The sequence below is a fragment of the Amycolatopsis sp. genome (assembly GCF_035546795.1).
Lineage (GTDB): Bacteria > Actinomycetota > Actinomycetes > Mycobacteriales > Pseudonocardiaceae > Amycolatopsis_E.
Map to the genome: position 1 here is coordinate 1 of NZ_DASZWC010000007.1, position 57,045 is coordinate 57,045.

General features: G+C 68.9%; 54 protein-coding genes (1 of these 54 only partly in view). 28 read left to right on the forward strand and 26 right to left on the reverse strand.

Annotation, left to right across the window (positions count from 1 at the left end; translation table 11 throughout):
* Positions 1-1,185: replicative DNA helicase (gene dnaB / locus VHD82_RS07380; RefSeq protein WP_325698466.1), on the forward strand; the 1,185-nt coding region annotated here is incomplete at its 5' end.
* 40 nt (positions 1,186-1,225) lie between these two features.
* On the opposite strand, the gene VHD82_RS07385 is transcribed toward dnaB, so the two are convergent.
* Positions 1,226-1,891 (reverse strand): haloacid dehalogenase type II, encoded by a 666-nt coding sequence (locus tag VHD82_RS07385; RefSeq protein ID WP_325698469.1) that lies wholly within the window; start codon positions 1,889-1,891, stop codon positions 1,226-1,228.
* Between the two features lie 66 nt (positions 1,892-1,957).
* Here VHD82_RS07385 and VHD82_RS07390 point away from each other — a divergent pair, with 66 nt between their 5' ends.
* Positions 1,958-2,281 (forward strand): helix-turn-helix transcriptional regulator, encoded by a 324-nt coding sequence (locus VHD82_RS07390; protein ID WP_325698472.1) that lies wholly within the window; start codon positions 1,958-1,960, stop codon positions 2,279-2,281.
* Here VHD82_RS07390 and VHD82_RS07395 read toward each other — a convergent pair.
* Positions 2,261-2,653, reverse strand: coding sequence for a hypothetical protein (locus VHD82_RS07395; protein ID WP_325698475.1), 393 nt, complete (start codon positions 2,651-2,653; stop codon positions 2,261-2,263). The genes VHD82_RS07390 and VHD82_RS07395 overlap by 21 nt on opposite strands.
* 123 nt (positions 2,654-2,776) lie before the next feature.
* Between VHD82_RS07395 and VHD82_RS07400 the strand changes: the two genes are divergently transcribed.
* On the forward strand, positions 2,777-3,553 hold the full coding sequence (locus VHD82_RS07400; protein ID WP_325698478.1) for a class III extradiol ring-cleavage dioxygenase: 777 nt from the start codon (positions 2,777-2,779) through the stop codon (positions 3,551-3,553).
* Between the two features lie 57 nt (positions 3,554-3,610).
* On the opposite strand, the gene VHD82_RS07405 is transcribed toward VHD82_RS07400, so the two are convergent.
* The 5 genes from VHD82_RS07405 to VHD82_RS07425 form a co-directional block, all read right to left on the reverse strand.
* Entirely contained in the window at positions 3,611-6,547 is a 2,937-nt protein-coding gene (locus VHD82_RS07405; protein WP_325698481.1) for a hypothetical protein, read from the reverse strand.
* Between the two features lie 170 nt (positions 6,548-6,717).
* The gene (locus tag VHD82_RS07410) at positions 6,718-7,674 is read right to left on the reverse strand and encodes a hypothetical protein (protein WP_325698484.1); all 957 of its coding nucleotides are present in this window, start codon (positions 7,672-7,674) and stop codon (positions 6,718-6,720) included.
* A 268-nt stretch (positions 7,675-7,942) separates the two neighbouring features.
* Positions 7,943-8,200 carry a hypothetical protein gene (locus tag VHD82_RS07415; RefSeq protein WP_325698487.1) on the reverse strand — a complete coding sequence of 86 codons (258 nt, stop codon included), beginning with the start codon at positions 8,198-8,200 and terminating at the stop codon, positions 7,943-7,945.
* Positions 8,201-8,252: 52 nt separating this feature from the next.
* On the reverse strand, positions 8,253-8,510 hold the full coding sequence (locus VHD82_RS07420; RefSeq protein WP_325698490.1) for a hypothetical protein: 258 nt from the start codon (positions 8,508-8,510) through the stop codon (positions 8,253-8,255).
* Between the two features lie 50 nt (positions 8,511-8,560).
* On the reverse strand, positions 8,561-8,983 hold the full coding sequence (locus VHD82_RS07425; RefSeq protein WP_325698493.1) for a hypothetical protein: 423 nt from the start codon (positions 8,981-8,983) through the stop codon (positions 8,561-8,563).
* Positions 8,984-9,400: 417 nt separating this feature from the next.
* On the opposite strand from VHD82_RS07425, the gene VHD82_RS07430 reads away from it, so the two are divergent.
* The 4 genes from VHD82_RS07430 (at position 9,401) to VHD82_RS07445 (ending at position 13,111) form a co-directional block, all read left to right on the forward strand.
* Positions 9,401-10,585, forward strand: coding sequence for an AI-2E family transporter (locus VHD82_RS07430; RefSeq protein ID WP_325698502.1), 1,185 nt, complete (start codon positions 9,401-9,403; stop codon positions 10,583-10,585).
* Entirely contained in the window at positions 10,582-11,718 is a 1,137-nt protein-coding gene (macS, locus tag VHD82_RS07435) for a MacS family sensor histidine kinase (RefSeq protein WP_325698505.1), read from the forward strand. The genes VHD82_RS07430 and macS overlap by 4 nt, the downstream gene beginning before the upstream one ends.
* Entirely contained in the window at positions 11,715-12,359 is a 645-nt protein-coding gene (locus VHD82_RS07440; RefSeq protein WP_325698508.1) for a response regulator transcription factor, read from the forward strand. The genes macS and VHD82_RS07440 overlap by 4 nt, the downstream gene beginning before the upstream one ends.
* A 140-nt stretch (positions 12,360-12,499) precedes the next feature.
* Positions 12,500-13,111 (forward strand): DUF1707 domain-containing protein, encoded by a 612-nt coding sequence (locus tag VHD82_RS07445; protein WP_325698511.1) that lies wholly within the window; start codon positions 12,500-12,502, stop codon positions 13,109-13,111.
* A gap of 3 nt (positions 13,112-13,114) precedes the next feature.
* Here the strand turns inward: VHD82_RS07445 and VHD82_RS07450 are convergent, their stop codons facing one another.
* Complete coding sequence (locus VHD82_RS07450; RefSeq protein ID WP_325698514.1) at positions 13,115-13,945, reverse strand: helix-turn-helix transcriptional regulator; 831 nt, start codon at positions 13,943-13,945, stop codon at positions 13,115-13,117.
* 102 nt (positions 13,946-14,047) lie between these two features.
* Between VHD82_RS07450 and VHD82_RS07455 the strand changes: the two genes are divergently transcribed.
* Positions 14,048-14,641 (forward strand): NAD(P)H-dependent oxidoreductase, encoded by a 594-nt coding sequence (locus tag VHD82_RS07455; RefSeq protein WP_325698517.1) that lies wholly within the window; start codon positions 14,048-14,050, stop codon positions 14,639-14,641.
* Here VHD82_RS07455 and ptsP read toward each other — a convergent pair.
* Genes ptsP through VHD82_RS07470 form a run of 3 tightly spaced genes read right to left on the reverse strand, consistent with a single transcriptional unit; the run spans position 14,629 to position 17,911 of the window.
* Positions 14,629-16,257 carry a phosphoenolpyruvate--protein phosphotransferase gene (gene ptsP, locus VHD82_RS07460; RefSeq protein WP_325698520.1) on the reverse strand — a complete coding sequence of 543 codons (1,629 nt, stop codon included), beginning with the start codon at positions 16,255-16,257 and terminating at the stop codon, positions 14,629-14,631. The genes VHD82_RS07455 and ptsP overlap by 13 nt on opposite strands.
* 21 nt (positions 16,258-16,278) lie before the next feature.
* Positions 16,279-17,022: a hypothetical protein gene (locus VHD82_RS07465; protein WP_325698523.1), complete on the reverse strand. Its 744-nt coding sequence runs from the start codon at positions 17,020-17,022 to the stop codon at positions 16,279-16,281.
* Between the two features lie 16 nt (positions 17,023-17,038).
* Positions 17,039-17,911, reverse strand: coding sequence for a ribokinase (locus VHD82_RS07470; RefSeq protein WP_325698526.1), 873 nt, complete (start codon positions 17,909-17,911; stop codon positions 17,039-17,041).
* A 343-nt stretch (positions 17,912-18,254) separates the two neighbouring features.
* Here VHD82_RS07470 and VHD82_RS07475 point away from each other — a divergent pair, with 343 nt between their 5' ends.
* Entirely contained in the window at positions 18,255-18,998 is a 744-nt protein-coding gene (locus VHD82_RS07475) for a TetR/AcrR family transcriptional regulator (protein WP_325698529.1), read from the forward strand.
* On the opposite strand, the gene leuS is transcribed toward VHD82_RS07475, so the two are convergent.
* Both leuS and VHD82_RS07485 read right to left on the reverse strand, forming a co-directional pair.
* Positions 18,995-21,826 carry a leucine--tRNA ligase gene (gene leuS / locus VHD82_RS07480; protein ID WP_325698532.1) on the reverse strand — a complete coding sequence of 944 codons (2,832 nt, stop codon included), beginning with the start codon at positions 21,824-21,826 and terminating at the stop codon, positions 18,995-18,997. The genes VHD82_RS07475 and leuS overlap by 4 nt on opposite strands.
* A gap of 30 nt (positions 21,827-21,856) precedes the next feature.
* Complete coding sequence (locus VHD82_RS07485) at positions 21,857-22,963, reverse strand: esterase-like activity of phytase family protein (RefSeq protein WP_325698805.1); 1,107 nt, start codon at positions 22,961-22,963, stop codon at positions 21,857-21,859.
* A gap of 65 nt (positions 22,964-23,028) precedes the next feature.
* Here VHD82_RS07485 and VHD82_RS07490 point away from each other — a divergent pair, with 65 nt between their 5' ends.
* Positions 23,029-23,424 (forward strand): SdpI family protein, encoded by a 396-nt coding sequence (locus tag VHD82_RS07490; RefSeq protein ID WP_325698535.1) that lies wholly within the window; start codon positions 23,029-23,031, stop codon positions 23,422-23,424.
* Positions 23,425-23,466: 42 nt separating this feature from the next.
* On the opposite strand, the gene VHD82_RS07495 is transcribed toward VHD82_RS07490, so the two are convergent.
* Positions 23,467-24,048 carry a YqgE/AlgH family protein gene (locus tag VHD82_RS07495; protein WP_325698538.1) on the reverse strand — a complete coding sequence of 194 codons (582 nt, stop codon included), beginning with the start codon at positions 24,046-24,048 and terminating at the stop codon, positions 23,467-23,469.
* Between the two features lie 296 nt (positions 24,049-24,344).
* Here VHD82_RS07495 and VHD82_RS07500 point away from each other — a divergent pair, with 296 nt between their 5' ends.
* Genes VHD82_RS07500 through VHD82_RS07510 form a run of 3 tightly spaced genes read left to right on the forward strand, consistent with a single transcriptional unit; the run spans position 24,345 to position 28,569 of the window.
* Complete coding sequence (locus VHD82_RS07500; protein ID WP_325698808.1) at positions 24,345-25,583, forward strand: MFS transporter; 1,239 nt, start codon at positions 24,345-24,347, stop codon at positions 25,581-25,583.
* A gap of 28 nt (positions 25,584-25,611) precedes the next feature.
* Positions 25,612-26,709, forward strand: a complete 1,098-nt coding sequence (locus tag VHD82_RS07505) for a TNT domain-containing protein (protein ID WP_325698541.1) — start codon at positions 25,612-25,614, stop codon at positions 26,707-26,709.
* A 36-nt stretch (positions 26,710-26,745) separates the two neighbouring features.
* Positions 26,746-28,569: a TNT domain-containing protein gene (locus VHD82_RS07510; protein ID WP_325698544.1), complete on the forward strand. Its 1,824-nt coding sequence runs from the start codon at positions 26,746-26,748 to the stop codon at positions 28,567-28,569.
* On the opposite strand, the gene VHD82_RS07515 is transcribed toward VHD82_RS07510, so the two are convergent.
* From VHD82_RS07515 to VHD82_RS07525, 3 genes are all read right to left on the reverse strand, one after another.
* Positions 28,566-28,859, reverse strand: a complete 294-nt coding sequence (locus VHD82_RS07515; protein ID WP_325698547.1) for a hypothetical protein — start codon at positions 28,857-28,859, stop codon at positions 28,566-28,568. The genes VHD82_RS07510 and VHD82_RS07515 overlap by 4 nt on opposite strands.
* 61 nt (positions 28,860-28,920) lie before the next feature.
* On the reverse strand, positions 28,921-30,228 hold the full coding sequence (locus VHD82_RS07520) for a sensor histidine kinase (protein WP_325698550.1): 1,308 nt from the start codon (positions 30,226-30,228) through the stop codon (positions 28,921-28,923).
* Between the two features lie 31 nt (positions 30,229-30,259).
* Positions 30,260-31,681, reverse strand: coding sequence for a CCA tRNA nucleotidyltransferase (locus VHD82_RS07525; RefSeq protein ID WP_325698553.1), 1,422 nt, complete (start codon positions 31,679-31,681; stop codon positions 30,260-30,262).
* A gap of 131 nt (positions 31,682-31,812) precedes the next feature.
* Between VHD82_RS07525 and VHD82_RS07530 the strand changes: the two genes are divergently transcribed.
* The 9 genes from VHD82_RS07530 to VHD82_RS07570 all read left to right on the forward strand — a co-directional run bounded on the left by VHD82_RS07530 (position 31,813) and on the right by VHD82_RS07570 (position 42,470).
* Positions 31,813-32,337, forward strand: a complete 525-nt coding sequence (locus tag VHD82_RS07530; RefSeq protein WP_325698556.1) for an NUDIX hydrolase — start codon at positions 31,813-31,815, stop codon at positions 32,335-32,337.
* Complete coding sequence (locus VHD82_RS07535; RefSeq protein ID WP_325698559.1) at positions 32,334-34,469, forward strand: hypothetical protein; 2,136 nt, start codon at positions 32,334-32,336, stop codon at positions 34,467-34,469. The genes VHD82_RS07530 and VHD82_RS07535 overlap by 4 nt, the downstream gene beginning before the upstream one ends.
* A 320-nt stretch (positions 34,470-34,789) precedes the next feature.
* Positions 34,790-36,628: a murein biosynthesis integral membrane protein MurJ gene (murJ, locus tag VHD82_RS07540; RefSeq protein ID WP_325698563.1), complete on the forward strand. Its 1,839-nt coding sequence runs from the start codon at positions 34,790-34,792 to the stop codon at positions 36,626-36,628.
* A gap of 79 nt (positions 36,629-36,707) precedes the next feature.
* Entirely contained in the window at positions 36,708-38,312 is a 1,605-nt protein-coding gene (locus tag VHD82_RS07545) for a protein kinase family protein (RefSeq protein WP_325698566.1), read from the forward strand.
* A gap of 10 nt (positions 38,313-38,322) precedes the next feature.
* Entirely contained in the window at positions 38,323-38,928 is a 606-nt protein-coding gene (sigM, locus tag VHD82_RS07550; protein WP_325698568.1) for an RNA polymerase sigma factor SigM, read from the forward strand.
* Positions 38,925-39,668, forward strand: coding sequence for a hypothetical protein (locus VHD82_RS07555; RefSeq protein ID WP_325698571.1), 744 nt, complete (start codon positions 38,925-38,927; stop codon positions 39,666-39,668). The genes sigM and VHD82_RS07555 overlap by 4 nt, the downstream gene beginning before the upstream one ends.
* 97 nt (positions 39,669-39,765) lie before the next feature.
* On the forward strand, positions 39,766-40,755 hold the full coding sequence (gene trxB / locus VHD82_RS07560) for a thioredoxin-disulfide reductase (protein WP_325698574.1): 990 nt from the start codon (positions 39,766-39,768) through the stop codon (positions 40,753-40,755).
* Positions 40,756-40,789: 34 nt separating this feature from the next.
* Positions 40,790-41,116, forward strand: a complete 327-nt coding sequence (gene trxA, locus VHD82_RS07565) for a thioredoxin (protein WP_325698577.1) — start codon at positions 40,790-40,792, stop codon at positions 41,114-41,116.
* Between the two features lie 208 nt (positions 41,117-41,324).
* Positions 41,325-42,470: an N-acetylmuramoyl-L-alanine amidase gene (locus VHD82_RS07570; protein WP_325698580.1), complete on the forward strand. Its 1,146-nt coding sequence runs from the start codon at positions 41,325-41,327 to the stop codon at positions 42,468-42,470.
* Between the two features lie 73 nt (positions 42,471-42,543).
* On the opposite strand, the gene VHD82_RS07575 is transcribed toward VHD82_RS07570, so the two are convergent.
* Positions 42,544-43,191, reverse strand: coding sequence for a GNAT family N-acetyltransferase (locus VHD82_RS07575; protein ID WP_325698583.1), 648 nt, complete (start codon positions 43,189-43,191; stop codon positions 42,544-42,546).
* Between the two features lie 173 nt (positions 43,192-43,364).
* On the opposite strand from VHD82_RS07575, the gene VHD82_RS07580 reads away from it, so the two are divergent.
* The gene (locus VHD82_RS07580; protein WP_325698586.1) at positions 43,365-44,678 is read left to right on the forward strand and encodes a PLP-dependent aminotransferase family protein; all 1,314 of its coding nucleotides are present in this window, start codon (positions 43,365-43,367) and stop codon (positions 44,676-44,678) included.
* Positions 44,679-44,710: 32 nt separating this feature from the next.
* Positions 44,711-45,661: a D-alanine--D-alanine ligase gene (locus VHD82_RS07585; protein ID WP_325698589.1), complete on the forward strand. Its 951-nt coding sequence runs from the start codon at positions 44,711-44,713 to the stop codon at positions 45,659-45,661.
* A gap of 32 nt (positions 45,662-45,693) precedes the next feature.
* Here VHD82_RS07585 and VHD82_RS07590 read toward each other — a convergent pair whose 3' ends face one another.
* The 8 genes from VHD82_RS07590 to rpmH form a co-directional block, all read right to left on the reverse strand.
* Entirely contained in the window at positions 45,694-46,692 is a 999-nt protein-coding gene (locus tag VHD82_RS07590; protein WP_325698592.1) for a ParB/RepB/Spo0J family partition protein, read from the reverse strand.
* Positions 46,689-47,591 carry a ParA family protein gene (locus tag VHD82_RS07595; RefSeq protein WP_325698595.1) on the reverse strand — a complete coding sequence of 301 codons (903 nt, stop codon included), beginning with the start codon at positions 47,589-47,591 and terminating at the stop codon, positions 46,689-46,691. Before VHD82_RS07595 ends, VHD82_RS07590 begins: the two co-directional genes overlap by 4 nt.
* A gap of 75 nt (positions 47,592-47,666) precedes the next feature.
* Positions 47,667-48,362, reverse strand: a complete 696-nt coding sequence (rsmG, locus tag VHD82_RS07600; protein WP_325698599.1) for a 16S rRNA (guanine(527)-N(7))-methyltransferase RsmG — start codon at positions 48,360-48,362, stop codon at positions 47,667-47,669.
* A 150-nt stretch (positions 48,363-48,512) separates the two neighbouring features.
* On the reverse strand, positions 48,513-49,061 hold the full coding sequence (locus VHD82_RS07605) for a protein jag (RefSeq protein ID WP_325698811.1): 549 nt from the start codon (positions 49,059-49,061) through the stop codon (positions 48,513-48,515).
* 27 nt (positions 49,062-49,088) lie between these two features.
* Positions 49,089-50,198, reverse strand: coding sequence for a membrane protein insertase YidC (yidC, locus tag VHD82_RS07610; RefSeq protein WP_325698602.1), 1,110 nt, complete (start codon positions 50,196-50,198; stop codon positions 49,089-49,091).
* 4 nt (positions 50,199-50,202) lie between these two features.
* Positions 50,203-50,520 carry a membrane protein insertion efficiency factor YidD gene (gene yidD / locus VHD82_RS07615; RefSeq protein WP_325698605.1) on the reverse strand — a complete coding sequence of 106 codons (318 nt, stop codon included), beginning with the start codon at positions 50,518-50,520 and terminating at the stop codon, positions 50,203-50,205.
* Positions 50,517-50,933: a ribonuclease P protein component gene (gene rnpA / locus VHD82_RS07620; RefSeq protein ID WP_325698608.1), complete on the reverse strand. Its 417-nt coding sequence runs from the start codon at positions 50,931-50,933 to the stop codon at positions 50,517-50,519. Before rnpA ends, yidD begins: the two co-directional genes overlap by 4 nt.
* 24 nt (positions 50,934-50,957) lie before the next feature.
* The gene (gene rpmH / locus VHD82_RS07625; RefSeq protein WP_325698611.1) at positions 50,958-51,101 is read right to left on the reverse strand and encodes a 50S ribosomal protein L34; all 144 of its coding nucleotides are present in this window, start codon (positions 51,099-51,101) and stop codon (positions 50,958-50,960) included.
* A 525-nt stretch (positions 51,102-51,626) separates the two neighbouring features.
* Between rpmH and dnaA the strand changes: the two genes are divergently transcribed.
* The 4 genes from dnaA to recF all read left to right on the forward strand — a co-directional run.
* The gene (gene dnaA / locus VHD82_RS07630) at positions 51,627-53,231 is read left to right on the forward strand and encodes a chromosomal replication initiator protein DnaA (RefSeq protein ID WP_325698614.1); all 1,605 of its coding nucleotides are present in this window, start codon (positions 51,627-51,629) and stop codon (positions 53,229-53,231) included.
* A 798-nt stretch (positions 53,232-54,029) separates the two neighbouring features.
* Positions 54,030-55,163 (forward strand): DNA polymerase III subunit beta, encoded by a 1,134-nt coding sequence (gene dnaN / locus VHD82_RS07635; protein WP_325698618.1) that lies wholly within the window; start codon positions 54,030-54,032, stop codon positions 55,161-55,163.
* 35 nt (positions 55,164-55,198) lie between these two features.
* Positions 55,199-56,089, forward strand: a complete 891-nt coding sequence (gene gnd / locus VHD82_RS07640; RefSeq protein ID WP_325698621.1) for a phosphogluconate dehydrogenase (NAD(+)-dependent, decarboxylating) — start codon at positions 55,199-55,201, stop codon at positions 56,087-56,089.
* A gap of 5 nt (positions 56,090-56,094) precedes the next feature.
* Positions 56,095-57,045: the 5' portion of a DNA replication/repair protein RecF gene (gene recF, locus VHD82_RS07645; RefSeq protein ID WP_325698624.1), read on the forward strand. The gene runs 204 nt beyond the window's last position; 951 of the gene's 1,155 nt are visible here — the first part of the coding sequence; its start codon is at positions 56,095-56,097; its stop codon lies off the right edge, out of view.

A 57,045-nucleotide genomic window follows, 5' to 3' on the forward strand; every position in this document is an offset into this window, starting at 1 on the left:
TGCGTCCTGGACCTCTACGCCCGGGGTGAGCCGGCCGACCCGATCACCGTGTCCGCGGAACTGGAGCGGCGCGGTGAGCTGGCCAGGGTGGGTGGCGCACCGTACCTGCACACGCTGATCGCGACCGTGCCCACGGCGGCCAACGCCAGCTACTACGCCGAGATCGTCGCGGAGAAGGCGATCCTGCGCAGGCTCGTCGAGGCCGGTACCCGCATCGTCCAGTACGGCTACGGCGCGAACACCGGCTCGAGCGGTGATGTCTCGGAGGTCGTCGACCGCGCGCAGGCCGCCATCTACGAGGTCACCGAGCGGCGCACCAGCGAGGACTACGTCGCGCTGGAGGAACTGCTCCAGCCGACGATGGACGAGATCGACGCGATCGCCTCCCGCGGGGGCCACGCCCAGGGCGTGCCGACCGGGTTCGCGGATCTCGACGAGGTGACCAACGGCCTGCACCCCGGCCAGATGATCATCGTCGCGGCCCGGCCCGGTGTCGGCAAGTCGACGCTGGGGCTGGACTTCGCACGCTCGTGCTCGATCAAGCACGGCATGTCCAGCGTGATCTTCTCGCTGGAAATGAGCCGGATCGAGATCGTCATGCGCATGCTCTCCGCCGAGGCCCGGATCCGCCTCGCGGACATGCGCGGCGGCCGCATGTCCGACGACGACTGGACCCGGCTGGCGCGGCGGATGAGCGAGATCAGCGAGGCGCCGCTGTTCATCGACGACTCGCCGAACATGACGATGATGGAGATCCGGGCCAAGGCGCGCCGGCTCAAGCAGCGCAACGACCTGAAGCTCGTGGTCGTCGACTACATGCAGCTGATGACTTCGGGCAAGCGGGTCGAGTCGCGGCAGCAGGAGGTCTCGGAGTTCTCCCGGCAGCTCAAGCTGCTGGCCAAGGAGATCCAGGTCCCGGTGATCGCGATCAGCCAGCTGAACCGTGGTCCCGAACAGCGCACCGACAAGCGCCCGATGCTGTCGGACCTGCGTGAGTCCGGCTCGCTGGAGCAGGACGCCGACATGGTCATCCTGATCAACCGGCCGGACGCGTGGGAGCGGGACGACCCGCGCGCCGGCGAGGCCGACCTGATCCTCGCCAAGCACCGTGCGGGCCCCACCAGCACCATCGTCGTCGCCCACCAGCTGCACTACAGCCGGTTCGCCGACCTCGCACAGGGTTGAGAGCTATCCGTTCCAGGGGCTGCCCGGAGCGCGCCCAACGTCACCGCGGCTGGGTTCGCACGAGTTCGGCGAGTGCACCGAGGTCGGGCGCCGTCAGCGTGGCAGCGGGCGCGCCAGGCAGTTCGGTTTGGCCGGGCCGGGCAACGAAACCGGTGCGTAGTCCGGCTGCCTGGGCGCCGGCGATGTCCCAGTCGTGCGCGGCGATCATGATCGCCTCGTCGGCTCGGATGTCGTAGGCGTCGAGCACCTGCCGGTAGGGCGCGGCGGCGGGTTTGAGCGCACCCGCTTGTTCCGCCGAAAAAACACGGTCGAACAAACCGGCGAGCCCGGAGTTGGCCAACTGCGCTTCGATCGTCGCAAGTGGTGAGTTTCCCAGCGCCACCAACGTGAATCCGTCGCCACGCAGCCGCGCCAGCGCGTCCGGGACGTCGGGATGCGGCGGCAGCTCGCGAAGACCGGCCCCGATCCGCTGCCGTTGCGCGTCGTCGAACGGGCGGCCGTACCCGGCGGCGATCGCTCCCGCGGCGGCACCGGCGATCTCGGCGAAGTCCCGGTATCCACCTGTCGCGGTGACGGTCAGCGCGGTGTGGATGACCAGCGTGAACCATTCCTCCCGCGCGGTGGCCGAGCCGGTGAGGTCGAGGAACATCTCGTCCAGCGCGGTGAGATCCAGCAGGGTTTCGTTGATGTCGAATACGCACAGCACCGCGCGACCTCCTAGGTACTAGTTTTCTCGTACCTGAGGGTACGAGCTTTGTCGTACCCTGTCCACGTGCCCGTCGAATTCCCGCATCCCGCGCTCGCTGACGTCGGGCTGGACAACGTGCTTGCGGCCTTGTCGGATCCATCGCGCCGGCGCATCGTGCTGGAACTGGTGCACGGCGACGAAACCGAGCGCGCGTGCGCCTCGTTCGAGCTGCCAAGGGCCAAATCCACTCGCACCTACCACTGGCGCGTCCTGCGCGAGGCCGGGCTCATCCGGCAACGCGACGCGGGAAACGGCACCTTCGTCCGGTTGCGGGAGGACTTCGGCGAGCGGTTCCCCGGGTTGCTCGACGTGCTCGGCAAGCTTGATTCACGGCACGGCGAAACCTGAGGAGCGCAACCGTTCCTCGATGCGCAAGCGCTCCATGTCGCGCTCGATGCCTTCGGCCAACTCCGTCAGCCAGTGCGGCTCGTTGATGGCCCGGCACGCCTGGATCAGCAGGGCGTCGTATGCCTGGCGGGTGGCGCGGCGGCGGACGGCCGGGGCGTCAGGGGCGAGCCGCGTGAGCGCCCGGTGCACGCGGCGAAGATCCGCGGCGAGCTGTTCGATCGGTGGGGCGTCGGTCAGCGGCGGGCGACGGCGGCGGCTGAGCGCGGCGTCCGCGAGCTTCGGGAGTTTCAGCATGGCCCAGAAAAACACCGGTGGTATCGCCGATACCGCCAGATAAGCGATCAGGTTCCCGACCGGAACGGTCCCCGCCACGTCTCAACTCAACCACCGCCACTGGTGACCGGCCAGTCTGTACCGGTTCCGGCCTGAGGAATAACGACGCGCCCTCCGGCGTCAGCTACAGTAGTAGTTGAACTTTCAAACATGGAGGCTGCGATGAGTGCGACACCGGTGCTGTACCTGAGCCACGGTGCACCGCCGCTCGCCGACGATCCGACCTGGACCCGGCAGCTCGCCGACTGGTCTGCCGGGCTGCCCCGGCCCAAGGCGATCCTGGTGGTGTCGGCGCACTGGGAAGAGGCTCCGCTGACCTTGGGTGCCACCACGACCGTGCCGCTGGTCTACGACTTCTGGGGCTTCCCCGAGCACTACTACCAGGTCACCTATCCGGCGCCAGGCGCTCCGGAGCTCGCCGCGCGAGTCAGGAAACTCTTGCACAGCAACGAAACCCCGGTGCACGAAGCGCCCGAGCGCGGTCTGGACCACGGCGCCTACGTGCCGCTGGTGGAGATGTACCCCGACGCCGACATCCCGGTGCTGCAGATTTCCATGCCGTCGCTGGATCCCCGCGCGCTGTTCGAGATGGGACGAAAACTCAAGCCGTTACGCGATGAAGGCGTGCTGATCATCGGCAGTGGTTTCTTCACGCACAACCTCGCGGCGATGCGGGCGGTCGACGGCACGGACGGCGCCCCGCCGGCGTGGTCAGCCGAATTCGACCACTGGGGCGGGGAAATGCTGAACGCCGGCGACATCGACGCGCTGCTGGACTTCCAGCGCAAGGCCCCGGCCGCGACGCTGGCGCACCCGCGGATCGAGCACTTCGCGCCGCTGTTCGTTTCGCTCGGCGCCGGGATCGACGACGCCACACCGGAAACGGTGATCGACGGCTACTGGTACGGCCTGGCGAAACGCTCCGTGCAGCTCGGCTGAAAACGGGTCCGGGAGCGCCGTTGCTCCCGGACCCGCCTTCACGTGCTGATCAGAAGATCAGCCCTGGACGTGGATTCCCTTGCCGCTCACCAGGTCGGTGATCTTGGTGATGACGGAGGTGGGGTTCTCGTTCAGGCCCGAGACGCCTGCCAGGTTGCCCTGCGGCAGCACGCCCTGGATGCTCGCCGGACCGGCGGGCAGCTCGGTCGGCAGCACGCCCGACAGCGAGCCCAGCGCGTCGGTGCCCGGCAGCGAGCCCAGCGCGTCAGCACCCGGGAGCTGCACCGGCAGCGTGTTGACCTGGGGCAGGTCCGCACGCTTCTGGGTGGGCAGCGGCAGCGACTTCAGCGACGAGAACGTCGGCAGCTGGTGTGCCTGCAGCTCGGAGAGGGTGATCGGCAGGTCGATCTGCGGCGCGTGGTTCGCCACGGTGTCGACGGTGTCGTTCGTGGTCTCCTCGCCCACCGTGGCCAGCAGGCCCAGCGGGATGTCGTAGACCTGGACGAGCGCGCCGAGCGGGATCTGCTTGTTCAGCCCGGACAGCGAGTGCGTCGGGCCGGTCGTGGTGTCCGTGCCCGCGTCGGTCGCCGTCGTGGTGTTGTCCGCAACCGCGTGCGCGACGCCGCCGAGCGAAGCGGCAACGCCGAACACCTGAGCCACGGCCGACACCGGGACATCGAAGATGTCGCCGGCCAGCGCGCCGCCCACACCGGAGGTGGACTCGTCGCCGCCCGAGGTGACCTCGGTGTCGTTGATGCCGTTGCCGGTCGCGACGCCGCCGAGGCTGGCCGCGTCACCGAAGACCTGCGCGACCGGCAGCAGCTGGGCGCTGATGATGTCGCCCGCGATCGAGCCGCCGTCGCCGTTGGTCTCCGCGGAACCACCGGCGGTCGAAACGACGTCGTTGGTCGCGTCGCCTGCCGCGATTCCGCCGAGCACCGCACCGAGCCCGTCGACGGTGGCCGCACCGGCCGCCGGGACGTTCACGATGTTGCCCGCGATCGAGCCACCCTCACCGGTCGCCGTGGCGTCGCCGCCCGCGGTCGAGTCGGTCATGTTCTGGCTCGAGCCGCGTCCGATGCCCGTCAGCGCCGCGCCGAGGCCGTGTGCCTGGGTGGGCAGCGAAACCGGGACCTCGCCGAGGTTCCCGGCCAGGAAGCCCTCCTTGCCGTTGGCGTTGAGTTCGCCGCCCGCGGTCGAGGTGGTGTCGGTGCACGCCTCACCGACGCCCTGGCCGATCCAGGACGCACCGATGCCGAAGGCCTGGACGGGGAGCGAAACCGGGGCCGCGATCAGGTTGGCGCTGCCGGCACCGTGGTCGTCCTGGGTGTTGCCGCCACCACCGGCGGTGATGTCCTTGGTCTCGGATGCGGTGCCCGCACCCTGGCCGATCCAGGACCCGCCGACGCCGAGCACCTCGGCGGGCACAGCCACCGGGACCTGGGCCACGTTGCCCGAACCCGTCGAGTCGTTGCCCTGGCTGCCGTTGTAGCCGCCGGCCGTGACGGTCTTGTCTTCCGTCGCCGAGCCGGAGGCGTTGCCGATCCAGGACCCGCCGACGCCGAACACCTCGGCCGTGCCCGCGGGCTGCGCGCTCGCGCTGTTGCCCGCGACAAAGCCGCCGTTGCCGTTGGTGTAGGTACCGCCCTGACCCGCGGTCGCGTCGACGGTGTTCTCGCAGCCGCCCGCGTGTGCGTTGCCGATCCAGGTGCCACCGACGCAGAACACCTCGGCCGGGAGCGCGACGGGAGCGTCGGCGATGTTGCCCGACCCGGCCGACTCACGGCCGCTGGTGCTGGTGAAACCGCCGGACGTGGCGTTGCTGCCGATGATGGTGGCGGCACGCTCGATACCGCTGCCCGCGGTCGAGTTGCCGATCCACGCGGCCGCGTTGCCCACAACCGTCGCCGGGACGGCCGGCTGCGGCTGCGCGACGTTGCCGGCCAGGAACGACTGGTCGCCGTCGGTCGAGATGTACGTCGGGATGTCGCGGATCGGGCCCGGACGGGTGCCGCCCGCGGTCGCGTCGGCGGTCGAACCGCCGGCCGAGTCGGCGTCGCCGCCCCAGGAGATCGCGTTGTTCGAGACCTTGGCCGGCAGGGCGACCGGCACCCCGGCCACGTTCCCGGTGCCCGCACCCTTCGAACCGTGCGTGGCGATGGAACCGCCAGAGGTGGCGTCGCTGCTGCCGTTGAAGTCGGTCTCGGCGTGGCCGAGGAACCAGCCCAGCGCGTTGCCGGAAACCTGCACCGGGGTGGCGCCCTGCGGGGCGACCACGTTGCCGGCGAGCCCGCCGTTGGTGCCGTCGGTTGTGGTCTCACCGGTGGTGGCCGCGGACTGCGTCGCACTGCCGGAGGTCTTGCCGCTGCCGCCGAGGCCGCCCGCGTTGCCGGAGATCTGGATCGGAAGCGCCCAGTCGAGGTTCACGACATTGCCCGCGAGGCCGCCGCCCGCACCGGAGGTGCTGACGTCGGTGTTGTGCTCGTAGGTCTGCGTCTCGTCGGAGTCGACGGCCGCGTTGCCCAGCACACCGATCGCGTTGCCGGTGATCTGGATCGGCACCGCGACGTTGCCCACGACCTTGTTGCCCATGAACGGGTCACCGGTCGGCTCGATGCTCGGGGCAGCCTTGGGCTGGTCCGCGCGCTTGGTCGCGGCGGCAGCCTTGGAGACGGCGCCGTTGACCGCACTGGTCGCCGGAGCGGCGGCCTTCGCCAGGCCGGACTTGCTGACCGGGGCGACTGCCTTGTTCAGCACGTCCGTCACCGGCTTGGTGCTGATCTCCTTGTGGACCTCCGGCAGGTTGATCTGCTTGCCGAGGGTCCCGACGGCGTTCTTCGAGATGTCGACGGGGATGCTCGCGTTGATGTCGAGCGGTCCGGCCGGAGTGTCGGGGTTGACGTTCTCGTCGGCAGATGCGATGCCGGTACCCAGCATCAGCAAGCCACCCGTGACCAGCGCGGTCTGAATACCGCGCTTTGCCCAGGTCTGCATTGAGAATTTCTCCTTTTCCTTGGGTTCCCTTGCGGGGCTCATGAGATTCGGGTGCACGAACACCCGGGGGTCGCGGAAGAAACCGCGGGGAATGAGCGGGATGCAGGGAACACGCGACCGACCAGGAAAAGGCACGGCAAAAGGGCGCGTTCGCTGCCCCGCGTGTGAAATCAGTCAGGCGTGACGCCGGGCTGCGTGCCCGGCTCGACCGACGTGTGCCGGATGCCGAAACGCAGGGCGCGCAGCCGCTGCGTGTCGACGACGGTCAGCGCGTGGGTGGGGACACCCAGCACTGAACCGTCGAGGTGGCCACCGGAGGTGGAGCCACTGGGAATGACAGGGAATCCGGCCGGGGCCCACGGGCTCCGCGCCGGTGCGAACGGGGACTGGTCCCGGTTCGCGTGGTCATCCTTGCCGTGCTGCGCGGAGCGCAGGCCGGCGTGTTCGAACCCGCTGTGCTTACTGGAAAGGGCGACGGCGAACGGGCCCATCGGCGCGGCCGGGGCGGGGGCGGCGACAGGCGCCGCCGGAGCCACAGTGGCCGGGGTGTGGGATTCGCCGTCGTGCTTTTCAGGCAGCTGCGGCAGGTCGACCAGGCTCTTGCCACCGTTGTGGTGCAACAGATCCAGCACCGCTTGCGGCGGGGTCAGCGCCTGGCCGATCACCTGGGGGGCGTCCTGCGGCTTGCGTGCGACGTGCTCGGCGGAACCGAGCAGACGCTGGGCCGGGTGCAGGACCGCGGTACGGGTGAAGTCGTGCACCGCGTCGGAAACGTGCTGATCGCGCTCGACGCCGGTCCGGAACTGACCGGTGCCCATGCGGACCGCTGTGCCGGCCACGTCACCGGCGAGGTTGGAGGCGCCGGCGACGACATCGTCGGAGGTGCCCATCACCGCGTCGGTGAACGGGGTGAGCTGCTCGCCCGCGACGTCCTGCTGTGCGGAATCGTTCTGCTGCGCGGAATCGGCGGGCGGGGTGGCGACAGTTTCGGCGGAGGCACTTGCCGTGCCGATCGCCCAGGCGGCGGCGGTGCCTGCGACGGCACCACCGACGACGAGCAGCGCACGCGAGAACCAGCGGGCGGCACGTGCCGTGCCCCGCCGATTGGCCGCGTTGTACTGCTTCACCGTTCTCCTACCGAGAAATTCGCGCTCTGCAACCGTTCCTGAAATGACCTCAGGAGAGACTGGAACGGGCTTGTCTTGACGAGGTAACCAAATCGAGGCCTACCCGCGCATCCTGGGAAGCACTTGATGCCACGATCGTGTGAAGAACACTCGGTGTGGTCGGATGTCACCACGGGTCATCGGCACTGGGCGTGGGCCCGCCGGACGTGGAAACGGCCCGTTACAGCAGATTTCCACTGCAGCGGGCCGTTTCCTGTGTTCATCCGATTCAGCCCAGCGAGCCGGCCGCACCCTGGATGATCGACGGGATCGCACCCGCCCACGCGGAGCTGACCAGACCGGCGGCCCCGGCACCGGCCAGCGCGCCCGACTCGTTCCAGGCGTTCACGTAGTCGGCGCCGGTCGGGTGCGACGGGACGACCACCGGAGCGGTGATTTCGTCGGCCGAGGCGATGCCACCGGACATGCCGAGGATCCCGGCCGCGATCGCGACGGCGGCACCGGTACGCACGAGGGTCTTACGCATGATGGTTCTCCTTGGAAAAAGTGTTCGGGTGGAAGGAAAGTCGACGGTCAGCTCAGCCGAGGGAGCCGGCCGCGCCCTGGATGATCGACGGGATCGCACCTGCCCACGCGGAGCTGACCAGACCGGCGGCACCGGCACCCAGCAGCGCACCGGACTCGTTCCAGGCGTTCACGTAGTCGGCACCGGTCGGGTGCGAGGGCACGACCACCGGAGCGGTGAGCTCGTCGGCAGAGGCGATGCCACCGGCAAGGCCGAAGGCGCCGGCAGCCATCGCGGCGATGGCAACGGTACGGATCAGGGTCTTGCGCATGACAGGTTCTCCTTGCGTATTCGAACTTACGAGCCGATGGATGGAGGTATTCAGTTCGCGGCGCCGAGCGCACCCTGCACGATCGACGGGATCGCACCGGCCCAAGCCGAGCTGACAAGTCCCGCCGCGCCCGCACCGAAACAGGTGCCGGACTGGTTCCAGGCGTTGACGTAATCGGCTCCGGTCGGGTTTTCCGGCACCTTCGCCGGACAGGTGACCGATCCCTTGCTCGGCGCCGGTGCCGCGGGGGTGGCCGGAGCCGGGGCTGGTTTCGCCGGCTTCGCGGGCTTGGCGGGCCTCGGGTGTGCAGCAGGCCCGGGCAGACAGTCGCATCGCGTGTCGACATGGACGGTGTTGGCCACAGGGGCGGACTGCGGGTTCTCAGCCGCCATCGCGGTGGAGCCGAAGGCACCCAGCGCGAGGACGCCGGCCGCGGCCGCCACGGAAGCGGCGACGACCTTTCTGAACTTCACCAGTAATGCTCCTTGAATTCACCGGCGGCGAAATCGCAATGCTCGCGACTACGCCGCCTGCCGGGTTCCCGAAGAAACGCTTTCACGTCCCTCGGGATCAAGGTAGACGGGCAATACGAAAATTATCCACTCGGCTTACCCCATCGTGTGCCACCTGATCGGACTACTGCACAAAGCGTGAATAACGCCACCTCGGGCCCCGTTTTCCGGGCAGCAGAAAAGATGCCCATCCGTTTCGGATGCGCACCATTCCCGAGGTAATGAGGAAATCTCTATTGTTCCCGTGCGAGTGATCAAAGATTCGCAGATCGCAGGTGATCTTGCCGGATGGACACGCCCAGAGCGCCTGATCGAGTGACGGGAACGGGCTGGCTGGAAGCGCCACGCCCGTTTCGCCCGGGTCGCTAGGGTGGGCACGTGAACAACGGCCAGCGCCCCGTCTCGTCGCCCAGCGAGGATCCCGGCAGTTCAGCGGCGGTACCCCGCGGGCTGCGGGTGTCGGCCGCCTATGCCTGGCGGTTCCTGTTGGTCATCGCCGCGCTCTACGTGATCATCTGGTTGATCGGCAAGCTTTCCGTCGTCGTCATCCCGGTGTCCATCGCGCTGCTGATTTCGGCCCTGCTCGCGCCGGCGGTCGGTCGTCTCGTCGACGTGAAGGTGCCGCGCGGGCTGGCCACGGCGATCGTGCTGGTGGGCGGGCTGGCCGTGCTCGGCGGGCTGCTCACGTTCGTGATCATCCAGTTCACCGACGGGCTGCCGCAGCTGCAGACCCAGCTCAACAACAGCCTTTCGCAGGTGCGCGACTGGCTGATCAACGATCTGCACCTGCGCCAGGAACAGATCCAGCAGTTCATCGACAACGCGATCGGCTATCTGCAGAGCCACCAGGCCGCGATCACGACGAACGCGCTGACCACGGCGGGCACGATCGGCGAGATCCTCACCGGAATGCTGCTGACGCTGTTCGTCACGATCTTCTTCCTGGCGGGTGGCGAGCAGATCTGGGGTTTCCTGATGCGCGGGGCGCCGCGCGCCATCCGGAACCGGGTGGACGTGGCCGGCAGGCGGGGGTTCGCGTCGCTGGTCGCCTACGTGCGCGCGACAGCCGCGGTGGCGGTGGTGGACGCGACCGGGATCGGGATCGGGCTGTGGATCCTGCAGGTGCCGCTGGCTGTCCCGCTGGCCACGCTGGTCTTCCTCGGTGCGTTCATCCCGATCCTCGGCGCGTTCGTCACCGGCGCGATCGCCGTGCTGATCGCACTGGTCACCAAGGGGTTCATCACCGCGCTGATCGCGCTCGGCGTGGTGATACTGGTGATGCAGCTGGAAAGCCACATCCTGCAGCCGCTGCTGCTCGGCCGCGCGGTGAAGCTGCACCCGCTCGCGGTGGTGCTGTCCATCGCCGCCGGGCTCGTGGTGGCAGGGATAGCCGGGGCGCTGCTCGCGGTGCCGCTGCTGGCCGTGCTCAACTCCGGCATCAAATCCTTGGTGCACGAGAAGGATCCGCATCCCGAGGACGTGGACGTGCTGCACGATCAGGCCGCCGCACAGCCCGACGACGAGGAGCCCGAGGCCAAGGAAGAGGGCACCGAAGTCCGATGAGCCGTCATTTCGGCCCGACCGCCGTCGAACCGGCCACGCCACTGTGGTGGGGCGGGATCGGGCTGCGGATCCTGACCTTGCTGTTCGCGCTGGGCGCGGTGATCGTGCACGACAGCGACTACCAGCGACCGTGGCTGGCGTGGACGGTGCTGGGCGCGATGGCCGTCTGGACCGCGCTCACCAGCCTTGTCTACTCACGGGAAGCGCTGCGCTGGCGGTGGAGCTGGTTCGTGGTGCTGGACCTGGTGGTCACGTGCGGGTTGATGCTGACCTCGCCGTGGATCCTCGACCCGGCACAGCTGTCCGGGCTCGATCCGCTGATCACCACCGTGTGGGTCGCGGGGGTGCCGATCGCCGCGGGGGCCCGCTTCGGGCCGGTCGGCGGGGTGACGGCAGGGGTCGTCCTCGGTGCGGGCACGGCCGTCGCGCGGCAGGCGTTCACCCTCGACGTGGCCAGGGACGGGGTGCTGCTGATCGCCACCGGACTGTTGATCGGGATGAGCGCAACGACCGCGCGGAAGTCCGCTGCGGCGTTGCGTCAGGCGTGGCGCACGGAGGTCGCCAACGCCGAACGAGAGCGGCTGGCCCGGTCGATCCACGACAGCGTGCTGCAGGTGCTCGCCAGGGTGCGGCGGCGTGGCGCGGAGCTCGGCGGCGAGGCGGCTGAGCTGGCGGAACTGGCCGGGGAGCAAGAAATCGCACTACGCGCGCTGGTCACCACCGAACCCACCGGGCCGAGCACCGGCGAGACGGACCTTCGCGCCGCGCTGCAACTGCTGTCCTCGTCGAAGGTGCAGGTGGCCGCACCGGCAGGCGAAGTCAGGCTGCCCGCGCACAAAACGGCCGAGCTGGTCTCCGTCGTCCGGGAAGCGTTGTCCAATGTGGACAAACATGCCGGGCCGGCCGCGAAGGCCTGGGTGCTGCTGGAGGATCTGGGCACCGAGGTGGTCATCACGGTGCGGGACGACGGGCCGGGCATCCCCGAAGGCAGGCTCGACGACGCGGAGGCGCAGGGCCATCTGGGCATCGCGCGATCCATGCGGGGCCGGGTACTTGAGCTCGGTGGGACCATCACCCTGGACACCTCGCAGCGGCGGGGCACGGAGTGGGAGGTCCGGGTGCCGGCGAAATGATCTCGGTGATGGTCGTAGACGATCACCCCATCTGGCGGGACGGGGTGGCACGCGACCTGGCGGAGAACGGGTTCGACGTCCGGGCGACGGCTCCGGACGCGGCCGCGGCCGTGCGCATCGCCGCGACCGTCCGTCCCGACGTCGTGCTGATGGACCTCAACCTCGGCAGTACCTCGGGTGTGCAGGCAACGAGGGAGATCACCGCCGCGCTGCCGGACACCAGGGTGCTGGTGCTCTCCGCGAGCGGCGAGCACAGTGACGTGCTGGAGGCAGTGAAGGCGGGCGCCTCCGGCTACCTGGTCAAATCCGCGTCCGCGCGCGAGCTGGTGGATGCCGTGCACAGGACGGCGCAAGGAGATCCGGTGTTCACCGCCGGGCTGGCCGGTCTCGTGCTCGGCGAGTACCGGCGGATGGCCGACGCGCCGGCCGGCGGGGCGCCGCCACCGCGGCTGACCGAGCGCGAGACCGACGTGCTGCGGCTGGTCGCGAAGGGGCTCACGTCCCGGCAGATCGCCGAACGGCTGGTGCTCTCGCACCGGACGGTGGAGAACCACGTTCAGTCGACGCTGCGCAAACTCCAGCTGCACAACCGGGTCGAGTTGGCGCGGTACGCGATCGAGCACGGGCTCGATAAGGAGTGACAGAGTGGGGTTTTCCGGAACGGCGGGACTGTCGAGGGTGACGGGCGGATCGCGGATTGCGCCACACGACGGGGCTGCCGAACATTCTCTAGGGGTTTTTCCCGGATCCGCCCCTGGTTTTCCCCACTTACGCTGGAAGCATGGGTGAAGAGTCCGAGACGCAAACGGTGAGCCCGCGAGATCTGCGGGTGTCCGACGAGGAGCGCGAGCACGTCGTCGGGGTCCTGCAGAAGGCCATCGGCCGGGGGATGATCGATCTCGACGAGTTCACCGAGCGCACCGACATCGCGCTCGCCGCCCGCACCCGCGGCGAGCTGAACGCCGTCCTCGTGGACATCCCCGGGCTGATCAACCACGAACAGGTCACCGCGCCGCCCGCGTACGCCAGCTCCGACCAGCGCCTCGAACTGTCCGCGAAGTACTCGTCGCTCAACCGCAGCGGCCGCTGGATCGTGCCGCCGGAACTGGTGGTGCGCAACAAGTACGGCTCGACGAAGCTCGACTTCACCCAGGCGCAGGTCGGCTCGCCGACGGTGCAGGTGGAACTGGACGTCAAATGGGGTTCGGTCGAGGTGACCATCCCGGAGCACGCCTCGGTGGACCTGAATGCGATCTCCGAGCTGAAGTACGCCTCGCTGGAGGACAAGACCGGTTCGGACGGCAGGCCGGGCACGCCGAGGTTCATCTTTTCCGGCCGGTTGCACGGCGGTTCGCTGAACATCCGCAACCCGCGGCGCGGCCTGTTCTCCTGACGGTCAGGAGATGACCCGGAGCCTGCTGTGCGGCCGGAGTCGGTCGATGGCTCGCGCCGTCTGTTCGTCCGCGGGCAGGTAGACGATCAGCTGCTGATCGTCCGCCGTGAGTTCCATCGTCTCGCGGTCCAACCGCAGTTCCGGCCCCGCCGGATGGTTCAGCCGGAGCACCCCGCGCGACGGGACCCGAGTGTGGTTCAGCCGGCGGGTGAACTCGGGGCCGGCGATCGGGGCGAGTTCGGCGGTGAGCCAATCGGAGTTTTCGAGGGTGGGCCCCAGCCACAGGTCGAAGGCCTGCTCGTCGGCGATGGCGTCCCAGTCGGCGAAGAACGTCCGCGCACGGGGGTCGGTGAAGACGTAGCGGGTGAGGTTCGGCGCGTCCGCGTCGAGCAGGCCCGTCCCGCTGACCAGTGCCTCGTAGCCACTGGTGCGGGCGAGAATGTCGCCCAGCCGGTTGGTCACCATCGCGATGCCCGGTTCGAGGAGTTCGAGCGTCCGCCGGACGGACGGCCGGATTTCCCGCGGCGGTGGCGCAGGCTGGGGGTGGGCGGCGCATTCGCCGCCGGTGATCTTCGCGAGGTAGCGCAGGTGACTGCGCTCCGTGTGCGCCAGGCTGAGCGCGTCGGCCAGCGCGTTCAGCACCGACACCGAGGGGTTGCGGTCGCGGCCCTGCTCGATGCGGGTCAGGTATTCGACGCTGATCCCGGCCCGCGCGGCCAGGTCAGAGCGGCGCAGGCCCGGTGACCGACGACGGCCGCGTTCGGGCAGCCCGAGTGACTCCGGCTGGACGCCGTCGCGCTTGGCCCGGATGAAATCACCCAGTGGTGTACCCATGTTTCGAGCGTACGTCGACCGTGCGGTGCGCAGCGTGGCCCTCTCGGGGCCAGCCTGAGCACGGTCTGGTTGTGCCCCGCGGGAACCCGCATCGTGGTTCGCATGGAGAACAGACACAAGCTGCTGATCATCGTCGGAAGTGTCCGGGATGGACGGTTCGGACCCGTCGTGTCCTCGTGGGTGGCCGAACAGGCGGGTCTGCATGGCGGCTTCGACGTGCGAGTCGTGGATCTCGCCGAGATCGACATCCCGCTGGCTTTGCCTGCCGCATCGCCGAAGTTCGCGGGTGAGGACTACCCCCGTCCGGCCGGGATGGCGGCGCTGACGGAAGCATTGACCGAGGCGGACGCGTTCATTGTGGTCACGCCTGAGTACAACCACAGCTACCCCGCGTCGCTGAAGGCGGCCATCGACTGGCATTTCACCCAGTGGACGGCGAAACCGGTCGCGTTCGTCAGCTACGGCGGCCTCGCCGGTGGCCGGCATGCGGTGCTGCACCTGGAGAACGTGCTCACCGAACTGCACGCGGTGACGATTCGCGACGGACTCGCCTTTCCGAACTACTTCACCGCCTGGGAGGACGGCCGCCCGCTCGATCCGGAAGCACCCGGGTACGCCAAGACGCTGCTCGATCAGCTCGCCTGGTGGGCCAAAGCACTCCGGTCGGCGCGCGAGGCCGAGCCCTACCCGGCTTGAGCGGCGAGCCGGGCGGCGGCCGGATCGGCCGTGGTGAGCACCGCGGACGCGGCCTGCCGGCACTGTTCCTGTGTGACGGAAGCGAGCGACGCACCGACGGCCTTGATCGCGGCCGCGTTCATCGACAGGCTGGTCAAGCCGAGACCGGTGAGTACGCGCGCCAGCAAGGGATCCGCCGCCGCCTCGCCGCATACGCCCGCCGGTTTGCCGGTGGCTTCGGCGGCCACGCCGATGAACTTCAGCAGGCGCAGCAAACCGGGCTGCCAAGGGTCGTTCAGCGTGGCCACCGCGCCGAGCTGGCGGTCCGCGGCGAAGGTGTACTGCGCGAGGTCGTTGGTGCCGACCGAGACGAAGTCCACCGCGTCGAGGATCTCCTTGGCACACAAGGCCGCCGCCGGGATCTCGATCATCACGCCCACCCGCTCGATACCGGCGGCCCTGGCTCGTTCGGCGAACCACGCGGCCTCCGCGGCCGTCGCGACCATCGGCGCCATCACCGAGACTTCGGCGCCGGAATCCGTTGCGGCGGTCGCGATCGCCGCGAGTTGCCGGTCGAGCACCTCGGGCCGGTCGAAGGCGACGCGCAACCCGCGCACGCCGAGCGCCGGGTTCGGCTCGTCCTCCGGCGAAAGGAACGGCAGCGGTTTGTCCGCCCCCGCGTCCAAGGTGCGGACTATGACCGGCTTGCCGGCGAACGGCGCCAGCACGGCGGCGTAGGCCGCGCGCTGCTCGGCGACCGTGGGCTCGTCCGCGGCGTCGAGATAGCAGAACTCGGTGCGGAACAGGCCGACGCCCTCGGCACCGGCATCCGCCGCGGCCTGCGCGTCGGCGGGGGAGCCGACGTTGCCGAGCACCTTGACCCGGTGTCCGTCCGAAGTGGTGCCGACGCCGTCCCATTCGACCGGGCCCGAAGCCGTGGCGGCGAGCACGGGCGCGGCCGGGTCGACGACCTTGACCTGCCCGGTGTCCCCGTCCACCAGTAGCGCTTCGGCATCCAGCGCCAGCAATCCGCGGACCGCAACGACCGCCGGAATTCCCAATGCCCGCGCCAAGATCGCGGTATGGCTGGTCGGGCCGCCTTCCTCGGTGACGAGGGCGAGCACCTGCTTCGGGTCGAGCCCCGCGGTGTCGGCCGGTGCAAGATCACGCGCGACGAGCACGCTCGGCGTGGCCAGCTCCGGGACGCCGGGCGGCGCCACTCCCAGCAGTTCGGCGACCACGCGGTCACGCACGTCTTCGACGTCACGCACCCGCTCCGCCAGGTATCCACCCGCCGCGGCAAGGGTTTTGGCGAAGCCGTTGGCGGATTCGTACAACGCGCGCGGCGCCGGCAGGCCTTCGGCGGTGACCAGCCGCTCGGCCTCGGCGACCAGCGCCGGGTCGCCTGCCATCGCGGCGGTGGTCAGCAGAATGGTCGACGCCTCACCGGTGGCGGCTTCGGAAAGCGCTTCCAGCCGGGCTGCCACCGCCTGCGTCGCCGGGGCGATCCGGGCGGCCTCGGCCTGCGGGTCCACCGGTTTCGGCGCGGCCGCTGGTTCGCCGAGTGGCTCGGCGACGCGGACGACGGGGCCGCTGGCGCGGCCCGGACTCACGGCGACCCCGGTAAGTTCCGACATGGTCTAGACCATACCTTTCCGCTATCCCGACCAACAGCCCGTCGTGTCCCGTTCGACGAGCGCCTGGAAATAGGCTTGCACGTCTCGCGGCGGAAGGCAGATCCCGCGCTCCCGCAACCGCACGACCACCGGCAGTACCTCCTGCTCCCACCAGGTCTCGGCCAGCGTGCACCGGTCGGCCAGGCCGTTGCGGAAACCCCAGGCCTCGGCCGCGTCCGCCAGCCGCGCCCAGTGCGCCGGTTCGTCCAGCCACAGCCCGACGCGCACGTCATCGGGCAACGGAACGCGTTCCAGGAACATCCGCTCCGCCGTCTTGACCGGCAGGTCGGCCAGGGTGAGGCAGTGACTCGCGCACGCGATCGTGCAGATCCGGTGCACCCGCGCGGAAATGGTCTCCTGCCCGCGGGCACGGGCGATCGAAACACGGTGATGCCCGTCCTCGACGAAGTACAACTCGCCGAGCCGCACCAGCGAAACCGGGGGCAACTCGGCGTGGCTCGCGGCGAGCGTCTCCCAGCGCTCACGCAACGCCGGATTTCGCGGCCGGAAGTCCCGGTCGAAATCGCCCACCCTGGCCACCGTGCCGACAATCGCCCTTACGGGGACATCCCGGCGCCCCTCGTGGCTTTCGCTTTGCCTGCCCAGCGCGGCAACCGCCAGCTCCAACGGCAGGATCTCGAGCTCACCGGAACGCCCGGTCAGCATCGATCTCAGCTGGTCGAGATACGCGCGCCGCCACAGGGTGCCGAAGGTCGCCTGACTCACGTTGACGTAACGCGGATCACTCGGCGGGCATTTCCTCCGCCGCCGGATACGAGGGTTGTGCACCATGCCGGGTCACGGAGATCGCCGCGACCTGAACTGCCTTGCGCGCAGCCGTTTGGAGATCGTCCCCGGCGGCCAGCGCCGCCGCGAGCGCCCCGGTGAAGCCGTCCCCGGCGCCGGTCGTGTCCACGGCTTCCACCTTGGGGGAACGGATGTTCGTGCTGCCCTCGGCGGTGATCACCAGCGCTCCTTCGGCGCCGAGAGTCACCACGGCCGCGCGCGGGCCGAGGTCGAGCAGCTTCGCCGGATCGACGTCGGCGCCGAGCAGCCAGGCGGCCTCATGCTCGTTGACCAGCAGGACATCCAGCGCGGCAAGGGTTTCCGCGGAGATCTCGGCCGCGGGGGACAGGTTCAGCAGGGTGCGCACCCCGGCTTCGGTGGCGGCCGCGACGGCCTGTTCCACCGTGGACAGCGGGATCTCCAGCGAGGCGACCATCACCCGCGCGCCCTCGAATGCCTCGGCAAGCCCGTCGGTTCCGAGCGCGCCGTTGGCGCCCGGAGACACCAGGATCGAGTTCTCGCCATCCGGGGTCACGGTGATGTAGGCGATCCCGGTCGGCCGCCGCGTTTTGTGCACGAACTCGGTGCCGACACGCGCTTCGCCCAGTGATGTCAGCAGGATTTCACCGTAGGAATCCGCGCCGACCGCGCCGAACAGCGCCACGTCGGCGCCGAGCCTGGCCGCCGCGACCGCGGTGTTCGCGCCCTTGCCACCGGGTGAAACGGTCGTGTCGCCACCCAGTACGGTCTCCCCGGCGCCGGGCCGGCGCTCGGCCGGGACGACAAGATCGACGTTGGCCGAGCCGATCACCAGGACGTCGTGAGTCATGTGGTCAGTGTTTCCTATGCAAATGTGAAGAACTTTGTAACTTCTCACCGGTTGGATGCGACACTAGGGTAAGCGTCCGGCAGCACTCACCCGAACGGGTCAATTCCTCGGTCGGGACGTCCCGCAGGCCACCAACCGGACTCTCCCAAACTGTCCGCCCCCGGCCCCGCCGAGGACGGGCATCGGGTCGCCGGTACCGATCGCGTAGCCCCCCGAGCGATCGGTACCGGCGGCGCCCGGTTCCGCTGCGGAAAGCGCTCTCTCGCACGCTGTTCAAGCCATTGACCAGGCTTACCTTCACGTCCTGGCCATACCGGAACGGCCGGACTCCTAGAATGCCGGAATGGACAAGCCGACGCGCCGAGGCCGCGTACGGGTGGCGACCGACCAGGACATCAGGCGGACCGCCCGCACGTTGCTCATCGAGCGCGGGCCGGAAGCAGTCACCTTGCGGGCGATCGCGCGCGAACTGGGCATCACCGCGCCCGCCCTCTACCGCTACTACGGATCAAGAGACGACCTGATCAGCCACCTGCGCCGGGACGTCGTGACCGACCTCGGCGCGGAGCTCGCCGAAGAGGTCGCCGCGTTCGAGCTGGACGGCCCGGCGCAACTTTTCGCCATCTGCCGCGGATTCCGCCGCTGGGCGCTGACCCACACCAAAGAGTTCACGCTGGTGTTCGCCTCGCCGACCGGGGAGGTCGGCTCGGCGGCCGGCAGTGTCGCCACACTGAGCCGCGCCAACGAACCGTTCGGCCGGATTTTCCTGATGGCCGCCGGGCACATCCTGGCCACCCACCAGCTGACCATTCCGGCGGCCGAGGCCGTGCCGACCGAACTGCGCGACGATCTGGCGGCGTTCCAGGACGAACTGCTGTCCGTGCTGGCCCAGTCCGGAGTCGAGGTGCCGCCGGCGAAGATCGAGCTCGGCACCACCTACGTGATGATCCAGTTCTGGGCGCGCATCTACGGGCACATCACGCTCGAGGTGTTCGGGAACTACCCGATCCCGATGTCCAAACCGGACGCGGTCTTCGACGCGCTGCTGGCCGATCTCGCGAACGAGATCGGCATCGCGGCAGGCTAGAGCACCACGTTGACGAGCTTGCCGGGCACCACGATCACCTTGCGCGGCTCGCCACCGTCGAGCAGCGCGACGATCTTCTCGTCCGCCAGCGCCGCCGACTGCACGACGTCCTTGCCCGCGTCCGCGGCGACCGTGATCCGCGAGCGCACCTTGCCGTTGACCTGGATCGGATACTCCACCGACTCCTCGACGAGGAACTTCTCGTCCGCCACCGGGAACGGGCCGTGCACCAGGGTGTCCTCGTGGCCCATCCGGTGCCACAGCTCCTCGGCCAGGTGCGGGCACAGCGGGGCCAGCATCAGCACCAGCGGCTCGACCAGTTCACGCGGAGTGCCTTCGGCGGAGCCGTAGACCTTCGTCAGGTGGTTGTTCAGCTCGATCAGCTTCGCGCCCGCGGTGTTGAACCGCATTTCCGCGAAATCCTCGCGAACCCCGGCGATCGTCTTGTGCAGCTGTTTGCGGTCTTCCGTCGTCGCCTCGGCCTGGCTCACGCGCAGTTCGCCCGTCGTTTCGTCGACGACCAGCCGCCACAGGCGCTGCAGGAAGCGGTGCGCCCCGACGACATCCTTGGTGGCCCACGGGCGCGACACGTCCAGCGGGCCCATCGACATCTCGTAGAACCGGAAGGTGTCGGCCCCGTAGTCCGCCGCCATCTGGTCGGGCGTGACCACGTTCTTCAGGCTCTTGCCCATCTTCCCGTACTCCTGCTTGACCTCTTCGTCGCCGAAGAAGAACTTGCCGTCCTTCTCCACCACCTCGTCGGCGGGAACGTAGAAGCCGCGGGAATCCACATACGCGAAAGCCTGGATGTAGCCCTGGTTGAACAGCCTGCGATACGGCTCCTCCGAGGACACGTAGCCCAGATCGAACAGGACCTTCTGCCAGAACCGGGAGTACAGCAGGTGCAGCACCGCGTGCTCCACCCCGCCGACGTACAGGTCCACACCACCCGGGTCGTGCACGCCGTGCTCGGCAGGGCGCGGGCCCAGCCAGTAGCGCTCGTTCTCCGGGTCGACGAACCGCTCGGAGTTGGTCGGGTCCACGTACCGCAGCTGGTACCAGCAGGAACCGGCCCAGTTGGGCATCGTGTTGGTGTCACGCCGGTAGGTTTTGGGGCCGTCGCCCAGATCCAGCGTGGTCTCGACCCATCCCGTCGCACGCGACAGCGGCGGCGAAGGTTCGGAATCGGCCTGGTCCGGATCGAAGGTGCGCGGCGAGTAGTCGTCCACCTCGGGCAGCTCGACCGGCAGCATGCTCTCCGGCAGCGCGTGCGGCGCGCCGTCCTCGTCGTAGACGATCGGGAAGGGCTCGCCCCAGTACCGCTGGCGCGAGAACAGCCAGTCGCGCAGCTTGTACTGCACGGTGCCCTCGCCGTGGCCGTGCTCCTCCAGCCAGTCGATGATCGTCTTCTTGGCCTCGGCGACGTCCATGCCGTCCAGGAAGCCCGAGTTGATCGCCGCGCCTTCGCCGGTGTACGCCTCGCCCTCGAAACCCTCGCTCGGCTGGACCGTGCGGATGATCTCCAGGCCGAACTTCTCCGCGAAGTCCCAGTCACGCTGGTCCTGGCCCGGCACCGCCATGATCGCGCCGGTGCCGTAGCCCATCAGCACGTAGTCGGCGACGAAGACCGGGATCTCCTTGCCGTTGACCGGGTTCACCGCGGTGGAGCCGGTGAAGACGCCGGTCTTTTCCTTGCTCTCCTGCCGGTCCAGTTCGGACTTGCGGGAGGCCGCCAGCCGGTAGGCCTCGATCGCCGCGGCCGGGTGCTCCGCGCCGCCCGTCCAACGTTCGTCCACAGTGGACGGCCAGGCGTCGCTGGTCAGCTTGTCCACCAACGGATGCTCCGGCGCCAGCACCAGGTACGTGGCGCCGAACAGGGTGTCCGGGCGGGTGGTGAAGACCTCGATCGTCTCCCCGCCGGCCGCGAACTTGACCCGCGCGCCATGCGAACGGCCGATCCAGTTGCGCTGCATGGACTTGACCTTCTCCGGCCAGTCCAGCCTGTCCAGGTCGTCCACCAGCCGGTCGGCGTACGCGGTGATACGCATCATCCACTGGCGCAGGTTGCGGCGGAACACCGGGAAGTTCCCGCGCTCACTGCGGCCGTCCGGGGTGACCTCCTCGTTGGACAGCACCGTGCCCAGCCCGGGGCACCAGTTCACCGGCGCCTCGGAGATGTAGGCCAGCCGGTGCTCGTCCAGTACCGCCAGCTGCTCGGCGCGCGTCAGCTCGCACCAGCCGCGGCCGTCCGGGGTGCGGCGCTTGTCCTGCGCGTACTCGGTCTCCAGCTCGATAATGGGACGAGCTCGGCCGGCCTTTTCATCGTAGTAGGAGTTGTAGATCTGCAGGAAGATCCACTGCGTCCACTTGTAGTACTCGGGGTCGATCGTGGAGATCCGGCGCCGCTCGTCGTGCCCGAGCCCCAGCCTGCGGATCTGACGCAGGTAGGTCTCGATGTTCTCCTCGGTGGTCTTGCGCGGGTGCTGGCCGGTCTGCACCGCGTACTGCTCGGCGGGCAGGCCGAAGGCGTCGAAGCCCATCGTGTGCAGCACGTTGCGCCCGATCATCCGGTGGTACCGGGCGAACACGTCGGTGCCGATGAAGCCCAGCGGGTGACCGACGTGCAGCCCCGCGCCCGAGGGGTACGGGAACATGTCCTGCACGAAGAGCTTGTCCGAGGGCACGGGCTCGGCCGCGAGCGGGCCGGCCGGGTTCGGCGCGTGGTACGTGCCGTGGTCGGCCCAGTAGTTCTGCCAGCGCAGCTCGATGCGGCCGGCCGCCGCTGCGTTGTACCGGTGGCCGGGCGTTTCCTCGGTTGCCTCACTCACACGTCAATGGTATGACCCCGGCGGAAACGGTTAAGAGCCGACCGCGAAAGCCAGCACCTGGGTGACCTGCCTCGACGAGAAATTGTTGTCGCTCACCAGGATCAGGCTGCGCTCGCCGGTCGGCAGCCGCGGCCCCCACGTGATCCCCTCGATGTTGTCGACGGTGGACAGCGGGTAGTCGGACAGGTCGGCGACCAGCTTCTTCCGGACCGGCCGTGCCCCGGCCAGCGACTGGCCGAGCACGTTGGTCGCGCCGGAGAGGTCGGCCTCGTAGATCCGGATCTTGTCGCCGACGCCGCTGACGAACGACCGCTCCAGCACGTAGTAGTGCGTCGCGTCCACAGCCAGGATCGAGGAAACCCCCGTGCTGCCACCCGCCCCGGCGGCGAAGATCGGCTCCTGCGGGTAGGCGAACTGGGCCAGCACGGGGCCGAAGCGGCTCTGCACCGTGATCCGTGAGGTCTGGCCCTGGTCCGTGGTGGCGAGCGGGCCGTCCTGCAGCAAGGGACCCTCCAGCGCGCTGACCACGAGCGAGCCGGCCGCCGCGAAGGTCAACCCTTCCAGCACCAGGTTCTGCCGCGGGCCGGCGTCGGGCAGCATCCGTTCGTTCGCCGGGATCGGCAGATCACGGACGTATTCGCCGTCCCGCTTCGCCTCGCGCAGGGACGGGTCGATCAGGGTCGTCGCGGTGCGCTCGCCCTCCTGCGTCCAGTAGTAGTCGCCGGTCCAGGGGTCGACGCGCAGTTCTTCGGGGTCGACGGTCTGCTCGTTCTGCGGCAGGGCCGGGTCGTTCTGCGCCAGCGGCGGATAGGTGGCGCCGTCCGGGCGCAGGAACGGATGCGTGCCGGTGAACGTGACCGGCCCGAGTCCCTTGGCGGTGACGTCGAACATCGCCGTGTAGAAGCGGGCGGGCTGCAGCGCCGAGCGATCGTCGCTGATGAACGCGTACTGCCCGGTGCGCGGGTCGTAGTCGATGCTGGACAGGCCGCCCACCGTGGTGCCTTCGAACGCGAGCCCGTTCGGCACGATCTGCTCACCGAGAAACCGCACGCGAGCTGGGGTGGCCTCGGCCGGTGCGGCCAGCGCGGTGAGGGACAGGGCACCGATCAGGGCGACGGAAAGCGCGCGACGCGACATGGCCTGCAGCACACCGGATCAGGGTGACCAACAGGTTGATTGCGGATCACACTTATTCTTGCTTCGTGTTCCTCGTCGCGCTGCTTCCCATCGTGCTCGGTGTCGTCGTCGGCTGGGGTGGTCTCCTCGGCTGGCGGGAAAAGCTGCCGCGCGACCGCGGCGCCGGCGTGCGGACGGACGCGACCCTCCGCTCGGACGAAGCGTTCAAGCTCGGCAACAAGGTCGCCGGGCTGCCGACGATCGTCGCCGGGGTAGTCGGCGTGCTGGGCGGGATCGCCGGGCTGGTGATGCCGGGGACCGCGGGCACGATCGTGGCCACCGTCGTCGGCCTCGTCGGGATGGTGGCGCTGGTCGTGGCCGGTGGGCTGCTCGGGCACCGCGCGGCGCTGGGTGTGCCCGCGCCTGTCCCGGCCGGATGCGCCGGGTGCGCGTGCGGTGGGTGCTCGCTGCAGAAGGCCTAGCAGCGCTTCGATCGGCGGCGGTGGTCGGGCGAGGGGCTGGCCCTAGTTTCGTTGCAGGTCGCCGGGGTGGGTGGCCAGTAGAGCCGTCGGCACTCCCTGGCGTCGCAGCACTTGGCCCCACAGATCACGTTCCGGCGTGGCCAGCACATCGCTCGGCAACGCGGGCACGATCAGCCAGTCGCCACGGTCGATCTCGCCAGCCAGCTGGCCGGAATCCCAGCCCGCATAACCCGCGAACACCCGAAGCCCGCGAACCTTCGGCACCAGCAGATCCGGATCGGCGTCGAGGTCCACCAGCGCGACCGGCCCACGCACGCCGATCAGTCCCGGCACCTCCGAAGCCGACTCCCCGGTGCGCAGCGCGGCCAGGCACAACGCCGTCTTCTTCTCCACCGGGCCGCCGACGAACACCGATTGCGGTTCCACCACGTGCCGGCCCCAGCTGGGCAGCACGTCGTCGACCGGCACGTCGCTCGGGCGGTTCAGGACGACGCCGAGCGTGCCCTCCTCCCGGTGGTCGATGATGAACACGACCGTGCGCCGGAAATTGGGGTCGAACATCGTGGGTGCGGCGACCAGGAGCGAGCCCGGTTCAACCTCGGCGTCCGCTGGCACGGGAGCCATGATCCCACCTGCCGTCCGAACCGGACGCGGGGCGCGGGAACAACACGCCGCCCTGCTCCGTTGGACTGGATGACCGGCGCACTCCGTGTCCCCCGGGCCCACTTGAGAAGAGCCTTTGTGGAATACCGTCCGGCTGGAGCCACACTGCGCCACGCCGCCGAGAGGCGACCAAGTGCGCCGGTCCCAAAACTTCCGTTTCGAGCAGACCGGGAACACCTTCCGGCACCGTATGCTTGCCTGCTGTGACGGCAAGCGCGGAAACCCCGACGAAGGCCGGTCCGCGTGCCTTCCTCGCGATGCCCGGCTTCCGCCGGCTGCTGTTCACCCGCTTCGCCGCGCAGTGGTCCGACGGCGTGTTCCGTGCCGGGCTGGCCGGCGCGGTGCTGTTCAACCCGGAGCGCGGCGCCGACCCGTTGACCATCGCGGGCGGGTTCGCCGTCCTGCTGTTGCCGTATTCCGTGCTCGGCCCGTTCGCCGGCGCGCTGCTCGACCGGTGGGACAGGCGCCGGGTCGTCCTGCTGGCCAGCTTGCTGCGTGGGCTGGCGGTGATCGGCGCCGCGGTCGCGGTCGGTTTCGGTCTCGCGGGTGTCGAGCTGTTCGTGCTGGCGCTGCTGGTCGAGGGGATTTCCCGGTTCGTGGGCTCGGGTATGTCGGCCGCGCTCCCGCACGTCGTCCCCAAGCACACGCTGGTCACGGCGAACGCGCTGGCCACCACCACCGGAGCGATGATCTCGGTGCTCGGCGGCGGCTGCGCGATCCTGCTGCGCGCGCTGTTCGGCTCGGGTAACAGCGGTTCGGCGTGGACGACGTCGTTCGCCGTGCTCGGTTCCCTGCTCGCCGCCGCGATCGTGGCCCGGTTCGCCCGCGGCGGGCTCGGCCCCGACGCGGTTGACGAGCCTGCGGACCCAGTGCTCGCTGTGGCACGCGGGCTCGCCGACGGCGCCAAGGCCGCGGTCGCCGCCCCGACCGTGACGGCCGGGTTCATCGCGCTGTTCGCGCATCGGGCCTCGTACGGAGTTTCCTTGCTGCTGACCGTTTTGCTGATGCGCTATGCCCTTTCCGACGTCGGCGTGCTCAAGGCCGGGCTGCCCGGTCTCGGCCAGATGGCGGTGATGGCGGGCGCCGGGATTCTGCTCGCCGGGTTCTGCACGCCTCGGCTGGTGGCCAGGTTCGGCCGGCATCGCGTGGTGCTGTGTTCGCTGGCACTGGCGGCGGTCGCGCAGTTCGGGCTCGGGCTGCCGATGGTCCTGCCGACCGTGCTGCTGGCGTCGTTCCTCATCACCGGCGCCGGTCAGGTGCTGAAACTCTGTGTCGATTCGGCGATTCAGCGCGATGTCGGCGACGAGTCCCGCGGCCGGGTCTTCGCGCTCTACGACACCCTGTTCAACATCACCCAGGTGGCCGCCGTCGCCGCGGCAGCCGCGGTGACCCCGCTGGACGGGCGGTCGGCACTGCTCCTGATCATCGCCACCGCCGTGTATCTGCTGGGCGGGCTGGGCTATCTCCTCGCGATTCGGCGGAATCCCGCGTCCTGACGCAACTCGTTCGCTTAGAGTGATCGCGATGGACAGAACGGCCGGACACCCGCTCGCCGTGACCTTCCGGCACGCGCGGGTCGTCGACGAACAGCCCGCGGACGCCGCACCGGTGGTCGACCGCAAGCCGCTGTCCGAAGCGGAAACCACAGCCGTGCTGAGATACCTGGAGCGTCAGCCCGCGGTGCTCGTCGGCAGCGGACTGGGGCCGGACATCTTCAGCGGCGGCGCCGAGGCCGACGTGCCCGAGAGCTACCACACCGACGGCACCTGGGTCTGGCACGCGTCGGTGCCGCACTACCTGCGCAAGTACGGCACCCCGCCGGAGCCGGACTTCGTCGCGCACATCCGCGCGCAGGAGTTCCAGCCGCCCTATGTCGACAAGTTGCTACGCCGGACCGCGGCGGCCGATCTGCTCGGCCGCCCACGACCTCGCGCCGACCCCCGCGACCTGGGTCCGACCAGCGGAGATGTCGCCGCGGAGCTGGAAACCCGCACCGATCCCGAGCTGGAAGACGCCGCGCTGCTCGTCGTATTGGCGCAGCGACTGGGGGAGCAGGGCGTGTGGCCGGAGGCGTACCGGCTGGCAGCGCGGGCCGACGGGGCGTGGTGCCTGAACACCACCGAACAGGGCTGGGAAGTGGCCTGGTACGAGAACGGGCGCCCGGCCGAACCCTGGTACTTCTACCAGGCCGAAGCCGCCGCACAGTTCCTGCTCGGCGCGCTGTTGCTGCATCCGGCGCGGATGACGGCCGGGCACCCGACCCCGCTGGAGACCGCGGCCGAGCTCGCCGACTGGCCGATCCAGCCCACCGAGGGCGAACCGCCACTGACGTTGCTGCGCAACAAGCGGATGGTCCGGCTCGGCGCCGGCACGGTCGTGCTGCGGTTCGGCGGCGACGGCGGAAATTTGGTACACCACGACGAAGCGCGGTTCCCGACCACCTCGCTGCCCATCGAACGGGAACGCAAGGAACACAAGTACCGGCTGTGCCGTCCGCTGTCGGTGATCGTCGGACTGGCCGTGCCGTGGGCGAACCTGCCTGGCGGGGCGGTGAGCTACGTGTTGCCGAAGGCGATCAAGGACCACCTCGCCGACGGCAGCCTGGAGCGGGTAGTGGGTTAGGTTCTTACCGGTTCGTCGACCTTCAGGGGGAGCCAGGTGCGGTATCGAGTCGAACTCGCCGAACGCCCGGAAGGACTGTTCGCTGTCTGGCGGGAGCGGGTCTTCCAGGCGCAGCGGTCCACAGAGGACGGCACGCTGCTGCTCGTCGCGCTGTCCGGTGAGGATCCGCCGGAGGAGGCCGACACCGAATGGGAGGCCCGCCCAGCCAAGGTGATTCCGGAGGCCGAAGCCGAAGCCACCTTCACGCTGCAGACGCACTGCCTGTTCGCCGACGAGATCTTCCGCATCGCCCCGGACGGCGAAACGCTTGCCCTGCAATGGAACGGGCACGACGAGCAGCGGGCCCGGCAGCTCGGCCTCGCCGAGTTCAGCACCGACGCGGACCCGGATGACATCACCGCGCTGTGGCAGGAAAGGCACGACTTCGCGGGCGGCACCCCGGCCGAACCGGAGGAGCCGGAAACGTTGGTGCGGTCGATCGCGCGGGCGGTGCGCGCCATCCTGCCCGACGGCTGGGAGCGCGTCGCGGCGCAGTTCCGCCAGGTCGGCGCCTACTCGGAGATCGAGATCCGGGCCGTCGGCGACGACTATTCGGTGTCGATCCCGGCGCCGCCGCAGCTGAGCCAGCTGTTCAGCTCGCTGCGCGCGGCGATGTATCAGCCGGAAAGCGGCACGTGGTTCAAGGGCACACTGACACTCGAAGCACCCTCGTCCTTCCAGTTCGACTACGACCCGGTGAACGAACCTTCGTGGCGGCAGCCGCCCGGGGACAGGTTGACGGCCCCGGCGTACGAGGCCGAGCTGGCGCGTTTCCCGCGTGAGCGCAGCCAGGTGCCGGACTGGCTGGCCGAGAAGGCCGGCCTTCCGCTTGGTGTGAAGTTCCGGCATGCGTCCCTGCCCGAGCAGCCGCAACCGCTGCCGCCGCAGGAAGTCCGGCCGGTGCTGGACTACCTGTACCGGGCGCCCGTGGTCCTCGCGCGGCCGGGCACGCTGCCCGATGCCGTGAACCCGGCGGGCCCGGCCGACGTGCCGGACGCGTTCCACACCGATGGGCTGTGGATCTGGCCCGCCGCCGTGCCGCATTACCTGCGCAAATACGGACTTCCACCCGAGGCCGGGCTGCTGGAGCAGATCCGGTCGAACGGTTATCGCGTGCCGTTCCTGTCGCCGCGCCTGCGCGCGACGGCGGAGGCCGAGCTGCTCGGCAAGCCGCACCCGCCCGCGTTCGACCGGGTCGAGGTGGATCCGGTCACTCTGGTCGAGCGCGGCGGCGAACCGGCGCTGGGCCTGCGCGCTTCGGAAGTGCTGGCAGTGCTGCAAAGGCGGTTGACGGAGTACGGGGTGCCGGCTTCGGCGTACCGGCTCGGCGAGGTGGAGCCCGGGGTTTGGTGCCTGCGGCGGTCCGGGGCGGCTTGGGAGGTCATCGGCACCGGCGGTGGTGAGCCCACGACGTTCGGGCACGTCGAGGAGGCGGCGCGGTACCTGCTCGGCTCGTTGCTGATGTACCCGGCGCGGATGGACGGGCCGGAGGTGGAATGGCCGATCCTGCCGATGCGGGGCGAGCCGCCGCTGAACTTCTTCCGCGCCAAGCGGATGGTGATCCTTGCCGCGGGAACGACGGTGCTGCGGTTCGGCACCGAGCACGGCAACCTGGTGCACGACCCGTCGACCCGGTTCCCGGAAGCGTCGCTGACCCCGGACCGGGAACAGCCGCAGCAGCGCTATCGGCTCACCCGTGCGTTACCGGCGTTGACCGGACTGACCCAGCCCTGGGGCCCGATGCCCGGCGGCGCGCTCGCCTACTTCCTGTCGCACCCGTTGGCGCAGTACGTGGAAACCGGTGCGGTGGAACGGGTTTAGCGCTCGCGCTGGAGGTTCGTGAGCAAGGCGGTGATCTGGGACATGCCGAGTTGGAGCGTGGAGAATTTCTCCCGCATCTCGGTGAAGCCCTCGCGCATCTCACGCTCGAGCGCGTCCAGCCGCGCACCGTGCTGAACCAGGATCTTGCCGTGCTCGATCTGCGTGTCCCGGAGCGCGTTCAGCACACCGTTCGACGCGAGCCAGCGCGCCTTGCGAGCCTCGTCGAGAGCCATGCGTGAAGTTTCCCGTGCTTCCAGCGCGATCTCAATGGCATTCGTCTCGTTCTTCATGGAAATGACCGTAAAGAGCCCAAAAACCGGCCCTGACCTGCGGACGCACCGCATCGCGGCACTACCGCGGCATCCACAACGTCACCCGGGTCCCGCGGCCGGGGCTGGACTCGACCAGTGCGCGGCCGCCGGCTTCGGCGAGCCGGGCGGTGATCGACTCGCTGATGCCGAACCCGGCGGGCCGGTGCGCGTCGTCGAAGCCGGTGCCGTGGTCACGGATCACCACGGCCACCCCGCCTTCCTGTTCGTCCACCCGCACCACGACCTGATCGGTGCCCGCGTGTTTGAGCGTGTTGCGCATCGCCTCGCGGGCGGCGTCGCGGATCGCCAGCTGCCGGACCTCGTCGAGGGTTTCCTCGTCCAGCTCCGCCATCACCAACTGGGCGCGCAGACCCTCCCGCGCCATCTCCGCCGCCAGCGCCGTCAGCTTCTCGCCGAGCGGACGAGCCGCCTCCTCCGCGGACTCGCGGGTGGCCTTCTCGATCGTGTTCCGCAGGTCGACCGCCTGCGCGCGGGCCAGTCGGCGCACCCGCGCCAACTGCTCCGCGGGATCACCACCACTAGGCAAGGCAAGGGTTTCCAGCGTCTGCAACACGGTGTCGTGCAACGCCCGGTGCTGCCGGGCGCGCTCGGCGAGCCTGCCGTTACGGGTGCCGTAGGCGAGCGCGAGCCGGGTGCCCATACCGAGCAGAACGAGCGCCCCCATGGCGGTGAGCGCCACCCCGAGCAGTGTGCCGAACCCGGTGAAGCCTTGTTTCACGTTGAACAATCCGGTGTTCAGCCACCAGCAGACCACGTTCAACGGGATGCTGACCACGACGAGACCGACCCCGTAGCCGACCCCGAGCGCGAGCGTCAGCAACGCCACCGTGCCGAGGAACTCCTTGCCGGGCACCACCATCGCCGTGGCGTACTCCGACTGCGAAACCGTCGCCGCCACAACGAGATTCACCACCAGGGTGAACACGACGTCGAGCAGCAACAGGCGCGCGGTGTTGCCGTCCTGGAACGGCGCCGCACGCAGCAACCACCGCAGCCCGAAGACGTTCCACGCCACGGCCAGCACAGCCACGACCAGGACGACCGGATCCGGCCCGTCCTCGGCGAGGAACGCCGCGAGCGCCCCGATCACCGCGACGATCCGGTACAGCAACGGGACCATCGCGACATATCGGGTGGCCCGGAGCAGCAGGTTGTCCTTCACGGTCAGGTCGACCGGCCCTGCGATCCGCTGCATCCGGCGCATCGCGCGGATCGGGCTCGGGTCGGCGATCTCGTCGTCCAGCGCACCGGAGGCCGTCGCCACCGCGGGCGCGCCGCGCCGCAACAGGGTCAGCAGGAAGCCGGCCCGGGAATGTTCGGACGTCACGCCTTCGTAGTCCCCGGCGACGGCGAATAAGTTACGAAATCCCGTTCTCCCGCGCCCAACGGCGCAACTCCGCCACCGCGTCGTCATGCGAAAGCGGCCCGCGATCGAGCCTGAGTTCCTTGAGGAACCGCCACGCCTGGCCGACCTGCGGCCCCGGCGGCAGGCCGAGCAGCTTCATGATCTCGTTGCCGTCGAGGTCCGGCCGCACCCGCGCCAGATCCTCCTCGGCCGCGATCCGCGCGATCCGCTCTTCGAGCTCGTCGTACGTGCGCTGCAGGGCGGCGGCCTTGCGCTTGTTCCGGGTGGTGCAGTCGGCGCGGACCAGTTTGTGCAGGCGTGTCAGCAGGGGGCCGGCGTCGGTGACGTAGCGGCGGACCGCGGAATCCGTCCATTCGCCCTTGCCATAGCCGTGGAACCGCAGGTGCAGGAACACCAACTGGCTCACGTCGTCCACGATCTGCTTCGAGTACTTCAGTGCGCGCAAACGCTTTCGCACCATCTTCGCGCCGACGACCTCGTGGTGGTGGAAGCTCACGCCGCCACCGTCCTCGAAGCGCCGGGTGGCGGGCTTCCCGATGTCGTGCAGCAACGCGGCCAGGCGCAGCACCAGGTCCGGCCCGTCCTCTTCCAGCGCGATCGCCTGCTCGAGCACCGTCAGGGAGTGCTCGTAGACGTCCTTGTGCTGGTGGTGCTCGTCGATCGCCAGGCGCATCCCCGGCACCTCGGGCAGCACGTGCGTGGCCAGGCCGGCGTCGACCATCAGCTCCAGCCCGCGCCGCGGGTGGGCGCCGAGCAGCAGCTTGGACAGCTCGGTCTGCACCCGTTCCGCGGTGATCCGCTGGATCTCGCCTGCCATGTCCGTCATCGCCTCGACCACGCGCGGCGCCGGGGTGAACCCGAGCTGCGACACGAACCGCGCGGCGCGCAGCATGCGCAGCGGGTCGTCGGCGAAGGACTCCTGCGGAGTGGCCGGGGTATCGAGCACGCGCTGGGCCAGCGCGTCGAGCCCGCCGTGCGGATCAACGAAGGTCTTCGTCGACAAGTCGATCGCCATCGCGTTGACCGTGAAGTCGCGGCGCAGCAGATCACCCTCGATGCTGTCACCGAAGGTCACCTCGGGATTGCGGCTCACCCTGTCGTAGCTGTCCGCGCGGAACGTGGTGATCTCCAGCGTCGCGCCGCGCTTGGTGACACCGACGGTGCCGAACTCGATCCCGGTCTCCCAGATCGCGTCGGCCCAGCCGGAGACGATCTCGAGCACCCGGGCAGGCCGGGCGTCGGTGGTGAAATCGAGGTCACTGGACAGCCGGCCGAGCAGCGCGTCACGCACGCTGCCGCCGACCAGGTACAGCCGATGGCCCGCATCGGCGAACAACCCCGCGAGGTCGTCCGCCAACGGCGAGATCCGCATCAGCTCGGTCACCGCATTCCGCTTCGCGGCGAGTTCGTTCACTGGGACACAACCACCCGCAGGGTCCACTCATCCGGACAAGACACGAGAAACCAGCCTACCGATCCACCTAAAGTGAAGGAGCAACTACGCGTTTGTAACCACTTGGCTGTCGCAAGCACTAGCATCGCAGCATGTCTGGATCGACCGGTCGCTCCGGCGGGGGCAAGCCGCGACGCCGGTCGCGTCGCCGCCGCGGCAGGCGGATGACCACGGTCGACGAGACCTCGGCCGGCGGGCTGGTCGTCGATGGCGATCGCACCGAGGCGGTCCTGATCGGCCGCCTCGACCGGCACGGCAAACTGCTCTGGTCCCTGCCGAAGGGGCACATCGAGGACGGCGAGACCACGGAGCAGACGGCCATCCGCGAAGTCAAGGAGGAAACGGGCATCTCGGCCCGCGTGTTGACGCCGCTCGGCACCATCGACTACTGGTTCGTGGCCGAACGACGACGCGTGCACAAGACGGTGCATCATTTCCTGCTGGAAGCGGTCGGCGGCGAGCTTTCCGACGAGGACGTCGAGGTCACCGAGGTGGCCTGGGTGCCGATCGCGGAGGTCGAGGCCAAACTCGCCTACACCGACGAACGCGCACTGGTCCGCAAGGCCCGCGAGCTGTTCGAGGACGAAAAGCCGGCTACCGAAGGAGTCACCGAGTGAAGCGGTTCGCCGCTGCCGCGCTGGTTGTGCTCTTCACCGTCCTGACCGCCCCGTTCGCCTCGGCAGCCCAGCCGATCACGGACACCCCCCGGTTGCGGCTCGACGTCTCGCAGATGAACCCGCGGGTGATCACCTCCACGTCGACCACGCTGAACATCACCGGCACGGTGACCAACATCGGCGACCGGCGGATCAGCGATCTGCAGGTGCGCCTCGATCTCGGCGACAAGCTGAGCAGCGAGAAGCAGATCCGCAGCGCGATGTCCGGCACCGCGGCGAACGCGGCGTACAACAGCAAGTTCCTCGACATCGACCCGGGCACGCTGGAGCCGGGGCAGACCGGCCAGCTCAACATCACCGTGCTGCTCGACGGGTCGGCGGGCAACCTCCGAATCGCCGCCCCGGGCATCTATCCCTTGCTGGTCAACGTGAACGGCACCCCGGACTACGGCGGCCAGGCCCGGCTCGCGTCGCTGAACCTGCTGCTGCCGGTGCTCAGCGCCCCCGGCAAGACAGCGGGCCAGGCCCCGGCCAAGACGTCACAGGTGACGATGTTGTGGCCGATCGCCGACACCCGGCCGCGGGTTGTGGCCGCGCCGTACGGCGGGACGACTGTGCTCGGCGACGACGTGCTGGCGACGGAACTGCGCCCCGGCGGCCGCCTCGACGCGCTGGTCTCGTCGGCGCTCGCGGCGCGCGACAACGCGGCGCTGTCGAAATCCCTTTGCTACGCCGTGGATCCCGACCTGCTTGACACCGTCGACGCGATGAGCCGCGGATACGAAGTCCGCACCGCCAACGGCAACGTGGCCGGCTCGGGCGCCGAAGCCGCGAAGACGTGGCTGGCGCAGTTGCGAGAGTTGCTCGCCGGGCAGTGCGTCGTGCAGATGCCGTACGCCGACGCCGATCTGTCCGCGCTCGCGAGCGTCCGCGGCGGTGATCTGATGGCGTACGCACTCAACACCGCGCAGCGCGTCCAGCAGGTCACCGGGGTGCAGCCGCTGCCCGGGGTGCTCTGGGCGGACGGCCCGCAGAACTCGACGGCGCTCGACGAACTCGGCAACGCCGGGGTCAAGACGCTGATCACCGACCCGGCCGAGCTCTCCGGCGACCTCACCGGCGGAACCACCATCAAGGGCACGTCGCTGCGCGCCGAGCCGGTGGACTCGCTCGTGTCGACCGGGCTCGTCGGCGCGGCGAACCGCTCGGACTCCGCCGCGTCCACCCCGCCCGACGACCCGGCGATCGGCGCGCAGAACGGCGTCGCGGCGCTCGCGTACCGCGCGATGACCGGCAGCAGTTCCGGGGAATCGGTGCTGGTCGCACCGCCCCGCCGCTGGTCGGTGCCGACCGCCGAGCTCACCCAGCTGCTGCAGTCCTACGGCGAGCTGGTCGACCGCGACCTGCTGACCCCGGTTTCGCTGACCCAGGTGCTCGGCAAGTCCGCGGCAGGCTCGGCGACGATGTCCTACAGCGCGGAGGACGTCACAAAGGCCACCCCGTCCTCGGTCACCGGGACGATGGCGTCGGTCGAGGCCACGATGACCGACCTGCGCAGCGCGATGACCGTGGACCCGGCCGCGCAGGTCGACCCGGACCAGGTGCTGCTGCCGCTGCGGTACGCGCTGGTCCGCAACTGCTCGTCGGCCTGGCAGGGCTCGGGCGACGCCGCGCAGGTCTCGGCCACCGACTCCCGCACCGAGCTGAATTCCTTGCTGGGCCGGGTCACCGTCGACACCCCGGCGGTACCGATCTCGCTGGCGTCGGGTTCGGCCCCGCTGCCGGTGTTCCTGCACAACACGCTGCCGGTGCAGATCGCGGTCCGGATCACCCTGGACAACAGCACCGGGCTGCGCACCGGCGACATCCCGGACCGGGTGCTGCCCGCCGGGCTCGGCAGCAACAGCAACATCTCGATCCCGGCCGAAGCGCTGCGGGCCGGGAAGTTCAGCGTCATCGTGGCGTTGAGCACTCCCGGCGGCACCCAGCTCGGCACCCCGGCCCGATTCGAGCTGCGATCGAACGAATACGGCGTGGTCACGCTGATTCTGATCATCGTCGGCGGTGCGGCGCTCGTGTTGCTTTCCGCACGGCAGATCTATCGCCGGATCAGTGCACGGCGGAAGGCATGATTACCCTGGGGTGACCGTATCGCCGACCGCCGAAGATTGGGCACGTCTTGGACAGAGAGCCGGGGTGGCCACCCGAGCGTCCCGCCGAGCGTGCCTCACGGCGGCCGCCGCCTGAACGCGTCCCGCCGCCCGAGCAGCCGACCCGGCGCCGGATGGTTCCCCCGCCGAACGGTCAGCGGCGGCAGCCACCGCCGCGACGGCAATCCGGTCAGCAGCAAGGACAACTGCCCCCGAGGCAGCCCCCGCCGCGCCAGCCACCGCCGCCGCCGCGGAAGCCACCGGTACGGCCGTGGCGTCAGGAGCGCGAGCAGCAGGACAGCATGCCGTTCGGCGCGCCGCCGCTGCCCCCGAACGATCCCGACGCCACCATGTTCATCCCGCGGATCGGTGGGGTGCCCGCCAGTTCGAAGTGGCCGGTCGCCGACCCGGACTCGATGCGCCCGTACGACTCGCTGGCCACCCGGATGCTGCCGCGGCTGCCCAGCAGCGCGAGCCCGGCCGAGATCACCTCCTTCGGCGAAGGCCCGGGGCTCGATGCCACCGGCTTCGTGCCGAAGGTGGAGCCGACCACGGCGGAGCCGTCGCTGGCCAAGTCCAGCGGCAAGATGGCGATCGCCTCGCTGGTCAGCCGGATCACCGGGTTCTTCTGGAAGATCATGCTGGTCTGGGCCGTGGGCGTCGGCGTGGTCAACGACTCCTTCAACATCGGCAACACGCTGCCGAACCAGGTTTTCGAACTGCTGATCGGCGGGGTGCTCAGCAGTGTCGTGGTGCCGTTGCTGGTGCGCTCGCAGGACGATCCGGACGGCGGCGAGGCGTACACGCAGCGGATGCTGACGGTCGGCCTGGTGCTGTTGCTGGTGGGCACGGTGGTGGCGGTGATAGCCGCGCCGGAGATCACGTCGCTGTACCTGGAACACGGTGGCAAGGCCAGCCCGGACCTGACCACGGCGTTCGCCCGGCTGCTGCTGCCCGAGATCTTCTTCTACGGCGTGTTCGCGCTGTTGTCGGCGATCCTGAACGCGAAACACATCTTCGGCCCCACGGCGTGGGCGCCGGTGATGAACAACATCGTTGTCATCGTGACGCTCGCGGTGTTCATGCTGCTGCCGGGCGAGATCAGCTACGACCCGGTGAAAATGGGCCAGCCGAAGCTGCTGGTGCTGGGCATCGGCGTCACGATGGGCATCGTGGTGCAGGCCGTGATGCTGGTGCCGCCGCTGCTGAGGAGCGGGTTCAAGTTCCGCTGGCGCTGGGGCCTGGACTCGCGGATGAAGGAGTTCGGCGGGCTCGCCCTGTGGATCCTCGGCTACGTCGCGGTGAGCCAGATCGGCCTGACCATCAACACCCGCGTGCTGACCGGTGGTGACCCTGGCGGCGTCACGATCTACTCAAACGCCTGGCTGTTGTTCCAGCTGCCCTACGGCGTCATCGGCGTTTCGCTGCTGACCGCGATCATGCCGCGACTGAGCCGCAACGCCGCCGACGGCGACACCCGCAAGGTGGTCGCCGACCTGTCCTACGCGTCGCGTATTTCCACGGTGATGCTGGTGCCGATCGCCGCCGTGCTGAGCGTGATCGGTTCTTCGATCGGTGTCGCGCTGTTCAGCGGCGGCGCGAACTCGGGGCTGCAGGCGCAGCGGCTGGGCGAGGCGCTGGCCATCTCGGCGTTCGGCCTGCTGCCGTACGCGCTGGTCATGCTGCAGCTGCGGGTCTTCTACGCGATGAAGGACGCGCGCACGCCGACGCTGATCATGATCGTGATGACGGTCGTGAAGATCCCCTTGCTGTACCTGTGCTCGGCGCTGCTCAGCCCGCAGAACATCGTGCTCGGCGCGATGATGGTGAACTCGCTGACCTTCGTGGTCGGCGCCATCATGGGCCAGGTCTGGCTGTGGGTGAGCCTCGGCAACCTGCGCAGCAAACGCGTGCTCGGCGTCATCCTGTTCACCGTCGTGGCCAGTGCGCTCGGCGTGGTGGCGGCGGTGCTGCTCGGCTCGATCGTGCCGGACTTCGGGGTGCGCGCGACCGCCTGGATCAAGTTGATCCTGCAGGGTTTCGTTGGTCTGGCCGTGTCGTTCGGCGTACTCGCCGCATTGAAGGTCGAGGAGCTCGCACCTGCGACCAAGCGAATCACCCGTTTGGTCAAGCGCCGGTAACGATTGACACACGGATAACTCGGATTGACGCGCTGTGTTCACGTACCCTCGTCTGCAAGGTGCGGAAAGAGAGCGTGGGGTGAACGAGAAGCGGAGTGAGCAGTCCGGTGCTGCCCGGACGGGCGTCCGCGCGCGGGGAGGCACTCTCGCGCCGGGAAGCGTCGTTGGTGATGGCAGATACCGCCTGCTGGCCCAGTTCGGGATCGACGAACGCGCGGGTGCCCATCTCTGGCGCGCGCGTGACGGTCAGCTGCGCCGTGACGTCGCGCTGACCCTGCTGGTCGGCGACCCGGCGGACGCGGAGTCCGCGCGGATGGCGCGCCGGACGCTGGAGCGCGCCGCGCACGCCGCGAAGTTCGAGCACGCCGGCGTCGCGCGGGTGCTCGACGTGCTCAGCCTCGGCAGCGGGATCACCTCCAGCGAGGGTCTGCTGGGTGTCGTGGTCACCGAATGGACCAAGGGCACCGACCTGATCGACCTGGTCGCCGAACATCCGGTCGCCCCGCTGACCGCCGCGAGGATGGTGCAGAAGCTGGCCGAGGCGGTCGAGCAGGCGCACCATTCCGGCCTGGTGCTCGGCCTCGACCACCCGCAGCGGCTGCGGATGGCGTCCGACGGCACGCTCCGGCTGGCGTTCCCCGGTCCGCTACCCGATGCAACGCTGCGCGACGACGTGAAGGCGATCGGCGCGGTGCTGTACCTGCTGCTCACCGGCCGGTGGGCGCTGCCAGGCGGTCCTGCCGCGATCCCGGCGGCGCCGCACGCGCCCAACGGCAGGCTCGTCCCGCCGCGTTCGCTCGTGCCCGCGGTTCCGCAGGAGCTGTCTTCGCTGGCCGTTCGCACGATCGAGGACGGTGGCCACGGCGGTATCCGGACCAGCGCCGCCATCCTGCAGGCGCTCGGTCAGGCGGCCGAGGCCGAGGAGCGCACCCAGCTGATCAACGCACAGGCCGCGGCCGGGGTGAAGGCCGAAGACGACGACGGCACGGTCTGGACCACGAAGAAGCCGGTCAAGGACCGGGCCCGGCGGCGCAAGCTCGCGCTGGGCGTCACGGTGCTGGTCGTCGCCGCGGTCGGCATCCTCGCCTGGCTCGGCATGCTGGCCATCAGCTTCTTCCAGAACGACCCCACCTCCGGTGGCCCGCCGATCAACGTCGCGCAGCCGACGACCACGGTCGCCCCGCCGCCGTCCTCGCAGGCGCCGCCGCCGAGCACCCAGGCGCCGTCCGGCCAGGCGCAGATCGGCGCGGCGGTCGCCCCCTCAGGCGCCGCGGTCTACAACCCGGACGGCGACGGGGACAACACCAGCCGCGCCAAGAACACGGTGGACGGGGATCCGGGCACCACCTGGCGCACGGACCAGTACAACCAGCAGTTCCCGGCCATCAAGCAGGGCGTCGGCATCGTCGCGAGCTTCGACCAGCCGATCAACCTGGCGAAGGTGACGATCGCGGCGAACAGCCCCGGCACCGTGGTCGAGCTGCGCGCGGCCGACTCGAAGAACCCGGACCTGTCATCCACCCGGGTGCTCGGCACGGCCACGCTGAACGGGCAATCCACCGATATCACCCTGCCGCAGCCACAGCAGGGTCAGTACTTCATCGTGTGGATCACCCAGTTGAGTAAGAGCGGCGGAAAGTACCAGTCACAGATAGGCGAGCTGACGTTCTTGCCCGCGCAGTAGTCTCACCCGGGTGACCGCAGCTGCACCGACGGACGCCGATCTCATCGCGGCACACGCCTCGGGGGATCCGCACGCGTTCAGTGAACTGGTCCGGCGGCATCGAGACAGGATGTGGGCGGTCGCGCTGCGTACGCTGCGCGACCCGGAGGAAGCGGCCGACGCGCTGCAAGACGCCTTCATCTCCGCGTTCCGGGCCGCCGGCAACTTCCGCGCCGAATCCCAGGTGACCACCTGGCTGCACCGGATCGTGGTGAACGCCTGCCTCGACCGGGTCCGCCGGAAGCAGGCCAGGCCCACCGTGCCGTTGCCGGAAACCGGGTTCAACGAGCCGGCAGCCCCCCGCGACTCGATGGCCGACAGGGAGACGCGGCTGGTCATCAGCGACGCGCTCGCCCAGTTGCCGGAAGAGCAGCGGGCGCCGATCGTGCTGGTCGACGTGGAGGGCTACTCGGTCAGCGAAACCGCGAAGATGCTGGGCATCGCCGAGGGCACCGTCAAGAGCAGGTGTGCCCGGGGGCGCGCCAAACTCGCCAAGGTTCTCGGTCACCTGCGGAACCCTGATGCGATCGCGAACGTCCCAACTTCCGAAAGCAAACGCCTTGGGGAGGGACGATGACGGACGAGAGTCGGGGGATCGAGGCCGCCGGCCCGCCCTGGTCTGTCGATCTGCTCGCTGATCTGCATGCGGGTGTGCTCGACGAGACAGCGGCGGAGCAGCTGTGGCCCCGGGTCCAAGCCGACCCCGAAGCCCGCGCGATCATCGAAGCCCTCGAAGCGACCACGGCGGATCTGGCGAATCTCGGCAGCGCTCCGGCGCCGCCGATGCCCGCCGACGTGGCCGCCAGGATCGACGCCGCGCTGGCCGAAGAGGCCATGCATGTCGCACCAGTGGTGAGCCTCGACGCGGCTCGCCGCAGGCGTAACCGCCGGATCGGCTGGATCAGTGGCGTGGTCGCGGTGGCGGCTGCCGCGGTGGCCGCCGTCGCGATCGTCGTGCCCAGCTCCCAGGACACCACTGGCTCCCCGGTCGCCATCGCGCCGCCGAGCAGCCGGCAGTCCGGCAGCAGCCCCGGCCTCGCGATACGCAGCGACCAACCACAGGCAGCAGTCGGCAAGCTCAGCAGCGGCGTGAAGGACTACGGCCCGCTCGACAACGCGCAGGGCCTCAGCACCTGCCTGCAGGCGGCGGGCTTCGCTCCCACAGCCGACCCGATCGGCGTCCAGCAGGGCACGATCGACGGTCAGCCCGCGGTGCTGGTGCTGCTCACCACGGGCCACCTCGCCGAGTTCCGGCTCGTCGCGCTGTCGCCCCAATGCGGCCCGAAACCGCTGCTGGACAAGGTGGTCGGCAAGTAGGTCCGGTGCCTGCCGCGACGCCTGTCACCGCTGGGAACACCTGACCCTACGATCGTGTTGAGCCTGGTACGCAGGTCAAGACGAGCGGAGGTCACGGGTGGCTGCAGAAGACGTTCGGAACCTGATCATCGTAGGGTCCGGACCAGCTGGTTACACGGCGGCGGTGTACGCCGCACGCGCCCAGCTCGAACCCTTGGTGTTCGAGGGTTCCCAGTTCGGTGGCGCGCTGATGACCACGACCGAGGTAGAGAACTACCCGGGCTTCCGGGACGGCATCCAGGGTCCCGAGCTCATGGACGAGATGCGCAAGCAGGCGGAGCGCTTCGGCGCCGAGCTGCGCGCGGAGGACGTCGAAGAGGTCGAGCTGCTGGGCGAGATCAAGTACGTCACGGCGAACGGTGTCCGGTACGCGGCGAAGGCCGTCGTGCTGGCCATGGGTGCCGCGCCCCGGTACCTGCACGTGCCCGGTGAGCAGGAGCTGCTCGGCCGCGGTGTGTCGTCGTGTGCGACCTGCGACGGGTTCTTCTTCCGCGACCAGGACATCGCGGTGATCGGCGGCGGTGACTCGGCGATGGAGGAGGCCACGTTCCTCACCAAGTTCGCCAAGTCGGTGACGGTCATCCACCGCCGCGAGGAGTTCCGTGCCTCCAAGATCATGCTGGAGCGCGCCCGCGCCAACGAGAAGATCCGCTGGCAGCTGAACTCGCAGGTCGCCGAGGTGCAGGGCGAGAACAAGGTCGAAGGCGTGAAGGTCCGCGACGTCAACTCGGGCGAGGAGAAGGCGCTGGACGTGACGGGCTTCTTCGTCGCGATCGGCCACGACCCGCGCAGCGAGCTCGTGCGCGGCCAGGTCGACCTCGACGACGAGGGCTACGTGCTCACCAAGGGCCGCACCACCTACACGAACGTCGAAGGCGTGTTCGCGGCCGGTGACCTCGTCGACCACACCTACCGGCAGGCCATCACCGCGGCGGGCTCCGGCTGCTCCGCGGCGATCGACGCCGAGCGCTGGCTGGCCGAGCACGGCTCGGTGGCAGCCGAAAGCGCACCCGAGCTGGTCGGCGGCGGCTACGGCGCCTCCAACTGACTACCTTCCCAATCGCCGGAACTAAGGAGAAACCATGGCCAACACCGTGAAGGTGACCGACAAGTCGTTCGCCGACGACGTCCTGACCAGCGACAAGCCGGTGCTCGTCGACTTCTGGGCGACCTGGTGCGGTCCGTGCAAGATGGTCGCGCCGGTGCTCGAGGAGATCGCCGCCGAGCACGGGGACAAGCTGACCGTCGCGAAGCTCGACGTAGACGAGAACCCGGGCACGGCGCGTGACTACCAGGTCATGTCCATCCCGACGCTGATCCTGTTCAAGGGCGGCAAGATGGTCAAGCAGATCGTCGGCGCCAAGCCGAAGGGCGCGCTGCTGCAGGATCTTTCCGACGTTCTCGCCTGAGCAAGGCAACCTGAGCCCGGGGGCCGGCGTCTTCTCTGGACGGCCCCCGGGTTTCTTGCTGCCCGAATTTCGCGGGCGAGACGCACCTACCGGCCCTGCGCGAATACGGAAACTTCGCAAGGCAGAATAAGAGCCCGGGTCCGTCGCCCGAAACTGTTTGCGCCGCACCGGATCTCGCCGCCGGTGCCCAAGGAAGAGCGAGGAGTGCATGCGGGTACTCCGCCGCGGTGACGCCGGAGAAGACGTCGCTGAGATCAGGTCGATGCTGGTCGCACAGGGCCTGCTCCGCAATCCTGCGGAGGACAATGGGCACGAGCTCTTCGACCCCGAGGTCGAACGTGCCGTCCGCGGGTTCCAGCAGCGCCGGGGGCTGATCACCGACGGCATCGTCGGCCCGGCCACCTACCAGGTGCTGCGCGGGGCGACCTTCCACCTCGGCAGCAGGCCGCTCGCGTATCTGATCTCCTCGCCGGTGCACGGCGACGACGTCTTCGCGTTGCAGGACAGGCTCACCGAGCTCGGTTACGACGCCGGCCGCCCCGACGGCATGTTCGGCGGGCGCACGGAGAAGGCGCTGCGGAACTTCCAGCGCGACTACGGCCTGACCGTGGACGGGATCTGTGGCCCGGCAACGGTGCGTGCGCTGCGGCAGCTGTCGCCGCGGGCCCGTGGTGGGCGCCCGGTTTTCCTGCGTGAGCAGGAGCAGGTGCGCCAGGCAGGCCCTCGGCTGCGCGGTAAGCGGATCGTGATCGACCCCGGTCACGGCGGTACCGATACCGGCGTCGTGGTCAACGGCGTACGCGAGGCCGAGCTGGTGTGGGATCTGGCGCGCCGGCTGGAGGGCCGGATGAAGGCCACCGGCATGGAGGCGCTGATCTCCCGCGGGCCCGACTACGGCCCCACCGAGGCGGATCGCGCGTCCTTCGCCAACGACGCGGGCGCGGACCTGTTCCTGTCGCTGCACTGCGACGTGAACTCCTCGCCGCACGCGCAGGGTGTCGCGACCTTCCACTTCGGCAACGGCTACGGCACCACGTCGACCGTCGGCGAGCTGCTCGCCGGCTTCATTCAGCGTGAGCTGGCGGCGCGGACCGGGCTGCAGGACTGCCGGACGCACGCCAAGACGTGGGAGATCCTCCGGCTGACCCGCTGCCCCGCGGTGCGGATCGAAATCGGCTACCTGAGCAATCCCAACGACCGGGCGCGGATGTCCGACCCCGCCTTCCGGGACGTGGTCGCCGAGGGCATTCTCGTGGCCGTCAAACGCCTGTACCTGCTTGGCGAGGGTGACCAGCCCACCGGCACCTTCACGTTCGCCGATGTGCTCGCCCACGAGCTGGCCAAGGCCGAATAAGGGGCGAAAGGCCCAAAGCACCCATACACAGCTGGGGATAACTCGACGAGTTGTCCCCAGTTCTGTGGATAACTCAGGCGCGCACCGCGCTCGGCTCGGCCGTGGTGATGGTGACCTGGCCGAGCAGCCGCTCCAGCGCCGCCTCGACGTCTTCCTTCCAGGAAATCGCGGAACGTAGCTCCAGCCGCAGCCGCGGCCACTTGTGGTGTGGGCGCACGGTCTTGAAACCCACCGCCGAGAGGAAGTCGGCCGGGACCACGCAGGTGTGTCCCATCGCCTCGTTCTCGACCTCGCTCGAGGTCGCGTCGCCGAACGCCTCGATCGCCCGGACACCGCGGCGCGTGAGGTCCTTCGCGACCGCCTGCACCAGCATCCGGCCGAGCCCGCCGCCACGGAACTCCGGCAGCACGTGGAAACCGGTCAGCAGCACGGCATCCGCACTCGGCGGAGACGAGGGGAAGGCCTGCGCCCTCGGCACGGCGTTCGGCGGGGCGTACAGCACGAAACCGACGGGCAGCGTGTCGCTGTAGATCAGCCGGCCGCAGGAACCCCACTCCAGCAGCACGCTGGAGACCCAGGCTTCCTTCTCGACCTCCGTGGACCCGAACTCCTCCGCCTGCGCCTTCAGGTGCGGCGGGAGCTCCCAGTACACGCAGCGCCGGCAGTGCTTCGGCAACTGCTCCAGGTTGTCCAGCGTGACGCCTACGACGCGACGCGACACCCGACCTCCCAGATTGCGTTCCCGGCTGCACGCGGGCATGACATACCGCACCAGCCATTTGGACCGTCCCCGAGCATAGGGCGCTGTGACGCCGACCGAAAGGACACGAAGGTCACAAGGACGGGTGGTTACACTCGATTGACTGGAACCCCCGACACGCAAGCGAAGTGCTGATGACTGCCTCACCGCCTGAGAGAACCGGCCGACACAACCTCGACCCGCACCTCGACCGGTACGCCGCGCGTACCTCGGGGATGACGGCATCGGAGATCCGTGCGCTGTTCGCGGTGGCGAGCAGGCCCGAGGTCGTATCGCTGGCCGGGGGCATGCCGAACCTGGCCGCGTTGCCGCTGGACTCGCTCTCCACCCAGGTCGGTGCGCTGATCGCCGAAGACGGGCTCGTAGCGCTCCAGTACGGCTCCGCGCACGGCGTCCCGGTACTGCGAGAGCAGATCTGCGAGATCATGGCGCTGGAGGGCGTCTCAGCCCATCCTGACGACGTTGTGGTGACGGTCGGCTCCCAGATGGGCCTGGACATGGTCACCCGACTGTTCTGCGATCCGGGGGACATCATCCTCGCCGAGGGGCCCTCCTACGTGGGGGCCCTTGGTTCGTTCGCCGCGTACCAGGCAAAGGTCGTGCACGTCGTGATGGACGAGGCCGGCCTGGTGCCGGAGGCGCTGCGTGAAGCTCTGTCGGCCGCCGCGAAGGCCGGCCAACGGGTGAAGTTCCTCTACACGATCCCGAACTTCCACAACCCGGCCGGCGTGACGCTGGCCGTCGAGCGCCGCGCGGAGATCTTGGAGATCTGCCGCGAACACGGGGTGCTCGTCGTCGAGGACAACCCGTACGGTCTGCTCGGCTTCGACGGGCAAACGTATCCGGCGCTGCGTTCGATCGACCCGGACAACGTGGTGTACCTCGGCTCGTTCTCCAAGACCTTCGCCTCGGGGCTGCGGGTCGGCTGGGTGCTCGCGCCGCACGCGGTGCGGGAGAAGCTCGTGCTGGCCGCCGAGTCGGCCACGCTGTGCCCGCCGACGCTCAACCAGATGATCGTGTCGCGTTACCTGAGCACGCACGACTGGAAGGGCCAGATCAAGACCTTCCAGGAGAACTACCGCGAGCGCCGGGACGCGATGATCAGCGCGCTGGAGCAGTACATGCCGCCCGGCTGCAGCTGGACCACCCCCGATGGCGGCTTCTACGTGTGGGTGACCGTGCCCGAGGGCGTGGACACCAAGGCGATGTTGCCCCGTGCCGTCACGGCGCGAGTCGCCTACGCCTCCGGGACAGGCTTCTACGCTGACGGATTCGGCAGCAGGCAGATGCGCCTGTCGTACTGCTATCCGACGCCGGAGCGGATCAAGGAGGGCGTGCGGCGGCTGGCCGCGGTGCTCGAGTCCGAAATGGACCTCGTGCGCACGTTCGGTAACGTCAGCATGAAACCCATATCCGGGCCGGAAAATCCGTCCCCGGACACGGCTTAGATTCCACATTGGACATTCAAGGGGAGTACGGCGTGGTTGTGCCCACCGTGGCAGTTCTCGCAGGCGGGCTTTCGCATGAGCGCGACGTTTCCCTGCGTTCCGGTCGACGGCTGTCCGCCGCGCTGCGTGCGCAGGGCCTGACGGTCGAGGAGTGGGACACCGACGGCGGTCTGCTCGATCGGCTGCGGGCTGAGCGGCCCGACGCGGCGGTGGTCGCGCTGCACGGTGGCCAGGGCGAGAACGGCTCGGTGCAGACCGTCCTGGAGATGCTGAAGGTGCCGTACGTCGGCACCAGCTCGCAGGGCTGCCGCCGCGCGTGGGACAAGCCGACGGCCAAGGCGCTGCTGGCACAGGCCGGCTTCGCGACCCCGGACTGGGTGGTGCTGCCGCACAGCACGTTCCGCGAGCTGGGCGCACAGGCGGTGCTGGACGCGATCGTGGAACACCTCGGCCTGCCCTTGATCCTCAAGCCGGACCAGGGCGGCTCCGCGCTGGGCACCCAGGTCGTCCGGGATGCCGCTGAGCTGCCGGCCGCGATGGTGGGCTGCTTCGCCTATGGCGACACCGTGCTGGCCGAGCGCCTCGTGGAGGGCGTGGAGGTCGCCGTCGCGGTCGTCGAGCGCGACGAGGGACCGCAGGCGCTGCCCGCCGTGGAGATCGTGCCCGAGAGCGGGGTCTACGACTACACCGCGCGCTACACCGCAGGGCTCACGGATTTCTTCGCGCCCGCTCGGATTTCCGAAGCGGCCGCCAAGGCGGTGGGCGAGTTGGCCGTGGGCGCGCACCGGCTGCTCGGTCTGCGCGACATCTCGCGCACCGACGCGATCGTCGACGCCGACGGCACGGTTCAGTTCCTCGAAGTGAACTCGTCGCCCGGACTGACCGAGACCTCCACCGTGCCGATGGCGATCGAGACCTCGGGGGCCTCCCTCGGCGAGGTTTTCGCCGATCTGGTCAGCCGGGCGATCTCCCGCACCGCTTGATCAAATCATCACCGTGACGAAATGACCTAGGGTCATCCTTCATCGGTTCGAGCTGTCCGATTTGTCGCTTCCGGCGTCATGAGCGCCACGATTCGCTCGAGATCGTCGACCGAGCCGAACTCGACGACGATTCGGCCCTTCCGCCGGCCGAGGTCGACCTTCACCCGGGTGTCGAACGTGTCCGACAGGCGAGTGGCCAGTTCCTGGAGACCGGGCGCCTGCATCGCCTTGCGCGGCTGGGGTTTCGGCTTGGCCGGCGCCTCGCTCTTCTTGAGCGTCACGGCTTCCTCGGTCGCGCGGACCGACAGGCCCTCGGCGACGATCCGGGTCGCCAGGTCCTCCTGGGACTCGGCGTCCTCCAGCGACAGCAACGCGCGGGCGTGCCCGGCGGAAAGCACCCCGGCGGCGACCCGCCGCTGCACGGGAAGGGGGAGCTTCAGCAGTCGGATGGTGTTCGTGATGACCGGACGGCTCCGGCCGATCCGGCCGGCGAGCTCCTCGTGCGTCACCTCGAACTCGTCGAGCAGCTGCTGGTAGGCCGCCGCCTCTTCGAGGGGGTTCAGCTGCACGCGGTGGATATTCTCCAGCAAAGCGTCGCGGAGCATCGCCTCATCGGCGGTCTGCCGGACGATCGCCGGGATCTTCTCCAGCTCGGCCTGCTGCGAGGCGCGCAGCCGGCGCTCGCCCATAACGAGCTCGTACTCGTCGTTCGGCAGTTCACGCACCACGATCGGCTGCATGAGGCCGAACTCGCGGATCGAATGCTCGAGCTCGGCGAGCGCTTCCTCGTCGAAGACCTGGCGCGGCTGCTTCGGGTTCGGCTTGATCGCGCCGATCGGGACCTCGCGATAGACCGCCCCGGCGACCTCGCCGGCCGGAATCGGCGTGGCGTTGTCGGGCGCAGTGGCGTGGTCGCCGTTACGCGAGGATGGCTCGGTGCGGACCTCTACGGTCGCGCCCTCGGCGGCTGCCGGTCCGGTGGGGATCAGCGCCGCCAATCCGCGGCCGAGCCCTCCTCTGCGTTCGGTCATAGTGTTCCGCTCCTCGATCCATTGGTGCTGCCACGTTCGGCGATCTCTTTCGCGGCGTCCATGTAACTCATCGCGCCGCGCGACCCGGGGTCGTACGCCAGCACGGTCTGGCCGTAACTGGGCGCCTCGGAGACCTTCACGTTGCGGGGGATGACGGTCTTCAACACGACGTCGCCGAAGTGGCTACGCACCTCGGCGGTCACCTGATCGGCCAGTTTGGTCCGGCCGTCGTACATGGTGAGCAGGATCGTGGAGACCGCCAGGCTCGGATTGAGGTGCTTCTGCACGAGGTCGATGTTGCTCAGCAGCTGCCCCAGACCTTCCAGCGCGTAGTACTCGCACTGGATCGGGATCAGCACCTCGCGGGCCGCGACCATCGCGTTCACCGTGAGCAGGCCGAGCGAGGGCGGGCAGTCGATGAAAACGTAGTCGACGCCGGTCTCGTCGATCGCCTCGGCGGAGAGCGCCTCCTTGAGCCGCGACTCACGGTTGGCCATCTCCACAAGCTCGATCTCGGCACCGGCGAGGTCGATCGTGGCTGGCACGCACAGCAGATTCGGCGACTGCTCGGACACGGCCGTCGCCTCTGCCAGCGACACCTCACCGAGGAGGACCTCGTAGACCGACGGGGTGCCCGATCGGTGTTCCACGTTGAGCGCGGTACTGGCGTTGCCCTGCGGGTCGAGGTCGATCACCAGCGTCTTGAGTCCGTGCACGGCGAGGGCCGCGGCGAGGTTCACCGCGCTGGTCGTCTTGCCGACGCCGCCCTTCTGGTTGGCGACGGTCAGCACTCGACGGTGGTCGGGCTTGGGGAGCATGTTGGATTCGGGGTGAAGAACGCGCGCCGCGTTCTCCGCCTCTTCGGCGATCGGGGTCCAGTCTGACGAAGGCGGGGTCACCGGCCGAGTCACCTCTCTGGTATCGACACTCCACCGCGCAAATCGCACGGTTTCACGTGGAACATGGCCATCTTTTCATCCCGCTCGCTTCGACCGGCTACCGACAGCACTGCGTCGCCGTTTTGGCTGAGCCGATGCCTGCGGGCGGATTCGCTCGACAATCACAACGGTCGTGGGAGTCTCCAGAAGGTCGACCCCACACTCGGAGACCGTGGGCACGCCACCGCCAACCTTGGCGACAGCGGACGTATCGCGCGCGACTTCGTCCCGCGCGCTGGCCCCCTTCAATGCAAGCATCATGCCACCTTCACGGAGAAGCGGAAGACACCAGCCCGCCAATTTCGCCAGAGGCGCCACCGCGCGCGCCGTGACCACGTCGACTGTGCCCACTTCCGCCCGGATGGCCCGCTCCTCGGCCCGGCCGCGCAACACCGTGACGTCCAAGTCGAGTTCCTCGATCACCCCGTCGAGCCAGTCGACACGACGCGCCATGGGTTCGACAAGCGTGATGTGCAGATCCGGGCGAGCGATCGCGAGCGGTACGCCGGGCAGGCCGGCGCCCGAGCCGACGTCCACCACGCGCGCGCTGTGCGGGATGCGTTCCGCGATGACCGCGGAGTTCAGCAGATGCCGATCCCAGAGCCGGTCCACTTCGCGCGGCCCGATGAGTCCACGCTCGACCCCGTGCCGTTCCAGGAGAGCGGCGAACCGCTCGGCGCCCTCCAGTCCGTCTCCGAACACGCGGGCTGCTGCCTCTGGTACCGGCGCCACTCGTCACTCCGTTTCACGTGAAACCACTGTCCGTCCGATTGTCCCTGACGCCAACACCGCCATCCGGCAGCGGCTCGGTTTCACGTGAAACTGGGCATGAAAAAAGCGGCCCGCCGGATGTCCGGCGGGCCGCTCCTGGTTCCTGGCTTCTCAGTCCTCACTGTCCGGGATGACGACCACGCGACGCTTGGGCTCCTCGCCCTCGCTCTCGCTGTGCACGCCGTCGACCGCGGCCACCGCGTCGTGCACGACCTTCCGCTCGAACGGGCTCATCGGCTGCAGCCGCACCCTCTCCCCGGTCGACACGACGGTCTCCGCTGTCGACTTGCCGAGCTCGCGAAGCTCCTCCCGGCGACCCGCGCGCCAGCCCGCGATGTCCAGCATCAGCCTGCTACGCGTGCCGGTCTCCTGCTGGACCGCGAGCCGGGTCAGTTCCTGCAGCGACTCGAGCACCTGACCGCGGCTGCCGACCAGCTTCTCCAGATCGTCACCCCCGTCGATGCTCACGATCGCCCGGCCCGCTTCCACGTCCAGGTCGATGTCACCGTCGTAATCGAGCAGGTCCAGCAGACGCTCCAAGTAGTCCCCGGCGATATCGCCTTCCCGCACGAGCAGTTCGGCACCCGTGGGCGCGTTCTCCTCGGTCTCGTCGATGGCCTTCTCCGACTCGGTGTCGATCGCCTCGACCGTCTCCGACATCATTCGTCTCCTCTCCCGGGGCCGGCGTCAGCGACGCTTCTGCCCCGAGCCTTTCTGTCCTGAGTTCTTGCCACCCTGTGCCGGTTTCTTGCGCTGTCCGCTCGCACCCTGCGAACGCTGCCCCTGCTGGGCGAACCGGTGCGGGGAGCCTGCCTTCGAGCTCCGCTTACCATTCGACTGCTGACCGCCCGGCTGCTGACCGTTGTCAGTGGACGTGTCTTCGTCGGTGTTGGTGTTCGTCTTGGTCTGCTGCACGGGCTTCGCACCCGGCTTCGGCTTCGCACCCGGCTTCGGAGCGAGCGAGTCGCGCTTCTCCTTGGCCTCCGCCTTCTTGGCCGCCTCTTCCTTGTCGATCCGGGTGTAGACGAGCCGCTGCTGCATCAGGGTCCAGCTGTTGTTCGCCAGCCAGTAGATGAGCAGACCGATCGGGAAGAAGGCACCGAAGACGAGCACACCGAGCGGGAAGATGTACATCGTCAGCTTCTGCATGATCGCGGCCTGCGAGTTGACCTCGGTCGCCGTCGCGGCCTGACGGGCCGCCGAGTGCCGCGCCGTGAGGTGAGTCAGGATGCTCGCCAGGATCATCAGTGGGACGGCCACCGGGGCCACGTTCCAGTTCCACCCGCTGTCGGCGATACCGCCGAGCGTCGCGGTGTGGTGGATCGCGTCTCCCAGGTTGACACCGAAGATCCGCGCGTTGAGGTAGGACTCCACGCCCTGCGCGTTGAAGAAGTAGTTCTCGGTTTTCGGCTGCCCCGGGTGCGGGTTGTAGCTGAACGCACGCAACACCCAGTTCAGACCGATGAACGCCGGGATCTGCAGGATCATCGGCAGGCAGCTGCCCAGCGGGTTGACCCCGTGCTCGCGCTGGAGCTTCTGCATCTCCTGCGCCTGGCGCTGCTTGTCGTTCGCGTACTTCTTCTGGACCTTCTTCAGTTCCGGCGCGAACTCCTGCATCTTCTTCATCGACCGGACCTGCTTCACGAACGGCTTGAACATGATGCCGCGGATCGTGAAGGTCAGGAACATGATCGCCAGGATCCAGGCGATCGCGTTGTTCTCCCCGAAGACGAAGCCGAAGACTTTGTGCCAACACCAGAGGATGAAGGACACGGGGTAGTAGATGAACTCGAGCACTGAGCTACTCCTCGATTGACAAACCAGGTCTGGTGTGGCGCCAGGAGAACTTCTCGGGCACCGGGTCGCGGCCGGGCATGCTCCACGGACCGCACCGCAACAGCCGGCGCGCCGCGAGATAGGAACCTCGGGCGGCGCCGAACCGGGTCAAGGCCTCGACCGCGTAAGTGCTGCAGCTCGGATAGAACCGGCAGCTCGGCGGGAGGAAGGGGGAAATGCACTTGCGATAGAAACGGAGCGGGAGCAGCAACAGCCAGGCGACCGGACCCGGCCTGGCTGCCTCGCGGGGTCCGTCGTCGATCGCGGTCGTGGGTTCGTTCACACCGCTGACCCATCATGATCGTGCTCGGCCGGGCCGGCCGTTCGCCGGTCCGGGATCAGGCCCAGTTTGCACAGTGCGGAGTCGAGATCCGCGCCCAATTCGGCGCTGGACGCGGTCGCCGCCGGAGGTAGGGCCCTAACCACCAACGAGCTGCCGGGCGGAACGGTTCCGAGGTGCCCGGCCACGAGATGACGCAGCCGCCGGCTCACGCGGTGGCGCACCACGGAATTACCGACGGCCTTGCTCACCACAAAACCCGCCCGCGGGCCGACCTCGACTGGGTCGGCACCGGCGGGCGGGTCCGGAGCCTGCAACGCATGGACCACAAGGCGCCGCCGCCCTGCGCGAGACCCCCGGCGCATGACTTCGCGGAAGTCCTCACTTCGCCGCAAGCGTGCGGCAGCGGGCAGCATGGGCGCGCCTGGGTTCAGGCGCGATCAGGCGGACAGCTTCTCGCGGCCCTTGCGACGACGGGCCGCCAAAATCGACCGGCCGGCACGGGTGCGCATGCGCAGCCGGAATCCGTGCGTCCGGGCGCGTCGGCGGTTGTTCGGCTGGAAAGTGCGCTTACCCTTGCTCACGACTCTGCTTCTCCTGGTCTCGACATACCGGTGGCTTCGGTGTTCCACCGTCAGGTCTGGGTGTCTGCCCGCGCGGTCAGCGAACGTGGACACACAAATGTGCCCGTCGCAAGCGGGAGACCTTACGAGGGTACGGCCCCGCCACCGGGGTCCGGCAACCGGCCCCGGTCGAGTACGCGGAAGGACCGACTGGCGACACCCAGTAGAGCATGGAATCCTTCTACGACAGGCATCTTGTGGGACAGCTCCGAGCTTGTTAGCGTGTCTCCTCTTGAGTCACCCGTTCGAGGGGCTCGGCGCCATGGTCGGAAGGTGTGGAGGCTTCGGCTGGCGTAGGTTGCACCCGCAGGTGGAGGCACTGCGGGGGCCCGTACATTAGTGCACAGTTGTGGACAACTCTGTGGATGCCCGCTGCGCGCGGTGACCACTGGGGTAGGGAAACGCCGCTCCATGTGGTGAGCAGGCGGCCCGCAGGGTGATTTTCAAGGTGTCGTCCAACGCGACGAGGGGAGGGGAGCGGAGTCGGTGTCCGAGCACCAGATCAATCTGGGGGTCGTCTGGGAGCAGGTCGTCCGCGAACTTTCCGACGGCACGCTCTCTCCGCAACAACGCGCGTGGATGAGGGTCACCCGCCCCATCGGTCTGCTCGACGGAACCGCACTGCTCGCCGCGCCGAGTGACTTCGCGAAGGAAGCCATCGAGCGCGCGCTGCGCGAACCGATCACCCACGCTCTGTCCCGCCGCCTCGGCCGTCCCGTCTCGCTGGCGGTGAAGGTCGACAGCGCGGAGGTCGCTCCAGCCCCGCCGGTTCCCGCGCCGCAGTACGCCCCGTCACCCGCGCGAGTGGAAAACGGAAGCGCACCGGAAAGCCCGTCCCGCACGATGCCGCCGCTGGACGACGGACTACTGCCGCCGCTGCGGCGCTCCCGGGTCCAGGCCGAGCCGGTCAAGCCTCCGGTCCCGGAGGACGACGCGGAAGAAGAAGTGGACGAAGAGGGCGACGCCCTCGCGGCCGCGCACGAGATCTGGCCGATGTTCTCCGGCCAGCCGATGGCGGGCCAGCCCTACACCGCGCCGGCCCAGCCGCAGACGTCGAAGACCCGCCTGAACGAGAAGTACACGTTCGACACTTTCGTCATCGGTGCGTCCAATCGGTTCGCGCACGCGGCCGCGTTCGCCGTCGCCGAAGCGCCTTCGCGCGCGTACAACCCGCTGTTCATCTGGGGCGAATCCGGGCTGGGCAAGACCCACCTGCTGCACGCCGTCGGGCATTACGCCCAGCGGCTGTTCCCCGGCATGCGCGTGCGGTACGTGTCGACCGAAGAGTTCACCAACGACTTCATCAACTCACTGCGCGACGACCGCAAGGTGGCGTTCCAGCGCCGCTACCGCGACATCGACATCCTGCTCGTCGACGACATCCAGTTCCTGGAGGGCAAGGAAGGAACTCAGGAGGAGTTCTTCCATACCTTCAACACGCTGCACAACGCGAACAAGCAGATCGTGGTGTCCTCGGACCGGCCACCCAAGCGGCTGGAAACCCTGGAGGACCGGCTGCGCACGCGGTTCGAGTGGGGACTGATCACCGACATCCAGCCGCCCGAGCTGGAGACCCGGATCGCGATCCTCCGCAAGAAGGCCGCGCAGGACAGGCTCGCGGTGCCGGGTGAGGTGCTGGAGTTCATCGCGTCGCGGGTCGAGGCGAACATCCGTGAGCTCGAGGGCGCGCTCATCCGCGTCACCGCGTTCGCTTCGCTGAACCAGCAGCCGGTGGATGTCGGGCTGGCGGAGATCGTGCTGCGGGATCTGATCCCGGATTCGCAGGCGCCGGAAATCAGCGCGCCGACGATCATGGCGACAACGGCCGAGTTCTTCGACGTGACGATCGACGACCTGTGCGGACCCGGTAAAACGAAGGCACTCGCCACCGCCCGCCAGATAGCCATGTATCTGTGCCGCGAACTCACCGACATGTCGCTGCCGAAAATCGGGCAGACGTTCGGCGGCCGCGACCACACCACGGTGATGCACGCGGACAAGAAGATCCGAAAGGAAATGGCCGAGCGCCGCCGGATCTACGACCAGGTCCAGGAACTGACCTTCCGCATCAAGCAGCGCGCCCGCCAGTAGTAGCCAGCCGCTCTCCTTCTCTCCACTAGGGACAGATCTGTCCTGAGCGCGTCCTGAACCGCTTGTCCGGCAACGGAATTCAACCCTGCTCGCAGGTGGCGCGCTGCGGCGCGCCCGAACGCGCCCCTGAATCCCTTTGTTCCGGCGCGACTTTCCGCGTCTGTGCGCGTCAATCCGTTGCAGGCCAAGGAAGTGCGCCACGACGGCGGTGATCCCAATAACGACACGGCATCGAAAGACGATCACCGTCGCTCACAGGAGTGAAGTACAAGGTCCCCACGTCAGTCCGCGACCGTGGGTACAACTCGGCCCACACCTGGGGAAGACTGTGTGGACAACTGTGGATGGATGTGGATGAACTGTGGGGAGCCGGAAGTTGTCCACCGACGGCCGATTTTGTCCACGGGGATCACTCCCCAGATGTCCACAGCCGGACGCGCCGTCGGACCTGCGGCAACGAGCGCTATCCACACAACCCACAGCCCCTATTACTGTCACTGCCTTTGTTCTTCTCAAGAAAATCTTCTAAAGCAAAAACAGGGGGCTGTGGATCTGGGGACAAGCGGCGAGACCAGGTGGTCTTGTCGACTTGTCGATGGCCTGCCCCGGATGACGGCGGGAGCGGTCACGTTCTAACGTGGGTATCCACACCCAAGCCCGCACGCCGCTGGCGACACCGGCATCGGGCCACACCACCAACGAGATCCCCTGGCAACCGCGCTGCGCACCGCGCCGTCCAGGGCCGTTTGTCGATCTTCTCGGGCCCAGGGGCGGCTCGGCAGTCGAAAGGATGGGCGCATGAAGATCCGCGTCGAGCGTGATGGGCTGGCTGACGCCGTCGCCTGGGTGGCACGCAGCCTGCCGTCCCGGCCGCCGGTTCCGGTGCTGGGTGGTGTGCTCCTCGACGCCGGGTCGGACGGCACGACCGACGCACTGACCGTCTCCGGCTTCGACTACGAGGTGTCGGCCACGGTCGGCGTCCCCGCGACGATCGCCGACGGCGGGCGGCTCCTGGTGTCCGGCCGGTTGCTCGCCGACATCACCAAGTCACTGCCCGCCCAGCCCGTCGAGATCTTCGTCGACGGATCCCGCGCGTCCATCACCTGTGGCAACGCCCGGTTCAGCCTCCCGACGATGCCGGTCGAGGACTACCCGGCGCTGCCGGCCCAGCCCGCGCTCGCCGGTGAGGTCACCGGTGACGCGTTCGGCCAGGCGGTCACCCAGGTCGCCGTCGCCGCGGGCAAGGACGACACGCTGCCGATGCTCACCGGCATGCGGCTGGAGATCTCCGGCAACTCGCTGACCCTCGTCGCGACCGACCGGTTCCGGCTGGCGATGCGCGAGTTCGCGTGGCAGCCGGCCGAAGGTCTCGCCGACGCCGCCGTGCTCGTCCCGGCGCGCACGCTCGCCGAAGCGGCGAAGTCGCTCGGCGCGAGCGGCGCCACCGTTTCGGTCGGCCTCGCCAGCGGCGAAGGTCTACTCGGGCTTTCCGGCTCCGGTCGCTACACCACCACCCGGCTGCTCGACGCGGAGTTCCCGCCGTACCGGCAGCTGCTGCCCGCGCAGCACACCTCCCGCGCGGTCATCGAGGTCGCCCCGCTGTCCGAGGCGATCAAGCGCGTGTCGCTGGTCGCCGAGCGTGGTACCCAGGTCCGGCTGGAGTTCGCGGACGGTTCGCTGCGGCTTTCGGCAGGCGGTGACGACGAGGGCAGTGCGGAAGAAGAGCTGCCCGTGGACTACGAGGGCGAACCGGTGACGATCGCGTTCAACCCGGGCTATCTCGTCGATGGTCTCGGGGCACTGCACGCCGATCGCGCGGAGCTGACCTTCACCACCCCGAACCGGCCGGCTTTGATCAAGCCGGCGGACGAGCAGGGCCAGGTCATTCCTGGTTACCTCTACCTGTTGATGCCGGTCCGTCTACCCGGCTGACCGGCGCCGCGAAAGAAAGCAGAGGGGATTTCCAAATGGTTCAGCTGGGACTCGTCGGTCTGGGCAAGATGGGTTTCAACATGCGGGAGCGGCTGCGCGCCGCCGGGCACGAGGTGGTCGGCTACGACCGCAACGAGGCCGTGAGCGATTCCTCATCGCTCGCCGACCTGGTGTCGAAACTCAGCGCGCCGCGGATCGTCTGGATCATGGTCCCGGCCGGCGAACCGACCAAGGAGACCGTGGCCGAGCTCGGCGAGCTGCTGTCGGCGGGCGACCTGGTGATCGACGGCGGCAACTCGAAGTTCACCGATGACAAGCACAACTCCGAGGTGCTCGCCGCGAAGAAGATCAGTTACCTCGACTGCGGAGTTTCCGGTGGCGTGTGGGGTAAGGAGAACGGGTACGGCCTGATGGTCGGCGGCGCGGCCGAGGACGTCGAGCGCGCCATGCCGATCTTCGACACGCTGCGGCCGGAGGGTCCGCGCGAAGAGGGCTTCTCGCACGCGGGATCCGTCGGCGCCGGGCACTACGCGAAGATGATCCACAACGGCATCGAGTACGGCGTCATGCAGGCCTACGCCGAGGGCTTCGAACTTCTCGAAGCCGCCAAGGTCGTCAAGGACGTGCCCGCGGTGATCAAGGGCTGGCAGCGCGGCACGGTCGTCCGTTCCTGGCTGCTCGACCTGCTGGTCCGCGCGCTCGACGAGGACCCGGAGCTGGACGACCTCGAAGGTTACGTCGAGGATTCCGGTGAAGGCCGGTGGACCTTGGAAGAAGCGATCAACAATGCCGTGCCCGCGCCGGTGATCTCGGCCGCGTTGTTCGCCCGGTTCTCCTCACGGCAGAAGGATTCCGCCGCCATGCGTGCGGTCGCCGCGCTGCGCAACCAGTTCGGCGGGCACGCGGTCAAGAAAATAGGTCAGTAGCCACCTTGTACCTCCGTCATCTTCAGGTCACCGACTTCCGGTCGTGGGAGCACGTCGACCTGCCGTTGACACCTGGGCCGACCGTGCTGGTCGGTCCCAACGGGCGGGGGAAGACCAACCTGCTCGAAGCCATCGGCTACCTCGCAACGCTCGGCTCACACCGCGTTGCGACAGACGCGCCGCTGGTCCGGCACGGTTGTGAGCGTGCGCTGGTGCGGGCAGCCGTGGTCAACGACGACCGCGAGCTGACCATCGAACTGGAGATCACGCCGGGCAAGGCGAATCGCGCGCGCGTCAACCGGGGACAGGTCGGCAAGCCACGTGACATTCTCGGCATTCTGCGCACGGTGCTGTTCTCTCCGGAGGACCTGGCGCTGGTGCGCGGCGATCCCAACGAGCGACGCCGGTTCCTCGACGATCTTCTTGTGCTTCGCGCGCCCCGCTGGGCCGGCGTGCGTTCCGACTACGAACGGGTGCTGCGCCAGCGCAACGCGTTGCTGAAGACGGCCGGAAAGAAAAAGGGAGCGCGTGAAGATCCGTACGCGCTCTCGACGCTCGAGGTGTGGGACAACCATCTCGCGACCGTCGGCGGGCAGCTCCTCGCGGCCAGGCTTGACCTCGTCGCGGACCTCGCGCCGCACTCCGCCGCCGCGTACCTGGGGGTGGCGCCCGACTCGCGGCCTGCCAAAATCGCGTACCGATCCAGCCTGGGCGCGGCACTTCCGGCCGGATATGGAATTCCCGACGGAGAACGCGCCGATCCGGACAAACTGGCGGGTATCCTCGTGCAGTCGTTGTCCGAGGTGCGGCAGGCCGAGCTCGATCGTGGGGTCAGCCTGGTCGGCCCGCACCGGGATGAGCTGGAGCTCATCCTCGGCGAAGCGCCGGCGAAGGGTTACGCCAGCCACGGGGAGTCCTGGTCCTTCGCGCTCGCGCTGCGTCTCGGCTCCTACGAA

Excerpts from the sequence above, each read along its gene's own strand:
- dnaN (WP_325698618.1), top strand. The coding sequence starts at position 54,030 with ATGAAGATCCGCGTCGAGCGTGATGGGCTGGCTGACGCCGTCGCCTGG.
- VHD82_RS07530 (WP_325698556.1), top strand. The coding sequence starts at position 31,813 with ATGTCTGGATCGACCGGTCGCTCCGGCGGGGGCAAGCCGCGACGCCGG.
- VHD82_RS07475 (WP_325698529.1), top strand. The coding sequence starts at position 18,255 with ATGGACAAGCCGACGCGCCGAGGCCGCGTACGGGTGGCGACCGACCAG.
- macS (WP_325698505.1), top strand. The coding sequence starts at position 10,582 with ATGAGCCGTCATTTCGGCCCGACCGCCGTCGAACCGGCCACGCCACTG.
- murJ (WP_325698563.1), top strand. The coding sequence starts at position 34,790 with ATGCCGTTCGGCGCGCCGCCGCTGCCCCCGAACGATCCCGACGCCACC.
- gnd (WP_325698621.1), top strand. The coding sequence starts at position 55,199 with ATGGTTCAGCTGGGACTCGTCGGTCTGGGCAAGATGGGTTTCAACATG.
- ptsP (WP_325698520.1), bottom strand. The coding sequence starts at position 16,257 with ATGTCGGAACTTACCGGGGTCGCCGTGAGTCCGGGCCGCGCCAGCGGC.
- VHD82_RS07515 (WP_325698547.1), bottom strand. The coding sequence starts at position 28,859 with ATGAAGAACGAGACGAATGCCATTGAGATCGCGCTGGAAGCACGGGAA.
- VHD82_RS07580 (WP_325698586.1), top strand. The coding sequence starts at position 43,365 with ATGACTGCCTCACCGCCTGAGAGAACCGGCCGACACAACCTCGACCCG.
- VHD82_RS07495 (WP_325698538.1), bottom strand. The coding sequence starts at position 24,048 with ATGGCTCCCGTGCCAGCGGACGCCGAGGTTGAACCGGGCTCGCTCCTG.
- VHD82_RS07500 (WP_325698808.1), top strand. The coding sequence starts at position 24,345 with ATGCCCGGCTTCCGCCGGCTGCTGTTCACCCGCTTCGCCGCGCAGTGG.
- VHD82_RS07590 (WP_325698592.1), bottom strand. The coding sequence starts at position 46,692 with ATGACCGAACGCAGAGGAGGGCTCGGCCGCGGATTGGCGGCGCTGATC.
- VHD82_RS07485 (WP_325698805.1), bottom strand. The coding sequence starts at position 22,963 with ATGTCGCGTCGCGCGCTTTCCGTCGCCCTGATCGGTGCCCTGTCCCTC.
- VHD82_RS07400 (WP_325698478.1), top strand. The coding sequence starts at position 2,777 with ATGAGTGCGACACCGGTGCTGTACCTGAGCCACGGTGCACCGCCGCTC.
- trxA (WP_325698577.1), top strand. The coding sequence starts at position 40,790 with ATGGCCAACACCGTGAAGGTGACCGACAAGTCGTTCGCCGACGACGTC.
- VHD82_RS07450 (WP_325698514.1), bottom strand. The coding sequence starts at position 13,945 with ATGGGTACACCACTGGGTGATTTCATCCGGGCCAAGCGCGACGGCGTC.
- VHD82_RS07470 (WP_325698526.1), bottom strand. The coding sequence starts at position 17,911 with ATGACTCACGACGTCCTGGTGATCGGCTCGGCCAACGTCGATCTTGTC.
- VHD82_RS07505 (WP_325698541.1), top strand. The coding sequence starts at position 25,612 with ATGGACAGAACGGCCGGACACCCGCTCGCCGTGACCTTCCGGCACGCG.
- VHD82_RS07445 (WP_325698511.1), top strand. The coding sequence starts at position 12,500 with ATGGGTGAAGAGTCCGAGACGCAAACGGTGAGCCCGCGAGATCTGCGG.
- rnpA (WP_325698608.1), bottom strand. The coding sequence starts at position 50,933 with ATGCTGCCCGCTGCCGCACGCTTGCGGCGAAGTGAGGACTTCCGCGAA.
- VHD82_RS07415 (WP_325698487.1), bottom strand. The coding sequence starts at position 8,200 with ATGCGTAAGACCCTCGTGCGTACCGGTGCCGCCGTCGCGATCGCGGCC.
- VHD82_RS07605 (WP_325698811.1), bottom strand. The coding sequence starts at position 49,061 with ATGTCGGAGACGGTCGAGGCGATCGACACCGAGTCGGAGAAGGCCATC.
- VHD82_RS07440 (WP_325698508.1), top strand. The coding sequence starts at position 11,715 with ATGATCTCGGTGATGGTCGTAGACGATCACCCCATCTGGCGGGACGGG.
- VHD82_RS07405 (WP_325698481.1), bottom strand. The coding sequence starts at position 6,547 with ATGCAGACCTGGGCAAAGCGCGGTATTCAGACCGCGCTGGTCACGGGT.
- VHD82_RS07555 (WP_325698571.1), top strand. The coding sequence starts at position 38,925 with ATGACGGACGAGAGTCGGGGGATCGAGGCCGCCGGCCCGCCCTGGTCT.
- VHD82_RS07455 (WP_325698517.1), top strand. The coding sequence starts at position 14,048 with ATGGAGAACAGACACAAGCTGCTGATCATCGTCGGAAGTGTCCGGGAT.
- VHD82_RS07570 (WP_325698580.1), top strand. The coding sequence starts at position 41,325 with ATGCGGGTACTCCGCCGCGGTGACGCCGGAGAAGACGTCGCTGAGATC.
- VHD82_RS07420 (WP_325698490.1), bottom strand. The coding sequence starts at position 8,510 with ATGCGCAAGACCCTGATCCGTACCGTTGCCATCGCCGCGATGGCTGCC.